Below are 57,671 nucleotides of genomic sequence, written 5' to 3' on the forward strand. Positions count from 1 at the left end.
GGGGCCACTGGGTGGATAGTGAAGCCGTTCAACCCTGACCAATTGCTGGCCGTTCTCAAAAAAGTTATTCGTTAAGAGCCGCGGCCTATGAGTATCGATCTCAGTCAATTTTTTGAAGTCTTCTTCGAAGAAAGCTTTGAGGGCTTAGATGCCATGGAAACAGAGCTTCTAAACCTCACTCCTGGCGATACTGATAGCGAGACGTTAAATACCATTTTTCGCGCTGCACATTCCATTAAAGGCGGCAGTGGCACCTTTGGATTTGCCTCGGTGTCCGATTTCACTCATGTACTCGAAACCCTACTAGACCAAATCCGCCAAGGTCAACGAGAGCTTACAGCTGAGCATGTTAACTTACTGCTGCAATCGGTGGATTGCTTACGCGAAATGCTCAGGGCTTTGCAAAGTGAGCAAGAACCGGATCTCACCGTCGCGGGTGAATTAAAACAAAAGTTCGAGGTGATTTTAGGTTTAGCATCTCAGGTGGAATCACAAGATCCCGTTGAATATCGTGTAACTAATGAAAAAGAAACGCAGACGTTCCAAATAAACTTCAAGCCTCATCATCATTTATTTAAAACCGGCAATGAACCTTTGTACATGCTCAGCGACTTGGCGGAATTAGGTCATTTAGAAGTGCACTCTGAGCTAGGTGCTATTCCTGCGATTGATCAGTTGCAAAGTGATGAGTGTTTTATGTCGTGGCAGTTATTCCTCGAAACCGACGCAAAAAAAGAACAAATCGAAGAAGTGTTCGAGTGGGTTGAAGATGACGCCGACATAGAAATTACCTTGTGTGGTGGTCTATTTGCTGAACAGCAGCAAGCACAAGATACTCAACCTCCTAACGCGACAGACGAAAATAACGAAGAATCAGGACAATCAGCCCCTGTTACAACCCCTGCGACTGCAGGAGCAGTTGCAACTGCGGCTGCAAAAGCAGGCAAACCTGCGAAGAAATCATCCAGCAATGAATCCACTTCTATCCGCGTTGGTATTGATAAAATTGATTCACTTATCAACATGGTAGGCGAGCTGGTTATTACCCAATCCATGCTCAGCCAACTCAGTGAGCAAGAAATTACAGAGCATACTTTAGCTGCGTTGCAAGAGGGCTTAGCGCAACTTGCCCACAACACGCGAGACCTACAAGAAAACGTGATGCGTATTCGCATGCTCCCCATCAGTTTTGTATTTAGCCGTTTCCCCCGTTTGGTGCGTGATATCTCACAAAAGCTCAACAAAAATGTTGAGTTGAAAATTCTTGGGGAAGCCACCGAACTAGATAAAACGGTAATGGAAAAGATTTCTGATCCCATGGTGCATCTGGTGCGAAACTCTCTCGATCACGGTTTAGAAACACCAGAGCAGCGTGAGGCGGCGGGTAAAGAGCCTATCGGTACGGTCACGCTTAACGCCTTCCACCAAGGTGGCAATATCGTCATCGAAATTATGGATGATGGACGCGGTTTAAATACCGAAAAAATCAAGGAAAAAGCTATCGCAAATGGCCTTATCAATCCGCAGGACGATCTCAGTGAAGAGAAAGTCCACGAGCTGATATTTGAACCTGGTTTTTCAACCGCTGATGAGGTGAGCGACATCTCTGGGCGCGGTGTTGGCATGGATGTGGTTAAGTCCAACATCTCGGATTTGAACGGCTCGATAGAAGTGGCATCGAGCGCTGGCGTGGGGTCGACCTTTACCATCCGCTTACCGCTTACCCTAGCAATCTTGGATGGTCAGTTGGTGCGAGTCGACAAGCACACATACATAGTGCCGCTTATTTCCATCGTCGAATCGTTGCAGATTGATACCGCAAAAGTGAGTACGGTCGGCAGTGGTCTAGAAGTGCTGCGTCTACGCGATGAATACATCCCTATTTTGCGTTTATACAAGATATTTAATCATCCCAATGCCATTACTGAGCTCAGTAAAGCCCTGCTCGTGGTGGTGGAAAATGACAATCAAAAAGTGGGTTTGCTGGTGGATGACTTACTGGCACAACAGCAGGTAGTGATAAAAAGCTTAGAAGCTAACTATCAGCGGGTAGACGGCATCTCGGGAGCCACTATTTTAGGGGACGGCAGAGTGTCTTTGATTGTTGATATTGCGGGATTAATTAAGTTAGCAGGCCTTAAAAAGCCAGGCTCGCAAGACAGCATGTTAGATGCTGCTCTGCTGCATGAGGAGCAGGCATGAAGGTAGAAGGTATTGATGAGTACATAGTGCTGCAAAACCACCAAGGTGAAGTGCAGCAGTACCTCACGTTTATGATGGCTGCAGAAGAGTACGGCGTCGATATTCTTAAGGTGCAAGAGATCCGCGGTTGGGAAGAAATAACAGAAATCCCGAACGCGCCTGATTTCATTAAAGGGGTGATTAATCTGCGCGGCACCATTGTACCCATCATTGATTTACGCTTGCGTTTTACCATTGCCCACAAGGAATACGGCCCCTTAACTGTGGTCATTATTGTCAAAGAATACGTGGGCGATAAAGAGAAGGTTGTTGGTTTGGTTGTTGATGCGGTGTCCGATGTATACACCATCAATAACGATGATGCGCGATCAGCGCCAGAGTTTCATGATTCTACGGACAATGAATTCGTAGACAGGCTGGTAAATGTGGGTGACAAGATGGTTATCTTGCTCGATTTACCAAAAATTATTGATTGTTGATACTGAATTAGCACGAACAGGGTGGATTAAAAATGGTCTGGTTTACTAAGGAATCGAAAGACACAGGTGAAGATGCGCTGGTGTTACAGGCGCTGAACCGCTCGCAGGCGGTGATCGAATTCGAACCCTCGGGTATGATCATTACCGCCAATGATAACTTCCTCAACGTGATGGGCTACCGACTGGACGAAATTCGCGGTCAACATCACAGAATGTTTGTGCCTGCCAACGAATCTTCAAGTCCAGAATACAGTGCTTTTTGGCAGCGTTTGGGACGCGGTGAATTTATCGCCGATGAGTTTAAACGAGTTTCCAAAAATGGCGAAGATGTGTGGATTCAAGCTTCATACAACCCTGTTTTAGATAAGCAGGGGCGTGTACTCAAAGTAGTCAAAGTCGCTACAGATATCACACAGAACAAACTTAAAACGGCCGAATTAGAGGGACAAGTCGATGCCATCGGTCGTTCGCAAGCAGTCATTGAGTTCGATTTAAGTGGCAATATTCTGACTGCCAACGATAACTTTTTGCAAACCATGGGTTATCAACTCAATGAGATCAAAGGCCAACATCACCGGATGTTTGTAACACCCGAGTTTGCGGCGAGCGCTGAGTACAGCGACTTTTGGCAACGTTTGGCTCGTGGTGAGTACAATAGCGGTCAGTACCAACGTGTGGGTAAAGGAGGGCGGGAAGTCTGGATTCAAGCTTCGTACAATCCCATTATCGACATGACAGGCAAGCCTATAAAAGTGGTTAAATACGCAAGTGACATCACTGAGCAACGCACTGAACAGATGAAAGCTAAAGAATCTGCCAAGCTGGTTAATGCCCTTAAGGTATGCCAAGCCAATGTCATGATGGCGAACAATGACCTTGAAATCGTCTACGTGAACGACCAAGTTCTAAAAATGCTGCGTAATCGTGAGGCCCAATTACAAACTGTGCTGCCAAATTTTAAAGTCAGTACGTTAATCGGAACCTGCGTGGATGATTTCCATAAAAATCCAGCGCACCAGCGTGGCATGCTCTCGCGTTTAACTGAACCGTACAACACCAATCTCAAATTGGCGGGACTGACCTTTAATCTCATTGCCACACCTTGGTTTGATCTTGACGGCAATCGTCTGGGCACCATCGTTGAGTGGCAGGATATTACCGAAGAGCTTGCTCGCTCCGAACATGAGAAGCAAACCGCAAGGGAAAACCTGCGTGTGCGTCACGCCCTTGATAATGTTGCTACCAACACCATGATTGCCGACGCTGAGCACAATATCGTGTATATGAACAAAGCGGTGGTGAACATGATGCGCAATGCTGAGCAAGATTTGCGACGCGATCTACCGAACTTTGATAGCAATAACCTTGTTGGTCAGAACATTGATGTGTTCCACAAGAACCCAGCACATCAACGAGGCATGTTAGCGAAGCTATCAACAACTTATCGTACACAAATCGTTGTTGGTGGCCGCACCTTCTCACTCATCGCTAACCCAATTATGACAGAAGAAGGCGACCGCGCGGGTACCGTCGTAGAGTGGTCTGATAGAACAGCTGAAGTCGCGATTGAAGGTGAAATCGATAAATTGGTTAACGCCGCTCGCGGCGGTGAACTGGATGCTCGCGTCAGTGTCGATGGCAAAGAAGGCTTCTTCTTACGCTTGTCGCAAGGTCTGAATAACCTTGTTGAGGTGGTTGACGACGCGGTAGCTGAAACTGCAATTATGCTCGATGCACTCGCCCATGGTGATCTCACCAAACGTATTGACCGAGACTTCCAAGGTGCCTTTGAAAAACTCAAACGCGATGCCAATAGCACGGCAGATAAGCTGACTGAGGTCATTGACAAAGTCAGCGGTTCGGCGAACTTAGTTGCGACGGGGGCGGAAGAGATTTCGCAAGGTAATACAGACTTGAGTCAACGTACTGAAGAGCAAGCTTCTTCGCTTGAAGAAACTGCGTCAAGTATGGAAGAGATGACCAGTACGGTGCGCCAAAATGCAGACAACGCCAAAGTGGCCAGTGAACTGGCTGCACAAACATGCGACAAAGCGAAACACGGTGGTGAGGTGGTGAATCGCGCTGTAACAGGTATGGCCGAAATTAATGAATCGAGTAAGAAGATTGCCGACATCATTGGCGTTATCGACGAAATCGCTTTCCAAACCAACCTTCTGGCACTGAACGCTGCGGTTGAAGCCGCGCGTGCAGGTGAACAAGGTCGTGGTTTTGCGGTGGTTGCTGGAGAAGTTCGCAATCTAGCGCAACGCTCTGCGGGTGCAGCGAAAGAAATTAAAGAGCTGATCCGTGATAGCGTGGGCAAAGTGGAAGATGGCTCAACATTAGTGAATGAATCTGGGGCAACCTTGCAGGACATTGTCGAGTCAGTCCAACGCGTGTCACAAATGATAGCTGATATTTCGCAAGCCTCGGCGGAGCAAAGCTCAGGTATTGAGCAAGTAAATAAAGCTGTTGCACAAATGGATGAAATGACCCAGCAAAATGCCGCATTGGTTGAAGAGGCCTCTGCTGCGAGTGAATCAATGGCAGAGCAAGCCAACAGCATGCGTCAGATGTTGAGTTTCTTCTCTGTGAACATGTCGTCAGGATTACCGGACTCTCGCCCAGTTGCACCGCCTGTGAAGCGTTTAAATGGCTCAACATCCCGTACGACGCCTAACCCGCCAGCAGGTAACAACTTTGTTGATGACGGCGATGAATGGGAAGAGTTTTAACCACATACTCGAAATGCGCCGCAATGGCGCCTGATAAACGTGAATTAGGGCTCGGAAATGGCGGAATTTACCTTTACGGATAAAGATTTTAAGAATATTTCCGAGCGCGTCTATCAGGCGTGTGGCATCGTTCTTGGTCCTCATAAACGAGAAATGGTGTATTCGCGACTTGCGAAGCGTTTACGCCAGTTTGGTTTCACCCAGTTTAGTCAGTATCTTGAATATTTAGATGGTCATGCAGGAGATGAATTTAGCAACTTCATCAATGCATTGACCACTAACCTCACGTCGTTTTATCGTGAAAAACACCATTTCGACTTTCTCGAAAAAGTGTTACTTCCCAAGCTGTTAAAGGACAACGCAGCTAATCGTAAAATTCGTATTTGGTCAGCGGGATGTTCCACTGGCGAGGAACCGTACTCAATTGCTATGTCGGTTGCCAAAGTATGTCCCCGTACAGGCTGGGATATCAAAATTTTGGCCACAGATTTAGACTCCAACGTGTTAGCAACGGCGCAGCAAGGGGTGTATAACCAACGGCAAATTACTGGAATTCCTGAGCCACTCATCAAACAATGGTTTTTAAAAAGTCGCCATGGTGATCAACTTAAAGTGAAACCTGCGCTACAAAAATACATTACCTTTAAGCGTTTGAACTTATTAGAGCCTTGGCCAATGAAAGGCCAGTTTGACGTGATTTTCTGCCGCAACGTGGTGATTTACTTTGATAAAACCACTAAGGAATATTTGTACGATCAGTTCGCGCAGCGGCTTACAAATTTCGGTCATCTATTTTTAGGGCACTCAGAGAGTATGGGCAAAGATCAGCACCAGTTTCGCAATCTTGGTCGCACTATGTATGTAAAGGCGCATAACTAAATGCATGCTTTTCATCCTACATTAGCAGGCTTCGAACACATCAAGCGATTTTGGGATTCCAGTCGGCACAAGGTGATGGCCAAGGTTTTGCCGGGTGAGTTTTATGTGACCAAGCAAGATGAGCTGATATCTACAGTGTTAGGTTCGTGTATCTCTGCGTGTATATACGACCCGGTGATGGGCATCGGTGGTATGAATCACTTTATGCTACCAACCTCACTTAAGTTTGATGAGATTGACCCTGATAACACCGATTGTCGCTATGGTAATTGGGCGATGGAAATTCTACTCAACGAGATTATTAAAAACGGTGGTAGCCGCAAAAACTTAAAGGTGAAGTTATTTGGTGGTGGCAAGATTATTCGTGCAATGACTGATGTTGGCGTGGGTAATATCCGTTTTGCTAATGCGTATGTGAAAGAGGAAGGGCTCAACTTAGTTGCTCATGATGTCGGCGGGCCTTGGCCCCGGAAAATCATTTTTCACCCAGAATCTGGCAGTGTTAAGATGAAAAAACTACAGACGATGCACAACGATACAATTCAAAAACGTGAGCTAAAATACCTTCACGACATTGAAACACAAGAGACGAGCACGGACATTGAGCTGTTTTAAAAGGCGCGGGACACTATGATTCGAGTATTAATAGTTGATGATTCACCACTTATTCAATCCTTGTTGACAGAAATTATCGGTCAAACCAAGGACATGGAGGTGGTAGCCTGTGCCAGCAATCCTTACCAAGCGCGTGAGCTTATTAAACAGTATAATCCTGATGTGCTGACATTAGATGTAGAGATGCCAAAAATGGACGGCATTAGCTTCTTAAAAAACTTGATGCGCCTACGTCCGATGCCTGTGGTGATGATATCGACGTTAACGCAACAAGGTGCGCCTATTACTTTAGAAGCACTGGAAATTGGCGCCGTTGACTTTGTGGCCAAACCTACAGCAAATGTAGCAGATGAAATGCATTCCTACGCACAAACTCTGCAACAGAAAGTGCGGACGGCGGCAGGGGCGAATGTGCGACGCCACGCCAAAGCCAGCCCGCCGCCAAGTCGCACGGGAACCGAACAAAATATTGAATTCAAACTCAGTCAGTTAATTGCTATTGGGGCATCGACAGGTGGCACAGAAGCAATCAAAGAAGTGATCACTCGCTTACCTGCAAATTTTCCCCCTGTGGTCATCACTCAGCATATACCACCTGTTTTCAGTAAGTCTTTTGCGGTTCGTATGGATACCATGTGTGCGATGACCGTGCATGAAGCGGCAGATGGACAACAGATCAAAACCGGTAATATATACATCGCGCCGGGTGGCGAGCACTTATTGCTCGAACGCAACGGCGGAAAAATTGTCTGTCGCTTGTCCTCAGCACCTCCCGTGAACCGCCATCGCCCTGCGGTGGATGTAATGTTCAATTCAATCGTTGAACAAGATTTAGCAAAACGGACATGCGCAGTATTGCTAACAGGTATGGGAGCTGATGGCGCTCAAGGGTTACTCAACCTGCGCAATGCAGGTTCAGTGACTGCGGCTCAGGATCAAGCGAGTTCCGTGGTGTGGGGGATGCCTAAGGCCGCGATTGATCTTGGGGCGGCCAGAGATACAGTAAGTTTGCAAGAATGCCCGTCTTGGCTTATTCAGCAGGCGAAGAAGTGATCGCCCAAGGCTGCGAAAACCAATAATAGCGCCCCGCTTGACCTTTTACTGGTGCAGTGCAGTTATAGCGAGCACGCCCTTGTGCTAAAGGTTGTTGCGCGACAATGTGTGCAACATTGTTCTCTTCCCACTTCACTTCTGCGCGGCCTTGGCCTGATACATAACAGGCAAACTGCGCGTTGGTGAAAGGTTTTTCAGTAAATTCAATACGCAATTCTGGTAGGGTCTGTGTGGTCACTGTATCAGCATAATCGAGCTTAGCGATATTAAATGGCAGTGAGGCGAGTTTAGTGCCGAGTGTCTCTAGGTCAGCATAAAAGCCGGATGCAGGGAAACGCGGTAAACGCGTAATATCGTTGTTATCATCGAGCGCCCCTGAATGTTGGCCAATGCCTACATAGCCCAACTCAGCAACTAAGTTCTGCAAAGCGCGATCAAATTCGCCGTAGGGGTAAGCAAGGTACTTGACGCTGTAACCTAACTCTTGCCCAATACGTTGCTCAGCGGCTGTGATATCGTCCTTAATGCGTTTGTGCCACTGTTGTTGTGTTTCTGTGGCTAGTTTGTGATGCAGGTAGTCGTGGCGGCTACTGTGATTGGCTATTAAAGCACCTTGTTTGCTCAAGGTGCGCAATTGCTCCCAGGTCATCACATACCCTTTGCCTTCATCAATAAGCGCTGGGTTGACGAAAATAGTGTAGGGATAATTGAATTCAGCCAAGATTGGCGCAGCCGCTTCAATATTATTGTCGTAACCATCATCGAAGGTGATAGCCACCGTTTTGTCTGGGAATGCTCGGCCCTCACGTAAGCCTTCAATCAAGGTATCAAGCGCCACAACATTGAAGTTCTTTTTTTGCAAATAGTTCAGGTGAGCACGAAACGTCTCGCTTTCAACACTGGTTACCTTAGGCAAGGTTTTACTTACATGATGATACTGTAGAATAACCGCTGCTTGTGTTGACGTGCTGCAAAGAGCGAATAAAGAGAAAAATAAATGGGAAAACTTTCTAAACATAATAAGACTCACCATAAAAGCTTATTGTTGCTCGCTGGGCCTATGATTCTATCGAACATCACTGTGCCTTTGCTAGGTCTAGTTGATACGGCAGTCATAGGTCACCTTGGGAGCGCCCATTATTTAGCAGGCATTGCTCTCGGTGCAACGGTTATTTCCATGTTGTTTTGGCTGGTGGGCTTTTTACGTATGAGCACGACAGGCTTGATTGCTTCAGCCTTCGGAGCGGATGATAAGTCGGGCTTAGTGAGTTCTCTGCAAAAAAGTGTGTGTCTTGCCTTGCTGGTGGCGGCATTGTTGTTGCTACTTCAACATCCCATAGCCAATGTTATGGCGATGCTCTCAGATGCTTCACAGCAAACGCTCACTCAAGCGTTTAATTACTTCCATATTCGAATTTATAGTGCGCCTGCCGCGCTGATTAATTTAGTGCTGTTGGGCTGGATGTTGGGGGTGCAATATGGGCGAGGGCCATTTTATTTAGTGCTGCTCACCAATGTGGTGAATATCGTGCTCGATATTTACTTTGTTATTGGCTTGGGGCTCGAGGTAAAAGGCGCTGCGCTGGCATCGGTGATCGCTGATTACTGTGCACTGATGTTTGCGTTGTGGATGGTTGCTCGCTTGTTCGTGAAACTAAGATTAACTTGGACATGGCCAACATCTCTCAAAGTACTCAATATAGGTGCTTTGCTGCGCCTCAATGGCGATATTTTCTTCCGTTCCTTAATGCTGCAATTGTGTTTTAGTTTTATGACCTTTTATGGAGCCCGCATTGGCGATACGGTGCTTGCAGCCAATGCTGTGCTGATGAACTTCTTGTTGCTCATCAGCTTTGCGATGGATGGCATCGCCTACGCCTCAGAGGCCAAAGTTGGGCAAGCACGCGGTGCAAAAAAGGCGGATGAGGTGCAAATGTGGGTGAGCATTAGCGTGCAATGGGGCGCTATCTTTGCGTGTCTTTACGCACTGTTTTTCTTAGTCGTTGGCGAACAAATTATTCGCTTACTTACCGATGTGCCTGCGGTGAATGATTTGGCGGTTAATTACTTACCCTGGCTGATTGGTATGCCTTTATTAGCGATGGCCTGTTTTATCTTTGATGGGGTGTTTGTGGGTTTGATGCGTGCGAAAGATATGCGCAATACCATGATCTTATCAGCAGTGATCGGTTTCTTTGGCGTGTTCTTATTGACTCACCATTGGGGAAATCATGCTCTATGGGCCGCAATGAGTGCATTTATGACCATGCGCGGAATTACTTTGGTAATTCGGTATCGTCAGTTGGTAGGTGCACATCAGTTACTGCAATGACTTGGGCGAAGCGATTTGCGAATATACCAAGATAACCCCAAGCAGCAAAAAACAGTGCCACAGCGAGAACGGCTAAACCGGGGATTTGTAACCAAGGTTGGTAGGCATAGCCGCCAAGAATTAGGGCGACGGCAATAGCGAACAAAGCAAGCCCAGTTAAGAAACGCTTGAGGCTCAGCTTGGGCTCAGAGCCCAAGCGATACACTAAGGATTTAAACTTAGTAGTATGAGTGGTCACCACGGTTGTGCTCAGTAATGTCGCGGACGCCAGTGATCTCATCGAATTTCTCGATCATTTCTTTCTCGATACCGTCTTTAAGTGTAACGTCGATCATCGAGCAACCATTACAACCGCCACCAAATTGGAGTACAGCGATGCCTTCAGCTGTGATTTCAACAAGTTGTACTTGGCCACCGTGATTGGCAAGCTGTGGGTTCACTTCTGTTACCAGCATGTGCTCAACACGCTCTTCTAGCGATGCATCGTTAGAGAGCTTACGCGCTTTCGCGTTGGGAGCTTTTAACGTCAGCTGAGTGCCCATCTTGTCAGTTACGAAGTCGATTTCAGCTTCTTCTAAAAACGGTGCACTTTCTTTATCAACAACCGCATCAAAACCATTAAAGTTAAGGCGGATGTCGTCTTCTTCAACCGCATCAGCAGGGCAGTATGAAACGCCACACTCAGCTTGCGACGTGCCAGGGTTGACAACGAAAACGCGGATATTTGTACCATCTGCTTGTTCTGAAAGCAGTTTTGCAAAGTGACTTTGCGCAGTTTCTGAAATTGTGATCATAGTAACAACACTATACTTGACTGTTTTACTCGGTTAATCGCTATGATACTCCGCTCATCGCGTTGCCGCCAGTGTTGAACGTAAAAAGTTGGCTTAATTTTCAGCCAGTGGTAGCGTGCATATATGGTTTTTTAATTAGCTAACTATACCCATGCGCCAAATTTTCATTTTATTGTTTTTAGTGGTATGTACCTCAGTAGGTGCCAAACCGCTGAGTTATTACTTCGACGAAGATATTCAGTTCGACCCCAAGGTTCCCACCCCTGCATCTGTATTGGGGTACGAAGTGGGAGATTGGCATGTTCGCCATGACCAACTGGTGTATTACATGCGTGAATTAGCGCAGCACAGTGACCGTGTGAATATCCAAACGATTGGTTATACCCACGAGCAGCGTCCGTTGGTCATGCTAACCATTACCAAACCAGAGCGTCTCGGTAACATAGAGCAAGTTCGCCAAGCACATTTAGAACAGGTAAGTGGCAACAGTGCAGTAGCAGCCGATGCGCCAGCAGTGATGTACATGGGTTATAGTGTGCATGGTAATGAGCCCTCAGGCAGTAACGCATCATTATTAGTGGCCTACTATTTAGCGGCGGCACAAGACCAACGTGTGGAGCAACTGCTTGAGCACAGTGTTATCTTGTTAGACCCATCTCTGAACCCAGACGGCTTAGCCCGTTTTGCAAGTTGGGCGAATTCGAACCGTGCAATGATTCCAAGCGCAGACCCAGAAACACGTGAACACAATGAAAACTGGCCGCGCAGCCGTACAAACCACTATTGGTTTGATTTAAACCGTGACTGGTTGTTGTTACAACACCCTGAATCGCGTGCACGTATTGCGCAATTCCAAGCGTGGCAGCCAAACGTGTTGACCGACTTCCATGAAATGGGCCCGAACAGCACCTTCTTCTTCCAGCCTGGTATTCCGTCACGTAAAAACCCGCTGACGCCTGATGAAAATGTGGATTTAACGAAAACGATTGCGACGCACCATGCACGCATTCTCGATAAACACGACCGTTTATATTTCACCGAAGAAGCGTTTGACGATTTCTATGTGGGTAAAGGCTCAACTTATCCAGATATCAACGGCAGTGTTGGTATTCTGTTTGAACAAGGCAGTAGCCGAGGTCATGTGCAAGACACCATTAATGGCCGTTTGGAATTCCCATTTACCATTAAAAATCAATTGCTCACTAATTTCTCAACCTTCGATGCTGTCTTGGAAAATCGCCAGAAGCTGTTAGCGTACCAGCAAGACTTTTTCAAAGAATCTGCAAAGTTAGCAGACAAAGACAAAGTAAAAGGCTATGTAGTGAGCGCACCGAAAGACCCAACGCGTTTGGCATATTTCCTTTCTATTTTGGAACAACATCAAATTAACGCATACGCGCTAACCGAGCCGACAACGGTTGAGAAGCAAGAATTCGACGCGCAAAACAGCTACTACGTGCCACTCGACCAGCGCCAGTATCGCCTGATCAAAGCGATGTTTACGGAGCAGCAAAACTTTGTTGATAATACTTTCTACGACGTATCTGGTTGGACATTAGCACATGCGTTCAATCTTGAATTTAAACCGTTAAGCAGTGCATGGGGGTTAGAGGTTGAAGATCAGGCATGGTCAGCAGGGGAAGCTAAATCACCAGCAAAAAACCTAAGCCGTCATTACGCATTCGCATTCGAGTGGTATGACTATCATGCGCCAAAATTACTGTCCAAATTATTGCAGCAGGGTATTGAAGCTCGTGTTGCGCTGGCTGGCTTTACGGCAAACAGTGACGGTGAGCAAAAAGAGTTGGCTCCGGGTACTATTGTGATCCCTGCAGGTATTCAAAAACGTGACGATTGGCTAGCTGTGCTCAATGCAACCAGCGCAGATTTTGCAATTGATGTATTTGGTATCACTTCAGGTTTAACCAGCAAAGGTGTGGATTTAGGGTCTCGCCAATTGGCGCCTGTGACTCTACCTAAGGTTTTACTGGTAGGTGGTGAGCAATCGAGCCAATATGAGGTGGGTGAACTGTGGTATTACCTAGATCGCCATGTTGGATTGGCGCCCAGTATCATTGAAGCAGACAACCTAAGCCGTGTTGATCTTGATAACTACACACACATTGTCTTTGCTCAAGGTCGCTACGCTAGCTTGTCTAAATCGTTCAAATCACAATTGCAAACTTGGGTGCAAGGTGGTGGTGTGGTCTGGGGCCATAAAGGCGGAGCGCAATTCCTAGCGGATGAGCAAATTTTGAAAGCGAGCTACTTATCGCGTAAAGATATGGCCGCTGCATTTTCAACAGAAGGTTTGCATTACGGCGATAAGGACATGCTGGCGGGTAAACAGCGTATCGCTGGCGCTATTTTTGATACGCAAGTGGATTTGACGCACCCATTAAGCTTCTCTCTAACTCGTGAATCACTGCCTGTGTTTAAGAACAGCACCTTCTTATTGGAGCAATCGACAGCACCGTTTGTGAATGTCGCAACCTACTCAGAAAAACCATTACTAGCAGGGTTTACCGATGAGAATAACGTTGCGCAAATCGCTAACGGTGGTGCTATTTTGGCGCATAGTTACGGTCGTGGAACTGTTATTGCGATGAGTGATAACCCTGTATTTCGTGGTTTCTGGTATGGCACAAGCCGTATTTTCAGTAACGCCTTGTTCTTCGGTGCGCACGTTGAGGCGCCGGCAGAATAACAGTAATTGATTTTGAAAAAAGCCGACCTTGAGTCGGCTTTTTTATTACACAGCTTCTTTAGGGGTGAGGCATGCAACCCATGCCGATACCGACGAAGCCCCTGCCAGTTTGAGTACTTTCGCGGCCGCATTGACTGTCGACCCCGTTGTTAGTACGTCATCGACAATGGCAACATGTAGGTTATGCAATGATTTATTGGCGGAAAACATGTGGGCTAAACTGCGGCGTCTTTGTTGGGCGTTGAGCTTCGCTTGTGCTCTAAAACTGCTGCGACGATTCAATATATTCACATCAAATAGCGCCTTAGGAAGTACTTCTTGCCACAGTTGTACCACTTGATTAAAGCCACGCCAAACCAGCCGAGAAGGGGCGAGAGGGACAACTGTTGCTGTGTCGGGCCAAGACCATGTAGCATTCACTGAAAGCCGAGCAAACTGTTGCACTAACAGCTGCGAAACGGCGCGTTGGCAATACGGTCGTTGTTCATATTTAAACTGCTTGAGCCATGATGAAACAGGAGGGCGGTACCAATCAAGCGCGACGAGGTGATCAACATAGGGCATTGAAAATTGCCGTTGTACATCGGCGCGCAGCAGCAGGTTTGTCTCGCCTTGGTCTGTGAGTGCTACAAACTGCGCACAGCAATAGTCGCAGAGCTGTTGTGCTGGGCTAACAGCTTGATGGCAAAGTTGGCAATGTTGAGGAAATAACCATGCACAGGCTTTTGTAAATGCGTCCATTGCATAACCCCTTATTCCCGTTAATAATGCATGTGTGAGTTTAATTAGGTGGGAAAAGCACCTTTATAATAGTGGATGCGGAACGGGTAGAATGCAAAAACAATTGGTATTACTTCATGGCTGGGGAATGAATCGAGAAGTGTGGGATTTAATTCATCCAGAGCTGCGCTTCGTGTTTGATGGTGAAGTAACTGCCCTTGATTTACCTGGCTATGGTTATGACAAAGCAAGCAATTACCCCGATGCCAAGTTTGACTTACAAGGGATGGCAGAATCCTTGTCTGAGAAGTTGCATGACAACAGCATTATTATGGGTTGGTCTCTTGGTGGATTAGTCGCTTTGTATCTCGCGCATTTTTACCCGCAAAAAGTCAGTAAAGTGATACTTGTGGCCTCTACGCCATTCTTTGCTCAATCCGAGGATTGGCCGGGTATTAAGCGCAGTGTATTGGAAGACTTTAACCAACAGCTTATCAACAATAGTGCTAAAACCATTGAGCGCTTTTTAGCGATTCAAGCGATGGGAAGCCAATCTGCTCGACAAGATATTAAACAACTCAAAGGGTTTATCCAGCAGGCTCCTGCGACAGACAGTCAGGTATTAAAACAAGGTCTGGATATTTTGGAGAACCAAGACTTACGCCAAGAGTTTGCAGGTTTATCACAGCCTATTAGTGCGATATTTGGGCGTTTAGATGCTTTGGTACCATACAAAGCAATAGAGCAAATGCAGCATTTGCGCCCTGAGTTGGATATTGCTGTTATAGATAAAGCGTCACATGCCCCCTTTATTTCGCACAAAGAAGAGTTTATAGCCGTATTAAAATCAATGCTTTGAGTGAGCAACGGTGAGTAGGGGTAAGTAATCACTTGGATTTGCTTTATTTAGTATGATTTTTGCGCAATAATGACATGTAAGTGTAAATGGATGATTGTGAGGTTTTCTTATGCCTATAGGCGCAGTATTTAATGCCGGTGTAGAAGGATTTAACCGCGCTCAGCAAGATGTTCAGCAAGCAACAATCAACATTAACCGTGCAACCATCGATCAGCAAAGTTCGCAAGAACAGCAAAATGGGCGTCAGTTGCAAGGTGCAAATACAGGTGAAGCGGTTACAGCACCTGTCGCTGAAACGCCTCGAATTGAGGAAGAAATCGTTAATTTAAAAGTTGCCGAGTTTGCCGCAAAAGCGAATGCTAAAACCATTCAAACTGCGGACGAAGTGCTGGGCACTATTGTTGATATCCGAGCTTAGAACATGAATATCACCACGCCGTTTCCCGCTTACAATGTGAACACGACCAATGTTTACACTGAAAGCGCGCGTCGTGATAATCAATTGCGGGAGGTGATCCCCGCGCCACAGCCCTCCTCTCAAAGTGCCACTGATAACAAAGCTGCATCTGATGCAGACAAAGCACGCATTCCTGGTCAAGCTAAAGACGCACAAGAAGCCGATAAACAGCCCGGTGAAGAGCAACGCGCTATTGGTGAGCGAGATGAAAACTCTTCCCAAGATGAGTCTTCAGAGGACAAAGAGCAGCAACGGGAAGAACAACAGCAAATAGAAGAGTTATCAGCTCGCGACCAAGAAGTACGGATGCATGAGCAGGCCCACGCCTCTGTAGGTGGGCGATATGCGGGCTCTCCTTCCTATGAATATGAACGTGGACCAGATGGAAAGAGTTATGCTGTGGGTGGGGAAGTACCCATCGATATCTCAGAAATACCAGGAGATCCGCGTGCTACTATCGAGAAAATGCAGCAGGTACGCTCTGCGGCATTGGCGCCTGCGGAGCCCTCAGGCGCTGACAGATCGATTGCCAGTGAAGCGACGCGCAAGTTAGCGCAAGCGCAAACCGAACTTGCAAATCAAGGTGACGAAGAACAGGAAAAGAAACCAGCCTATTCAGTGTCAGAACCAACTAAACGTTTCACTCGAGAAGATGCCGTAGAATCAAGGGCATTACGTATTGCTGATTTCTACCAACAAGCGAGCAAACCCACGACTTTCTCTTCCTTGTCTACAAGCGCTTAAAAGAATTGAGGATATAAAAAACGCAGCCTGAGCTGCGTTTTTTTGTTATGGAGATAAGTCTATTTCTTCAGTTTAGCAAATGCTTCTGCAAATGCATTGCCCATGGCTGCATTACCTTGGTCTTGGCGGTTGCGGCTTTGTGGTTTTGCTTTACTCTGCGATCCCTTTTTCGCGGTAGGCTTTTGCTCTTGTTTAGTCGAGCTAGTTTGAACTTCATCATTCAAACGCATAGTAAAACTAATTCGCTTACGGGCCGTGTCTACTTCAACCACCTTAACTTTAACAATATCACCTGCTTTTACGACCTCTCGCGGGTCAGAGATAAACTTGTCAGTTAATGCTGATATATGCACTAAACCGTCTTGGTGAACGCCCACATCTACGAAGGCGCCAAAGTTAGCAACGTTCGAAACGACACCTTCCAACACCATTCCCGGCTTTAAATCTGAAATGGTTTCAACACCGGCTTTAAACGCAGCTGTTTTGAATTCAGGGCGCGGGTCACGACCAGGTTTATGCAGCTCCGTGATGATATCCGTCACCGTTGGTAATCCGAACGTTTCATCCGTGTAATCCTTGGCATTTAGACCTTTAAGCACTGTCGCATTGCCAATGAGTGAGCTTATTTCTTGGTCGTTAGCTGCACAGATATTTTTAACAACAGGATAGGCTTCAGGGTGAACGGCCGACGCATCGAGTGGGTCGCTACCATTAACAATGCGTAAGAAACCGGCGCATTGTTCAAAGGCTTTCGGCCCCAATCGCTCCACTTTCTTCAATTGGCTTCGGTTTGCGAAGGCACCGTTATTATCGCGATACGAAACTATATTCTGCGCCAGTGTTTTATTTAAACCTGATACACGGGTAAGCAAAGGAACAGAAGCTGTGTTCACATCAACGCCCACGGCATTTACACAGTCTTCTACAACGGAAGTCAGTGACTGACCTAATTGGCTTTGCGATACATCGTGTTGGTATTGGCCAACACCAATCGACTTAGGCTCAATTTTGACCAGCTCAGCAAGCGGGTCTTGCAAGCGACGGGCAATAGAGACAGCCCCACGTAATGATACATCTAATTCTGGGAATTCTTGAGCCGCAAACTCAGAAGCTGAGTAGACAGAAGCGCCGGCTTCACTAACCATGATTTTATTGAGTTTTAATTCAGGTGCGCTTTTGATGAGCTCGGCGATTAGTTTGTCGCTTTCGCGGCTCGCTGTACCGTTACCAATGGCGATCAACTCAATGTTGTACTGACGACACAATTGCTCAATGGTACGAATAGATTTATCCCACTGATTCTGTGGAGCATGAGGGAATATGGTGTTGGTTGCAAGCAACTTACCTGTCGCGTCCACTACCGCAATTTTACAGCCAGTACGTAAGCCAGGGTCCAAGCCCAACGTTACTTTGGCACCAGCTGGAGCGGCCATCAGCAAATCTTTGAGGTTTTTGGCGAATACATCAATAGCACCTGTTTCAGCATGCTCGCGCATGTTCGCGAGAAACTCGTTTTCTAGGTGCAAAGAAAGCTTCACTTTCCATGTCCATTGCGCAACTTGTTGTAGCCATTTACTGGCCGCTTTTCCTTCAACAGCCAAGTCGAAATGTGTGGCAATCATGTTTACACATAATGCATGACCATCTTCACTTTGCGCATCTGGGTTGATGTTTAGTGTCAGAACGCCTTCATTACGAGCGCGTAACATCGCGAGCGCACGATGTGATGGGATAGAGGCAATTGCTTCACTGTGCTCGAAATAGTCTTGATATTTCACGCCGGCTTTCTCTTGGCCAGCAATAACCGTACTGGTGATATCACCGTGTTGCTTGATTTGGCTGCGGAGCTTAGCGAGTAGTTTTGCATCTTCAGCAAAACGCTCCATCAAGATGTATCGAGCGCCATCCAGTGCGGCTTTGGCATCATCAATGCCTTTTTCGCTGTTGATGAATGCAACTGCTTGCTGCTCTGGATCTAAATCAGGATCGGCTAAAAGTGCGTCTGCAAGAGGTGTTAAACCTGCTTCGATAGCGATTTGGCCTTTAGTGCGACGCTTTGGTTTGTATGGAAGATATAGATCTTCTAGTTCTGTTTTTGTTGTTGCGGCATTTATATCTGCGCTCAATTGCGCAGTGAGTTTATCTTGCTCGGCAATCGTCTTGATAATGAACTGACGACGTTCTTCCAGCTCACGAAGATATCCTAGACGCTGCTCCAAAGTGCGCAGTTGTGTGTCATCTAATCCACCTGTTACTTCTTTACGGTAACGGGCGATGAAAGGCACGGTAGCGCCTTCATCTAATAATTTGGTTGCGGCGAGTACTTGATGTTCTTGTGCCTGAAGTTCTTGCGCAAGAATCGAGGTGAGATTACCCATTAAAAACCTTTTGATTTCATGCTCTATGTGAGAGCGAGTACCTATTAAACTAGTTGGATAATATCACAGCTATGCCTTAACAGAAGGGCAAATTTCGCCATCCTTGGCGACGCGTAATAGGAATCAAACGATCTCTTAATGAGGGTGCTCAACAGATGCAACGACATCTTGAAAAGATTGTGCAACAGGGGTGATATCAAGGCCGACGCCCAATGCTTTGGCTATTTTGCGCGCATTGAATATGCCACGAATTTGTTCATGCTCAGTGACCACCAAATAAAAACTACCGCGATGTTCCATGGTAGTAAGCACATTACCTAAATTGGTATTGCGTGCACTTTGTAATGAAATACATGGGAGTACATGTAATAAGCGCATGACATCATGGACAAGTAATTCGCTTGGTTTCAAGCCCATCTGCAACGCTTGCGTGGTTACACGAATGCTTTGTAGCTCAACGCTTGAGGTTACGCCAACCACTTGGCCTTTGTCGTCTAACACCATTAGCGCATCTGTTGGAGTTGCGCTTGCTAGTTTTCGAGCGGCATCAAGTGGGGTATTCGCCAAAATACTGATCGGCGCACTGACGCTAAAGTCTTGCAGTAAAGACGTAGCGGTGCTCGTTAATGCAAGCGCTTGTCTAGGCTGTTCTGTAGACACAAGATGCGCCCCTTTAGATACGTGATGAGTACGTAAAAAATTGAAATTAGTCATAATAATTCTCCAAAAAAATGTAAGTGAAAACTGATTTCTTAGGAGAAAATAGGAGGGGCTCTTTGCTGTGCGACGGTAATTATACGATGTCCACGCAAATCGATTGGAGCTTGGAATATATCGTGATAATTATGTGTGTGAATTACGAATAAGTTGGCAACACAGGTATCAGGTTCGTCTTCATTGTCAGAATCTTGCTGTGTACATTGTGAAGAGTCGACTTGGATTGTGAGTGTGTACTGATCTGCAGTAGAAGGCGCATTGGCAAACATGTGCTGGCTGGCGATTAAACCAGTTACAGCAAACAAGCCAAATAAAAATATAAGGGTGTATTTTATGTTGTACTTTTGCATAACATCACCCACCTCTAAACTACTACTTACTGGTAAATATGGTCCCAGTAAAATGAACAAAAACTGAATAAACCAATGAAGACAAAATTAATTACTCGAAAAGGGTACCAAAAGTTACAACAAGAACTGGACTTCCTTTGGCGCACAGAGCGTCCGGAAGTGACTAAAAAAGTCGCTTGGGCCGCGAGTTTGGGAGACCGTTCTGAAAATGCGGATTACCAATACAACAAAAAACGTTTGCGTGAAATTGACCGTCGTGTGCGCTATCTCACCAAACGCTTAGATGAACTAAGGATCGTTGATTACAGCAAAGAGCAAGAAGGGAAAGTGTTTTTTGGTGCTTTTGTCGAAGTTGAAGATGAACTTGGTGACGTGTTGAGCTTTCAGATAGTGGGGCCTGATGAGATATATGACAACAAAGGTGTGGTATCGATAGACGCACCTATGGCACGAGCGCTCCTTAAAAAAGAAGTGGATGATGAAGCATGGGTTAAAACACCGACCGGCAGTAAAGTATGGTATATCAATCGTATTTGTTATAACGCCGACGCAGCCGAGTAGCCATGCGTTAGGCTACTCGCATGAACTGGTCGTGTTGTTTACATGCAGTCAACTCTACATACTTCGAAAACAAATGTAACAATCTTCTCAATCGTGAACATTTCCCAAGCGCGTTAATTCGCATATAGTTAAGTAACTATAAGAAAAATTAAGCAATTAACATGGGACAAGAAACAACAAAAATTCTCGTAGTCGATGATGATATGCGTCTGCGCAGCTTGTTAGAGCGTTACCTCGTAGAACAAGGCTTTATTGTTCGTAGTGCGGCAAACTCTGAGCAAATGGATAAGCTCTTGGAGCGAGAAAATTTCCATCTTATGGTGCTCGACTTGATGTTACCGGGTGAAGATGGCTTGTCTATATGTCGTCGCTTGCGACAAAAAGAAAATGAGATCCCCATCGTTATGCTCACTGCAAAAGGTGATGAGGTTGATCGTATCATCGGTCTAGAGTTAGGAGCCGATGATTACATACCTAAACCCTTCAACCCTCGAGAGTTACTTGCTCGCATAAAAGCAATCCTACGTCGCCGCGCAAAAGAGGTGCCAGGAGCACCAGCTGCTGAAGAGAACCAGGTGAAGTTTGGTGAATTTGCATTGAACTTAGCAACGCGAGAAATGACCCGTGGGGACGAAGTCATTTCGCTGACAAGCGGCGAATTTGCGGTGTTAAAAGCCCTAGTATCGCATCCGCGAGAACCTTTGAGTCGAGATAAATTGATGAATTTGGCGAGGGGGCGTGACTACAGTGCGCTTGAGCGTAGTATTGATGTTCAAGTCTCGCGCTTGCGTCGTATGATTGAAGCAGATGCAGCCAACCCACGCTACATCCAAACAGTATGGGGACTAGGCTACGTTTTCGTGCCTGACGGAAACAAGTAAATGCGTATATTTCCTAAAAGTGCATTTGGCCAAACCGTATTTTTGGTCGGTGCGCTTCTTTTGATAAACCAAGTCGTCTCCTATGTGGCGGTAAGTTTTTACGTCGTTAAGCCCACCATTGAGCAAGTTAACATCATGCTCGCCAAACAAGTTAAAACGGTATTTATTGGTGTTAATGACGGCATCGAAGTGAGCGAAGAAGTGTCGAAACGCTTCTTTGAAGAAACAGGTATTGAATTACTCACTCAGCGAGAAGCATTTATCAATGGCTTAGGTCAAGCGCGTGAGTATTCGATGTTGTCGAACATCATGTCTGAACAACTAAACGGCTCAGCACGCGTGCGCATAAGCCAAACAAATCCCCTTGTATATTGGATTGAACCCCCGCAAGCGCCGGGTTACTGGGTGCGAGTGCCATTATCAGGGTTCACCGAAGCCAATATTGAATTTCTGACCTTTTATCTGACCAGTATCGGCTTTTTGAGCGTTCTGGGGGGCTGGTTATTCGCTCGACACCTCAACCGTCCACTCAAAGCGTTGCAAGAAGCAGCGATAAAAGTGAGTAAAGGAGATTTCAGCACGCATGTAACGGAACAAGGCTCGACAGAGATGGTGGAGGTAACAAAAGCCTTTAACCAAATGTCGCGTAGCATTGCCGCACTCGAACAAGATCGTCGATTATTGATGGCAGGGGTATCGCATGACCTGCGCACACCATTAACGCGTATTCGATTAGCAACTGAAATGATGTCAGACGATGAGGATTATCTGCGAGAAGGTATCATTCATGACATTGAAGACATGAATGCCATTATTGATCAGTTTATTGAATATCTTCGTCATCATGATAAAGGCGACTATCAAAGTGAGGACCTCAATGCGCTTGTTGAAGAAGTTGTTCATGCCGAGCAACAGCACGGACGTCAGCAAGGCCGTGATATTACCTGCGTACTCAACCCCAGTTTGCCGAATGTGCCTTTGAGTAATGTCGCCATTAAACGCGTGCTCACTAATATGATTGAGAATGCGATTCGATATTCCGATGATAATATCGATGTTTCTACGCATTACTGTTTACGTAAAACGCATGTATGTGTCAGCGTGAAAGATCGAGGCCCCGGTATTCCGGAATCAGAGCTAGAGAAAGTGTTTGCGCCGTTTACTCAAGGTGACCAAGCTCGAGGCAGTGAAGGAAGTGGTCTTGGTTTAGCTATTATCAAGCGTATTGTGACCATGCACAATGGCAAAGTAGAGCTAAGAAACCGCGCTGAAGGTGGGTTGTGCGCGACGATTTATTTACCTATCAAAACGCCAGCGTAGTGCTGGCTTTTTCACTTTTAGCCTTTCCCGCTACACATTTTCTTGAACGTTTTTCTCTGGTATTAAAAACGCCAGCATGTAGCTGGCGTTGGTGTTGAATTCTCAGCGCAATGGCTAAGTTAAATAAGCTTTCCCTTAGCTTTTAGGGCCAGCTTGTTTAATTGCTTCAGACACGTCGTACTTAGCGAAGTTTTCATTGAAGTCAGTCGCAAGTTTTTGTGCGTACTCTGCGTACTTGGCTTTATCTGTCCACGTGTTGATTGGGTTTAGTACTTCACTGTCAACACCAGGTACTGCAACTGGAACATCAAGGTTTAGAACGTCGATGTGTTGTGTTTCAACATCAGCTAGAGCACCAGATACAATCGCATCAACAACAGCACGTGTAGTTGGAATATCGAAACGCTTACCGATACCGTAAGGACCGCCAGTCCAACCTGTGTTTACTAGGTAAACTTTAGCGCCAAATTCACGTACGCGCTTCATTAGTAGCTCAGCATAAACACCCGCTGGACGTGGGAAGAATGGAGCACCGAAACAGGTTGAGAATGTTGATTCGATATCTGATGTAGAACCAATCTCAGTAGAACCTACCTTCGCTGTGTAACCACTTAGGAAATGGTATGCCGCGGCTTCTTCGCTTAGCACTGAAACTGGAGGTAATACACCGCTTACGTCACAAGTAAGGAATACAACTGCTTTTGGCTCGCCAGCGCGGTTTTCTTCTTTACGCTTTGCAACGTGTTCAAGAGGATATGCAGCACGTGTATTCTGAGTCAGTGATGAATCTGTGTAGTCAGGAGTACGTGTGTCGTCTAGTACAACATTTTCTAGGATTGTACCGAAACGGATAGCATCCCAAATAACTGGCTCGTTCTTTTGTGATAGGTCGATACATTTTGCGTAACAACCACCTTCGATGTTGAATACGCTACCAGGTGCCCAACCGTGCTCGTCATCACCGATAAGGAAACGACTAGGATCTGCAGAAAGCGTTGTTTTACCAGTACCTGATAGACCGAAGAATAATGCTGTATCACCTGCTTCACCAACGTTAGCCGAGCAGTGCATTGGTAACACGCCTTTCGCCGGAAGTAGGAAGTTCTGTACTGAGAACATAGATTTTTTCATCTCGCCTGCGTAGTGCATACCAGCAAGTAGTACTTTACGCTCTGCGAAGTTGATGATGACCGTTCCGTCACTGTTGGTACCGTCACGCTCTGGCTCACAAACGAACGAAGGTACGTTTAGGATTTGCCATTGTGGCATGTTTGCCTTGTTGAACTGCTCAGGTTCGATGAACATGTTCTTAGCAAAAACGTGATGCCATGCAGTTTCAGTCGTTACAACGATTGGTAAATAATGCTCAGGATCTGCACCTACTTCAAGGTGAGAAACGAAGTGATCGTTCTTAGACACATGTGCTTCAACACGCTCCCAAAGGGCATTGAATTTATCAGCGTCGAAAGGACGGTTTACGTTGCCCCATTGAATGTCGTTTTCAGTGCTTGGCTCTTTTACGATAAAACGATCGTTTGGAGAGCGACCAGTACGGCGACCAGTTTTAGCAACGAAAGCTCCATTTGCAGCAAGTGAGCCTTCGCCACGGCGAATAGCCTGCTCGATTAGTTCTGCGGTTGTAAGATCAACAAAACGAGTAGCGCTTGAAGTCATTTTTCTACCTAAAAGTTGTGAGAGGTTGAACGGGTTAATCTAAAGCTGTGTGAGAGTGCTTTATGCGAATTATAGTAACAGATGGTTTAGGCTTATACGAGCTTTGAAAGCCCCAAAAATGGCAGTTTTAGATGAAAAAACATGAATAATTTCAGTGATACCGGTGTCATGAAAAATACATGTTTTATTGATACCGGTGTCATTTTTTTCCACAAAAAACTCGGGTTTTAAAGGCCCGAGTTTTTATATACGACGAAGGGAGTATATTTAGATATACATCCTCTGCAATTACCTTATTTAGGTTCTTATTCGATACGATTAATTAAAGATTGCCTTAATTTGATCTTCATCGAATCGATAGTCAGTTAAACAATAGTGACAGCTAATAACTATCTCCCCGTTTTGCTCAACATCCCGCTAGCAATTCGTCTTTACCTATATTTACAAGGGCATCAATCGTTTTATCACGGCTACATGTGCACTTGAATTGCACGGGTTGAGGTTCGAATAATTGCGGGTTGTCTTCATGATATAGACGCGTAAGAACCGTGTGCGCGTCGAGGTTTAACAGTTCTTCGCTGGTAACAGTGTCACTCAGTGTCTCTAGGTGGCTAAAGTCCACTTCCGACTTTTCTTTGTTTACAGGCAAAACTTGCAAGAACAAGCCTGCGGCCTTTTCTTGACCTTCAGTGACTTCTGTTGCAAACCATAATCGGGTATGCAATTGCTCAGATTGTACAAAGTATTGCTCAACACATTTCGCTAAAGTGTCGTGCTCAAGTGGCACAATACCTTGATAGCGTTCGCCTTTTACAGGTGTGATGGTAATGACCATGTGGCCTTTACCTATTAATTCTAATAAGTTGTCGCTCGTTACTTCGCCTTGCAAGCGGGCAACGCCTCGCATGTTTTGCTCGTGATCACCATTGATCGAGGCAAACTTTACTGGGCCATCACCCTGAACTTGCACGCTGATGTGACCTTGAAACTTCAATGTCGCGGTGAGCAGAGATGTGGTGACAAAAAGTTCGCCTAGTAACTTTTTAACTGGGTCAGGGTAGTTGTGACCGGCAATCATTTTGGTGAAGGCGTCGCTGACTTGAACTAGCTCGCCACGAACGTCGAGTTCTTCAAATATATAACGATGTAATAAATCTTGCTGCATGTGTGTCTCTATCTGGCTTTTAACTTCATCAGTTCACGGCGCTGCTTTTTATCCGGCTTGTGATCTGGGTGCGGGGCAAAGAAGGCGTTATTCTTCCTGGCAAGCGCATTCTCTTCACGTTTTTGCTTACTTTGCTCGGTTTCCTCGTAGCAAGTCACTGCAATGGGGGCGGCAACGCGTTTTTCAAGTAATTTTGTGACTGTGATGAGCTTTTCATCGAAGCCTTGGGCAAGACGAATACTTCCACCTATTTCCACGAGTTTACTTGGCTTACAGCGTTGGCCGTTATAGTGCACTTTGCCGCCTTGAACCATTTCTCTGGCGAGAGAACGGGTTTTATACAAACGAACGGCCCAAAGCCATTTGTCCAAACGCACACCTTGTGCATCTTGTTCGGGAATTTTTGCCACGATCTAAGGTCTGAATAATTACTCTTAATAGGGGTCAAAATTTAGCATAGATACGGGTGTAAAAAAAGTTGGCAACTTTGTAATACAGTTGCCTTACAAAGCGTGTACGCTAAGCACCGAAAATTACAGTTTGCTACAGTGTACGCTTGTTGAACGTAGATGATGAATGTACTATGTGGCGTTAGTTAACAAATTAGTAATAGTGAATGGTTTTGGATTTAGCCCAATTACAACAAAGGCTTAAGCAACTTCCACAACGAAAAATTGTGGCTGCAATAGTGCTGTTTGCAACAATTTATTGCGGCTACCTTGCAGCATCTTTAATGTGGTTGCTTTGGCCTCAGCCGAATGTGGCTCCTGTGATTCCGCCAGCAAGCGCTTCACAAACAAAAACAAATGGTGTCAATATTGCCGCAATACGAGCAGTTAATCTGTTTGGTGACGCAGCTTCAGTACCTGTAGAGCAACCTAAACAAGAAGTTATCAGTGATGCGCCTGAAACACGCCTGAGTATCAATTTAACGGGCGTTGTTGCTGCCACTGATAATTCAAATGCTGGGCTTGCAATTATTGAGTCTCAAGGTAATCAAGAAACCTATAGCATTGATGATGTCATCAAGGGCACTCGAGCAAAATTGGCAAAAGTGATGCCAGACCGCGCCATTTTGGATGTTGGCGGTCGATTTGAGACGCTCATGCTTGATGGGGTTAGTTTCACTAAAACAGTGAGTATGCCTGTTCCTGCCAGTAAACCTGAGCCAGCCAAAGGGCCGGTACAAAATACAGGTCCGGCAAAAACAGTCAATGCAACAGCTAACCCAGAATTAAAAGAAGCTCTCAAAGAAAAACGAGAAGAATTATTAGCTGATCCTGGAAATTATCCGACTACATACGTGTATCACCCGTACGCGAAAAGGGTCAGTTGAAAGGATATAAGTTAAGTCCAGGTAAAGACCCTGCGTTATTTAAACAAATGGGTCTAGAGAACAATGATATTGCTGTTGCGATTAATGGCTATCAATTGAATGATATGAAGCAAGCAATGGCAGCATTGCAGGAGCTTCGCTCAAATACTGATGCTGCGATTACGGTTAACCGTCAAGGTCAACTGATCGACGTGCAATTTAGCCTGCAATAATCACAAGCGTGGAGAAAAGAATAATGGGCGCGAAATTTCGCACAAGAATTATCAGCGGGCTTGCCAAATATGGTGCGCTCTTCCTAGCCGCTGGTATTAGCTTGAATTTATATGCTGTTGAGTATGCAGCGAACTTTAAAGGTACAGATATTAATGAGTTCATTAATATCGTTGGTAAGAATTTAAATAAAACAGTCATCATTGACCCTAACGTACGTGGCAAGATTAATGTACGCAGTTACGAGTTAATGGACGAAGAACTGTATTATCAATTTTTCCTCAATGTGCTCGAAGTGCACGGTTTCGCAGCTGTAGAAATGCCGAACGGCATTATTAAAGTAGAAAAAAGCTCTGACGCGAAAAAATCTAACGTACCAGTGATTGGTGAAGAAGATGGCTACGGCGGCGATATGCTCGTCACTCGTGTTGTGCGAGTTAAAAATGTAACCGTTCAGGAACTCGGCCCGCTCATTCGACAGTTCAGTGACCAAAAAGACGGCGGTCATGTTACAAACTTCAATCCATCGAACGTAATGATGCTGACGGGTAACGCGGAGTCGATTAATCGATTAGTAGAAATCATTCGCTTAGTTGACCAAGCGGGTGACAAGAGTGTTGATATTGTAAAACTAAAACACGCCACAGCAGCGGATGTTGTCTCGGTTGTTGACAATATTTTCAAAGACAATGGCAAAGGCAGTGTGCCAGACTTTTTGATCCCTCGTGTTGTTGCTGATGAACGCACAAATAGTGTGATAGTCAGTGGTGAAGGCCAAGCCCGTACGCGTGCAATTGAGTTGGTGAAGCGACTTGATAATGAGCTTGAAACAACAGGTAACACCAAAGTTTTCTATCTTAACTATGCCAAAGCAGATGACCTAGTAAAAGTGCTCCAAGGTGTGAGTAAATCACTGACGGAAGAGCAACAAGGGAATGCCGCTGGACAGCGCTCTTCACGTGGCAGTCGTTCCGATATCAGCATTGAAGCACACGAAGATTCAAACTCGCTTGTAATCACTGCACAGCCAGACATGATGCGCTCACTTGAAAAAGTCATCGAACGTTTAGACGTGCGCCGTGCGCAAGTATTAGTTGAAGCAATTATCGTTGAAGTTTCAGAAGGCGATGGCATCAACTTTGGCATGCAATGGATCACCGAAGAAGGTGGCATGCTGCAATTTAACAATGGCACAACCGTGCCAGTCGGCTCTCTTGCTGTAGCAGCAGAGCAAGCGCGTGATAAGACCATTACAGATAATGTTGTAGGGTCTGAAACGGGCACAGCGACACAGGTAGATAGAACTGTTGAAGGTGACTTGGGCCCTCTTGCAGCACTTTTGGGCGGTATCAATGGCCTAGCGATGGGTATCGTGAAAAATGACTGGGGTGCAATCGTGCAAGCGGTGTCAAACGACACTAACTCGAACATTCTTGCAACTCCGTCAATCACGACAATGGATAACGAAGAAGCATCCATGATCGTGGGTCAAGAAGTACCTATTATCACTGGCTCTTCAACGGGTAGTAATAACTCTAACCCATTCCAAACTGTAGAGCGTCAAGAAGTTGGTGTGAAACTCAAAGTTACACCACAAATTAACGATGGCACGGCGGTACAGCTCACGATTGAGCAGGAAGTGTCAAACGTAGCAGGTTCGACAGCCGTTGATATTTCTATCAATAAGCGTGCGATCACCACGACGGTACTTGCTGACGATGGCGGCATGGTGGTACTAGGTGGTTTGATTGACGAAGACGTCCAAGAAAGTGTGTCAAAAGTGCCACTGCTTGGAGATATTCCAGTGTTGGGTCATTTGTTTAAGTCAACGAGTACATCTAAGCGCAAGCGTAACCTGATCGTGTTCATTCGCCCAACCATTTTGCGTGATAGCGAGAGTATGAACCGCTTGAGTCACAGCAAATACAACTTCATTCGTGGTGAGCAGTTGAAGCAAGAAGATGATGGTATCGACTTAATGCCGTTTGAAGACGTGCCAACACTGCCAGAGTGGAATGATGCGCTGGTATTGCCACCGACGTACGAAGAATACTTAAAAGAACAAAACAAAGCTGAGCGCAACAATGACTGAGCAGGTAGTCAATGATGTGAGCACAGACGTGCCGGTCAGCGATGAGGCACTCATGGAAGTGTCAGAAGCGGTTGCACATGCACCGCTTCGCCTCCCATTTGCCTTTGCGCGACGTTTTCAGGTGCTTTTGGTTGAGAAAGACGAGCAATTATCCTTGTATCATGCCCATGATTTGGTCGCCCATGTGCTTCTTGAAGTACGCCGTTTTGCTGGCCGAGGTTTCAAGGTAGAGCGGTTAGCTGAAGACAAATTCGAACTCCTTTTAGAAGCTTCTTATCAACGTGATAGCTCCGAAACACAGCAAATTATGGAAGACATTGGCAATGAGGCCGATCTCTTTTCTCTTGCTGAAGAACTACCACAAACTGAAGATTTGCTCGCAGCGGATGACGACGCGCCAATCATCAAATTGATCAATGCCATGTTGGGCGAGGCTATCAAAGAGGGGGCCTCGGACATCCATATTGAGACATTTGAACAAGACTTAGTGATTCGCTTCCGTGTAGATGGTGTGCTCAAAGAAGTACTTAAGCCAAACCGAAAACTGGCGTCATTGTTGGTGTCCCGTATTAAGGTTATGGCCAAGTTAGATATCGCCGAAAAGCGAGTGCCGCAGGATGGCCGTATTAGTTTACGTATTGCTGGTCGTGCCGTTGATGTGCGTGTTTCTACCATGCCATCAAGTTTTGGCGAGCGTGTCGTGTTACGTCTTCTAGATAAAAATAATGCGCGTTTGAATCTGCAAGACTTAGGAATGACAGCCTATAACCAAGAATTGTTTGCTGATCTTATCCGAAAACCACACGGCATTATTCTCGTAACCGGCCCTACTGGCTCGGGTAAAAGTACGACGTTGTATGCAGGTATGAGTGCAATCAACAGTAAGGACAGAAACATCCTGACAGTTGAAGATCCAATCGAATATGAGATCCCAGGTATCGGCCAAACGCAAGTTAATCCAAAAGTGGATATGACCTTTGCGCGTGGCTTACGTGCGATTTTGCGTCAAGACCCGGATGTGGTGATGGTCGGTGAGATCCGTGACTTAGAAACGGCACAAATTGCCGTTCAGGCTTCCTTAACGGGCCACTTAGTGATGTCCACTTTGCACACCAATACAGCATCAGGTGCTATTACGCGTATGGAAGACATGGGTGTGGAAGCATTCTTGTTATCGTCATCGCTACTGGGTGTTTTGTCGCAACGTCTTGTGCGTACTTTGTGTAACAACTGTAAGCAGCCGCACCAAGCCGACCCAAGTGAATGTGAGTTATTGGGTGTAACTGCTGAGCAAGCACCGGTTATTTACCGAGCTGTTGGTTGTGAAGAATGTAACTATAACGGTTACAAAGGCCGTACAGGTATTCATGAAATGCTGATTGTTGATGATCATATTCGTGAACTTATTCACAACGGCAAAGGTGAGCAGTCGGTCGAAAAGTACATTCGTCAGCATAGCCCGAGTATTCGTGGCGATGGCTGCGCTCGGGTTCTCGCTGGTAAAACGACCTTGGAAGAAGTATTGCGGGTTACCCGTGAGGAGCACTAGTGGCAGCGTTTGAATATCGTGCTTTAGATGGTCGAGGAAAAGAGAAAAAGGGCTTACTCGAAGCTGATACTGCAAAGCAAGTACGTCAACAATTGCGTGACAAGGGGTTAATGCCACTTGCCGTAGAATTGGCTGCGTCCCAGGAAAAAGCCAGTGCCGCAAAAACGGGCTTCCTAAGTGGGTTTTTTAAGCCAAAAATATCTACTTCGGATTTGGCATTGATCACTCGTCAGCTGGCCACGTTGATTCAATCAGCTTTACCTGTAGAGGCAGCTGTGATGGCGGTTGCAGAGCAATGCGAGAAGCCACGTTTGAAAAAAATGCTGATGGCCGTGCGTTCAAAGGTCGTGGAAGGTTATACCCTCGCTGACGGCTTAGCCGAATTCCCGCATGTATTTGATAACCTTTATCGCGCAATGGTTGCTGCAGGTGAAAAGTCGGGTCACCTAGATCAGGTTCTCAATCGCTTGGCAGATTACACCGAACAGCGCCAATACATGCGCTCGCAAATTGTGCAGGCGATGGTGTATCCAACCATTTTGGTTATATTCGCGATAGCAATCGTTTCAATATTATTGGGTACTGTTGTTCCTAAGATCTTAAAAACATTTGAAAAGTCAAAACAGGCGTTGCCATGGACAACAGAGTGGGTGATGGCGGCCAGTAACTTTGTACAGAATTACTGGATGATAAGCCTAGCGGTTATTGTGTTGGCTACTTTTGCTATAAAGCATGGCTTGCAGAGGCCTAAAATCCGCTTTTGGTATCACTCTCGTTTACTGTCCATGCCTGGCTTGGGTAAGGTCAGTCGAGGCTTGAATACTGCACGATTTGCCCGAACCTTGAGTATATTATCTTCTAGTTCTGTTCCATTGCTTGAAGGGATGAAAATTTCGGGTCAAGTGCTGGAAAACGAAAAGATTAAAAAGGCGGTGAGTGAGGCTGCTACGCGTGTTAGTGAGGGGGCGAGCTTACGTGCGTCATTAGAGCAGACCAAACTTTTCCCACCGATGATGCTGCACATGATAGCCAGTGGCGAAAAATCAGGTGAACTCGAACAAATGCTCGAGCGTGCAGCGGATAACCAAGATCGTGAGTTTGAGACCATGGTGAATGTGTCACTCAAGCTTTTAGAACCAGCAATGATAGCCACCATGGCTATTATCGTGTTATTTATCGTGATGGCTATCTTGCAGCCTATCATGGCTATGAATAAGGCCATTGGACTTTAAGTCATGGCGTTAACAGATTTCAGTAAATTAGAGGTAAGAATGATGAGAAAGCAATCAGGTTTTTCATTACTAGAAGTGATGGTGGTACTGGTCATCATCGGGATGATTATGTCGATTGTGGCGCCTAACATTATGGGGCAACAAGAAGAAGCAGCGCTAGATAAAGCGCGCCTAGATATTCAGCAAATCGAAGATGCGCTAAGTATGTATAAATTACGCAACAAGACATACCCGACGACAGAGCAAGGTCTTGAGGCATTGGTGACGAAAACAAGCATTGAGCCAATTCCAAAGCGTTTCCCAGAAGAGGGGTTCATCAAGTCGCTTCCTGAAGATCCATGGGGCAATCCTTATCAACTTATCTACCCAGGTGAAATCGGTAAAATTGACGTTTTCTCAATGGGTCCAGATGGCGAAGTTGGCACCGAAGACGATATCGGTAACTGGGACGAAGAAGAGCGTTAATATCGATGCGTGTTGATCATCAGCGAGGCTTTAGTTTATTAGAGATTTTAGTGGTGCTAGTAATAATTGCTTTCACCGCAAACCTCGTTGTTTTCAGCATCGATGATTCACAAGAAGAAGAGCTGGAGCAAGCTGCTCTGGCTCTGCAATCCAGCATCAATTTTGCTTCTGAATATGCGATTTTGAACCAAAAGCAACTCGGTTTGTACATTGAAGACAACAGTTACGAGTTTCTAACGTATGCAGAACAAAAATGGCAACCATTAGAAGATGCTGAAGGTTTATTGAAGAAAAAGGAGTTTGAACCTCCTTTTTTACTCACCCTAAATCAAGAAGATTTACCCTGGGCGCAAGATAGCTTACTCAGTGAGGTAGACTGGAAGCAGCTATTGGGTGTAGAGGATGACGACTTTCTTGAGTTGCAAAAAATGACTATTCCACAAGTGATGATTTTATCCTCAGGAGAAGTGAGCCCATTCCAAATTACCCTGGAATTGCAAAGCGCTGACGAAGACCTCGTCCCGTATATTATTGAAGGCGAATTCATGGCGCCTGTGAGCCTCTACCGAGATGAACTGCCATGAACTGTGCACCGAGTGTTAGAAGCAAGCTTTGTAGTGGATTCACCCGAGGCTTTGCCACAGGCTTCACCCGAGGCTTCACCAAAGGCTTCACATTAATCGAGGTACTCGTCGCGTTAAGCATTTGCGCTATGGCAGGTATCGCCGCAATGCAACTCAGTAGCGAACATATTAACCACCTCAGCAGCATCGAAGAACAAACCTATGCATCGTGGGTGGCAGAAAACCAATTAGTAGAAATTCGAGCGCAGGGCGACAAATGGCCAGCGAAAAATGGCACTAAAGGTAAAATGGAGCTTGCAGGCGTAACCTGGTACTGGCAAGAAGAAGTCATACGTACAGCTGACAGTAGTTTTGTGAAAGTGATTGTGAGTGTGTTCACGGATGAGAAGCATGAGCAATTTGCCTATGAGCTGGCGACGTATGTCGATAAAGAGGCTCAGAAGTAATGTCTGTTTTCACCTCTCGTCAATGGCAATTAAAAACTGCAAAAGGGTTTACTCTCATCGAGGTATTGGTGGCGCTTGCCATTATGGCGTTCATCATCGGTGCCACCCATCAAATATTTGAAAGTACGACCAAGGCAAAAGAATTTTCAGAAAAGACACTCGATGAGTTATCTCGTATGCAGACTGTTTATCGAATGTTTGAACAAGATTTTAGTCAAATTACTAAGCGGGCTGTGCGTAACGAAGCGGGTGATTTTCAAGACGGTTATTTGTTACACGAGCGCTATTTGTTTGGTAGCGAATTAGATGGCATCGCTTTTGTGCGCACAGGGTGGACAAATCCAGGTTATTTGTTACCGCGCAGTGAGTTACAAGCGGTGGCTTATCGCGTGCAAGAAGGGCGTTTGGAGCGACTTTACCGTTTGTACGTAGATCAGCTCGACAGCACAGAGCCTAGAGTTCAGGTGTTGATAGAAGGTGTTGAAGATTTTAGTTTTGAGTTCTTTGACTCTGACAGCCAAAAGTGGCAACCGCAATGGCAGAAAGAACAATTACCTAAAGCGGTCGCCGTGACTTTGATGCTTGAAGACAGCGAGCCCATTCGTCGCGCATTTCTTTTAGCTGGTCAAGGAGTGAAACCACAACCGCCGCAATCGGGTAATAATCAAGGTGGTGCTCAAGGAAGTAATCAGGGTAGCTCCAGTGGCAACAATGGTAACTCCGGTGGCAACAATGGTAATTCGGGTGGCAATACAGGCGGAACCAATGGTGGAGGTTCAGGGGGGCAATCTGGTGGAGGACGTTATGGTTCCTAACCAGCGCCATAGAGGTGCTGCACTTATCATTGTAATGTTCATTGTTGCGCTAGCAGCGACTATTGCTGCGCAAATGAGCATCAATTTAATGGTGCAGGTGCAAAAATCGGCTAATTACGATGATTTTCGTCAAGCAAAGTGGTATGCCTATTCCGCAGAGGCACTGGCGCAGAAAGTTATTCGCGAAAGTATCGAAAATGAACCAGATAAAATGCATTTAAAGCAAAGCTGGGCATTAGCTGCTAATACACCCTTTCCTGTAGAAGGTGGCACTATTAGCGGTGAAATTAAAGATTTACAGGCATGCTTGAACTTAAACGCATTACGTGCGGAACCCAGTTCGGCCCAAGGGGGATACGTAAAAACAAACCCTGCTCATAAGGTGCTGTTGGAGCTGCTAAAGGAAATTGATGACTTACCGATGCAAGAGTCAGAAGAGGCGATGGCGGATAGCGTCTTCGATTGGCTCGATGAAGACAGTATTACAATGCGCTCTGGTGCAGAGGAAGATGAATATTTATCTCGAGACGTACCTTATCTTACAGCGAATAACTTTTTTGCGGATGTATCAGAGCTGCGCTTAGTGAAAGGCTTTAACCCTTTAGCTATGCAAAAATTGATGCCTTATGTGTGTGTGATCCCCGATAATGAAATATTTGCTTTAAATGTGAATACCATCACAGAAGAGCAAGCTTTGCTTTTATCTGCCATGGTTGAGGGACTGAGCGAATCTGCTGCCCAATCAGTAATTTCGGCTAGACCTGAAGAAGGATTCGATACGTTGGCAGACTTTGCCAATGAAGTTACCCAGCAAGGTGGTCAAAATGTGACTGCTGAAGATAATAGATTTGTGCTTAAGAGTCAGTACTTTCAGTTACAGACAACAGCTACATTTGTAGAATTTGAGTTTACTATGACGTCGCTACTACAAGTAGATAATAAGAATATAACTATTTTGGCGCGAAAATTTGGAGGCGTGCAGTGAGAGAGTCCTTACTGATACACGTGGGCGAGCGCCCTGAACAACCAATTAATTGGTTGGTTTTTAATGCTATTGAAGATGAAGTGATTGCAAGTGGTCAGTTACAAAGTGCTGACGGGTTGGCAGAGTTGTCTGACAAAGCTCAAAGCCGTGATTGCACGCTCATATTGCCAAGCGCACAAGTGCAACTGCAATCAGTTAAATTACCCGCGAAATGGAATCGGAAGCTTGCTCAGGCGCTGCCGTTTATGGTTGAGGAGCAAGTTGCTGTCGACATCGATAGTCTTTTTATTGCTCAAGGCGAGGCTTACAGCGAAGGTGAAGAGCACTTTATCAATGTTGCCATGGTCAATAAGCAATGGCTGAAAGGTTGGCTTGATGAATGTGCCGATGCCGGGATTGTGCCTGCTAAAGTATATGTTGATGCTTTACTTCTACCAGAACCTACAGAGGGACGCGCTTCGGTAATTTCTTTGGCTGACGATAGCTTTATAGTGCGTTATGGTGCATGGCTAGGCGCTCAACTTGAGCCTTCTTGGGCATCTGAGTTATTAACCGCTGCGCAAATAACAGCACTTGATTTGTATAGCCCTCTAGTGGAAATGCCGGCTGGCATGGAAGTGCACAGCCACGAAGAAAAATTTGAACTGCCATTAGCGATGTTTGCAAAAGCTTCCTCACCGGTTAATTTGCGCCAAGGTGCTTTCGCTTATAAGAAAAAAAGCAGTGGCTGGATTAAAATCTGGCGTCCGGCCATCGCTGCATCTGTGGTTACTTTGTTGTTTATGATGGGCGTCAAAGGTGCGCAGTGGTATCACTACACCCAGGCGGCAAATGCTACGAAAGAGCAAGTGGTATCGACATATGAACAAGCCTTCCCAGGTACAAAAGTTCGCCCACATTTGTTGCGCAGCCAAATAAATAAAGCATTAGGTGATAGCCGTGATGGCGATAGCGTACACTTTTTAGTTATGTTGCAAGATTTTGCTGACATAGTGCAGCAAAGTGATGAATTCGTGACACAAACATTGCGTTTTGATCAGCGTCGCGACGAGCTTCGAGTCGGTGCGAGAGCGAAAGACTTCCAAAGTTTTGCGCAAGTTAAGGCACGGTTGGAGCAGCGAGGGTTTGAAGTCGAGCAAGGTTCATTAAATAATGACGGTGAAAGTGTGGTTGGAGAATTACGCATTAAGGGGGCGCAATGAGCAGCGTGACTAATTATTGGCAATCACTCAAACCACAAGAGCAAAAACTACTCTCTGTTGCTGGTGTTATTTTCATCATTTTCTTTTTTGTGATGGCAATCTATCGACCGTTGAACAGCGCAGTAGATAACGCTAAAAAAGAATCTGAGAAGCAACAGGAACTTCTGCAATTTGTGCAGCAAAGTGTGGTGCAAATTAAAGCTAAGGGCAATAACGTACAAGCAGCTTCCTCTGGGAATGTCACACAAGTGGTTAACCGCACTCGCAGTCGTTACCAAATTGAGATCAGCCGCATGCAACCGAGTGGTGATGGCCTGCGATTAAATATTGATAGTGTGCCGTTTAATCAATTACTCGCGTGGCTAGATGAAATTGTGAACAAGCATGGTCTTACTATTTCAAATATCGAGTTGTCGCTTGACCCTAAACCCGGCCATGTCCGCGTTAGTCGTATTGTATTGGAGTAATCATGTCATTTAAGAAGTTGGCAACACTCATCGTCGTATTTTTAATTTTCTTTGTTGTTTTTGCCGTTGCTTTGTTACCAGCATCCGTCGCTCTTCACCTTGGGCAATCGTATTTACCCAAAGGGTTGAAGCTCGGTCCTGCAACAGGCTCAATTTGGCAGGGACAAATAAATGGGGTTCAGTATCAAGGACAATATCTAAGCAAAGTAAAGTGGAACGTGCATCCAAGCGCTTTGTTCGGTATGCAGTTAGATGCGGATGTAGTTGTGGGTAACAAGCGTAACAGCGGTGAAGTATCTGCAAATGGTTTGGTTAAGTACGGCCTAGCAGATGGTTCCTTACAACTAGAAAATGTGAGGGCTCGCGTTGCGTTGGAAAGCGTAATGAGCCAAGTGAGGTTGCCGGTACCGACTGAAGCTAAAGGGCTAGTTTTTGTTGAACTAGATAACTACCAATTAGGCCAGCCCCATTGTAACGAGTTGGCGGGTGTCATCAGTTCGGCTGATATCAGTGTTAAAGGACGTAATGGCTGGTTTAGTATCGGCGAGCTAGAAGGTGAGCTATCTTGTGTTAACGGTGCGGCGAGTGTGAAAGTGAGCAAAGAAAATTTACTGGGGCTTCAAGTCGACGCAGGGTTTAATGAGCGTGGGCAAGTGACGGTTAATGGTTTTATTAAACCAGATGCGAGCTTACCTAAAGACGTACACGACGCTGTTCAGTTTATCGGTAATCAAAGTGCAGACGGCCGCTATCGGATCAATTTCTAATGCAAGCATCTTTTGAAGCGCTAGAGTCTTTCCTTAATGGCAACGCCGATACGATGCCCTTTGCTAAAGTGCAAGGCTATTTGTTTGCACTAGTGTGTGCCCCATCGCCAATTGATGAAGAGCACTGGTTAGCTGAAGTGCTAGGTGAAGAAGCTGCGCAAACTGACGACAGTGTTCTTTTTGCACTGATGAACCTCCATCACCATGTAAGTGAGCAGGTGTATGAAACAGGTTTTAATCTGCAAAAGTCGGTGTATCTTCATGCAGATTGGAAAGCCAATTTAGCAATTGATAGCCCAATTAGTCTTTGGGCTAGTGGTTTTAATCTGGGGGTAGGCCTCTACATTGATACATTGCTAAACGCCGAGTTAATAGAAGTCGATACTAAAGAAATGCTCACCCAAGCCGTGCTGGTTCTAGGGCTATTTAGCTCAGAGTCTGACTTTGTCGAAATCGCAAAGGCGAATGCTCAGAGTGAACAAGATTTCCACGATAACGTGTTAGATATGATGGGTGATTTTAGTTTGGGCTTTGCAGATTTGATTGAAATATCAGCTGTGCAAAGTGGCTTATTTGACGAAGAAGATCAATGGCAGGAATGACCTGCCTTTAGCCTATCTGCAATAGAATATCTGTACAACCCTGGGCGCATGTTGCTCTCGCGAGTCCCGGTTCATCCAAAACCAATTTGATATCGGTTTTGCATTGCTCACAAAGTACTTTTTTTCCCTGTGATAGTTGTTTAAGCAAGCGCTTTTGAAGGGCAAAAGAATCAGCTTGCTTTTTGTTGATTGCTGAAAAGTCCATGCTGGTTTAGTGGGTTTTAGCAAGTAAGTCACATACTTGGCGCAGGTCATCCCCGAAAAAGTATTCATTCAGCTCTGGAGTTTTACAATATTTAGCTTCCCATCGGTACATTTTTCGTACTGACTCAAGATTTGCTTCTATATGACTGATTTGCTCATCAGTAAGATTCATAGAACTCTTAATTGTTTTGAGTGCCTTTGTCGCTTTAACCTCAGTGTTTACCTTACTTGAGTCACTCAGATCAGTCATGACTGTATTAAACATTTTGTCCCTAGGTCCTTTTATAATGGGATGATCAATGCTCAATAAGGCATAAACAACAATTACAAATAACAAGAACTTCTTCATAGATAAACCTTGATTTAGATAGCGTTTGGTACGCGCTTAGTTTAGTAAACTCTTTGTTTTAAAAGCAAGTGACTGTTACGGTATTGGTAAATATAAGATGCGTGCGTACATCATTTTCACCCATGACTTGATATAATTGCCACCAATACACAGACAGCTTTCAATTAATTGTACCCAAAAAGTTGTTTTTGGCTAGTGCATCAGTGGCGTTGAGGAAGAAAGATGGATAACGAGCAGCGTATCAAGGTAAAAAATATACCCAGTGAAGTGAAAATAGAAAAGCCAGCTGGGGCCGAGTACGACAGATTTAACCCACGCAATCGCATTTATGTCAGGGCCGTTACTGGTTTGCATCAGTTGTTGAGGCAGCGTATAGGTTTAGTTGGGATGCTGGCATTCATGGTGTTACCATGGATAAATTATAACGGCCAACAGGCCGTGCTGTTCGATATCTTTAATCAACAATTCACTATATTTGGCCTCACTTTTTGGCCTCAAGATTTAACCATTCTTGCTTTTATCTTCATGATTGCCGCTTTTGCGCTGTTTCTAGTCACCACATTTTACGGTCGAGTATGGTGTGGTTATACCTGTCCGCAGACTGTCTGGACATTTATTTTTATTTGGTTCGAAGAAAAGTTTGAAGGATCGGCAAACCAAAGGAAAAAGCTTGATCAAAGAGCGATGGACTTTGATAAGTTTTGGAGAAAGAGCGCCAAGCATAGCAGTTGGATGTTGTTTTCTTTATACACGGCGATCAGCTTTGTGGGTTACTTTACGCCGATGCGTGAGTTGATATTTGATGTTGTGACATTCTCAGTTGGTGGCTATGCACTCCTCAGTATTGTCGTGTTTACCTTGTGCACATATGGTAATGCCGGCTGGATGCGCGAAATTATGTGTTTGCACATTTGTCCTTATTCTCGTTTCCAGTCTGCAATGTTCGATAAAGACACATTTACCGTCAGCTATGATGCTAAGCGCGGAGAGAGCCGTGGTCCTCGGGGCCGTAAACAAGATCCTAAACAACTCGGTCTAGGTGATTGTATTGACTGTAACTTATGCGTACAGGTATGCCCCACTGGAATAGATATTCGCAATGGTCTTCAATACGAGTGTATTAACTGTGGTGCGTGTATTGATGCCTGTGACGGGGTGATGGATAAGATGAATTATCCACGAGGTCTTATTTCATACACGACGGAACGTAATCTAGAAGCTTCTGCTGAGAAGACGAAGCCAGTACGCGGTAAATTAATTGGATACTCGGTTATTCTGCTAGTACTGATTGGAGCCTTAGCAGCCAATATCGCGATGCGCGTACCCATGGATCTAGATATCATTCGTGATAGAAATCAGTTGTTTAGAACAGATGTGAATGGTCTGGTTGAAAATACCTATACATTGAAAGTCATCAATAAAGCGCAGGTTGTACAAAATTTCACCGTTGAAATTGAAGGGCTAGAAAATTACCAAGTCATAGGCAACCTGGAATTTTCTGTCGGACCTGGTCGCTCTCACAATGTACCTTTGTCGGTTGTTATTGATCCTTATGATTTGAAAAAGCCACTGACGGAATTTGACTTTGTCTTGTATCCAACTGCGGATCCAGAATCGAAAATCCGACAAAGTAGCAATTTCATTAAGGGACGCTAAAGTGAGTGAGTTTAGTTTTGCCTCCCTTACACCAGACACTATTTTAGATGCATTAGACAGCGTAGAAGTTTATGCAGAGTCTGGCTTATTGGCATTAAACAGTTACGAGAATCGTGTTTATCAGTTTATGGCTGAAGACAAACGCAGGTACGTAGTGAAGTTTTATCGCCCTGAACGTTGGAGCAATGAGCAGATACTCGAAGAGCATACATTCAGCGCTGAGTTAGGTAATGCAGAAGTGCCAGTGGTTGCGCCATTAGCAATCGATGGTCGTACTTTGTTTGATCACCAAGGGTATAGATTTACGTTATTCCCCAGTGTCGGTGGCCGCCAATTTGAAATGGATAATTTAGATCAGCTGGAACAACTCGGTCGTTTGATTGGGCGAATGCACAAGGTTGCCCAAGCTCGGCCATTCAATGTTCGTCCCACTTTAAGCTGCGATGAATATCTACATCAAGCTCGTATTCATTTAGCGCAAAGTAACTTGGTAAGTGAAGCAATGTCAGTACCATTTTACACTGTGCTCGATCAAGTTATCGACAAAGCTAGCAAATTGTACAAGGGAGTTGATACTATCCGTTTGCATGGTGATTGCCACGCAGGGAATATATTGTGGTCAGCGGATAACACGCTCACGTTTGTCGACTTAGATGACAGCCGACAAGGGCCAGCCATTCAAGATTTGTGGATGATGTTAAGTGGTGACCGGCAAAATCAGTTATTGCAACTGGACACACTCGTTGGTGGTTATGAGGAGTTTGCTGATTTCGATCACAGCCAATTGCCATTGATTGAACCGTTACGAGCAATGCGTATGGTGCACTACATGGGCTGGATAGCAAAGCGTTGGAGTGATCCTGCATTTGAACGGAACTTTTCTTGGTTTGCGCAAGACAAATACTGGGAGCAACAGACGCTGGCACTGAAAGAGCAGTTAGCTGCTCTGGATGAAGCACCGTTAAAGCTAATGCCCTAAAGAAGTAACACAGGATTTGATATAGAGACGATTATGATAAAAACACTAAAACGTTCGTTAATTTTACTTTGTTTACCGCTTGCAGCGTTTGCAGCTGACTTTAAAGCGGGTGAGCATTATCAGGTTTTAGAAACTCAAGCATCAAGCAGCGACAAAGTAACAGAGTTTTTCTCGTTCTATTGTCCACATTGCTATAAATTAGAGCCCGTTGTAGGCGCACTAAAGTCTTCACTGCCTGAAGGTGTGCCACTAGAAAAGAGCCACGTTAATTTTCTTCGAATCGATAAAGCGGCGCAAAATCGTTTAACTACGGCTTACCTTGTTGCTGAGCAAGAGGGTAAAGGTGAGCAAGTAGCAGCTGCAATATTCGATAGTATCCACCGTTTACGCGAGCCACTGCAAACGCAAGAAGCTGTTGAGAAATTGCTTACTAGTCAAGGTATCAGTGCAGAACGTTTTGCCATGCTGGCTAGCAGTATGCCTGTATTGACGGGAGAAAAAGATGCCGTTGAGAGTCAAGATGCTTTCACTAAAATAGGTGCATTGACAGGCGTGCCAACAATTATCGTAAACGACAAGTATAAAGTACTCGTGCATACGATGAAGTCGCAGCAAGAGCTTAATGAACTTGTAAATCACTTATTAGAAAAATAACCCGGAGAATATTGGTATGAAGAAGTTTATTGCTGCTGCAATGATGGCCTTGGCATTGCCGTTAAGTGCATTTGCTGCCCAATTCGAGGAAGGAACGCATTATGAAGTCGTTTCAGATCGCGCAAGCCGTAAGCCAGAGGTAAAAGAGTTCTTCTCTTTTATTGCCCAGCCTGTAATGCATACGAAGGTTTGTTAGTTGATGTAAAACCCAAGATTGATGGTGATGTTGAATTCAAACGCAGTCACGTTAATTTTATGGGGGGGCGTACTGCTGAAAATCAAGACATGCTTTCACAAGCATTGGCAACAGCGAGTGTGCTACCAGAGAAAGACCAGCTTGTATCAGCTATTTTCAGCCACATCCATACAAAGCGTGCAAAGTTTAATGAAGTTGCAGATGTGAAAGACATCTTTGTCGCTAATGGTGTTGATGGTGACAAGTTTGATAAGCTGTTTTCAGGTTTTGCCGTGCGCACTAAAGCGTCGAAGATGCAGCGTGATCAGGAGTACTACAAAGAGAAGGGTGCACTGAAAGGCGTACCAACATTTATTGTTAACGGTAAATATCGTTTGATTCTAGGTCGTGATTCGGGCGTTACAGAACCAGAAGATATTGCAGCGTTAATTAACTTCTTAGCTAAAAAGTAAGTGAGTTGACGTGTAAAAAAACCGCATCTTAGATGCGGTTTTTTTTATGCCTACTTGCGAGTAAGGTATACCCCTGATTCTACATGGTGGGTATACGGAAATTGATCAAAAATAGCGAATCGAGAAACATTATGCGTTTGTGTCAGTAAGTCTAAATCACGCTCTAATGTGTCTGGATTACATGAGACATAAAGAATGTTGTCGTACTCGCTTGTTAGCTTACAGGTTAGCTCGTCCATTCCTGCACGAGGTGGATCGACTAAAATGGTTTGGCAGTCATAACTGTGTAGATCAATGTCTCCCAGACGCGAGAACTTTCTTTCTTTGCGCATAGCTTGCGTGAATTCTTCGCTACTCATACGAATGATATCTAGGTTAGCTACACTATTTGCAGCAATATTGTATTGCGCAGACTTGACGGAAGATTTAGATATTTCCGTTGCTAAAACACGATTAAATGAACCAGCAAGCGCGATAGAAAAATTACCGTTACCACAATACAGCTCGAGTAAATCATTCTTCAGCGGTGCGCAGATATCTTGTGCCCATTCCAACATTTTCTCATTCACTTTGGCATTGGGCTGGGTGAAGCTATTTTCTACCTGTTGGTAAGTATATTCTTGGCCATTCACTGACAGTTGTTCAACCACATATTCATTACCTAACACGTGCTTTTGTTTACGTGCTCGGCCAATGAGCTCGACGTTGAACTTTTGTTGTAAGCGTTGTTGTAATGAATTTGCTTCTGCCAACCACTGTTCATCCAGTTGTTTATGATACAACAAGCTAACCAATGCGTTACCACTAAGCGTAGTGAGGTAGTCAATTTGAAATAGCTTACGGCGAAGTATCTCGTTGCTCTTAAGCTGGAAGATCATTTCAGCCATTAAGGCATTGATTAACTCGGCGCCGGGATCAAAGCTATCAACACGTACTTTTTCTTTTGTCTGTTGATTGAACATGATGTGGTATAGCTCATCGCCATCGTGCCAAACACGGAACTCTGCTCGTTGACGATAATGAATAGGCTCAGACTCAAATACTTCTAAGGTTTTCACACCAAAGCGGGCAAATTGCGCTGTAATACGTTGCGCTTTTTCTGCTAACTGTTGTTCGTACACTGACGTGTTGATATTTATGACTGGCATGAAGACCCCTACAAAATTTAATGCGCCGCTATTTTAGGAGGCTGCAAATAATTGTCCAGTCACAATAGTGAATTATTTGCTCGTTTTTTCTACAGCTTTGCTCAAGTCTGCCGATATACTCATTATATATTCTCTATTCAGGAGCGCGGGATGCTGCCATGTACCGGCAGAGCCCATGAAAGCAATATGAAAGTTAATGATTCAAATCAATGGCTTAATCCAGCGACTAAAGGGTTAGAGCAGAGCAAGGGGAAAATGAGCCCGACAGCCCTGAGTCAACTTGCTAAATTAGACAGTTATTTTGGTAATCACCGTCAAATAGGTGCCAAAGTATTAGAAGACAAGCTAGCTCAAGCTCTGGGTATTGAGCCTGCGCCAAAGAAAGAAAGTAAGCCACTATTCGACTTTGAAGAAATTGTAAAAAATGTCCTGCAATTTGTCACTGGAGCGGTTAAGAAAGCCCAAGCAGATGGCGCTTCAGATGAAAAGTTGACTGAGATGCTTGCACAGGCGCGTAAAGGCGTGCAAATGGGAGTTGATGATGCAACATCTGAACTCGATGATTCCGGTTTGTTGAATGATGAGATTAAAGATGGCATCGCCAAATCTCAAAAAGGAATCAATGACGGCTTAGATGAGTTTGAAAAGTCATTATTTGGTGAACAAGAGGCAACGAATGTACAAGTGAGTGAGGCCCAGTTCATGAGCCTTACTAACAACGCAGAGTACCGTTTTACGACTGCGCAAGGTGATGAAGTTATTATTAGCTTAGATTACAATTATAAAGCGGGCGAAGCGGCCTCAATTGCGCAAGGTGAAAAAGGAAAAACTGGCTACGCGTATTCTAACTATGAGCAGCGTAGTGTCTCTTTCTCTTTAACGGTCAATGGAGAGCTGGATGAAGCGGAAAGAGAAGCTGTCAATGAAATGATGGGGCAGCTCCAAGATGTGAGTGAATCGTTTTTTAGCGGTCAATATGACGAAGCCTTTAACAAGGCTGGAGAGCTTCAGCTTGGCTCTGAACAGCTCGTCGCGTTTTCGATGGACTTGACTCAATCTAAGACTCGAGCAGCAATTCGAGAATACGAGAGTGCAACCCCTGCAAAAGAAATTGCTAAAGAGTTACAACCCTTCAATGACAAGCTGAAAGAAGCGTACAGTAAGGCGGGAGAACTGGGTCTTCACAATGAAGTATCTGGATTGTTGCTGTGGTTAAATCAGGATAAAGAGAAAGATGAGGTTCAAGCGTTTATCGATTATAGCCAAGCCTTGTTCTCTAAATTAGATGAGTTACTGCAAGGCTAGCTTGGTCGGCATTCAGTCATGTTCGAAGCACCCTCAATAGGGTGCTTTTTATTACAATGAATGTTTCTATTTTTAATACATTTATACGAAAATCAGCTTATATTCAGGAACATAATAGTTTAATATGTCGTTCCTAATTGGAGAATGGTGAATTTATCCAGTTAGTCTACACTGTAGTATGTGAAAGACTGTTAGCGCGGATTCTGACCTGGTGGGAAAATTGTAACCGCCTGCGATAAAAGCAAAAAATGTCGGCTGATGGAATTAAATAAATTGGAATGTTTTTGAGTAAGAGGATGTTAATCACTCTTACTTGGCGCACAGGACTGCTGCCAGATTACAGCAACTGTGTGTTTGACTAATAATCGTAAAATGGGATGGAAACTAATGAAAATCAAATCACTTTCTGCTGCTATCGTTTTGGCAATGGCATCAACTGCTGCTGTTGCTGATGAACAGAAAAACCCTCAGCATGGCCTACATATTGGTGTATATGGCGATTACTTCTGGGCTGACTGGGACGACATTCAAGGAGCACGCCCTGCAAACGTTGAGCTAGGCGAATCACTTGGTTATGGTGCTGAAGTCGGTTACCGTTTCAATGAATACTGGACAGCACGTCTTAACTTCACTGCACTTGAATTAGATAAAGAAAATTCACCTAACCATAAAACGGGTGAACGTTGGGGTGGTGACATTCTTCTTCACTTCAGTGATTCTGTTTACGGTATCATCGGTGCGAAAAAGTTTGAAGTATACGACGATTTCAACGCCGCTAACCTAGGTCTAGGTTTCCGTAATCACTTAAACTACAACTGGGCATTTTATGGCGAAGCCATGTATTACGAAGGCTTGAACCAAAACCATTCTGATTTTGGTTTGAAAATGGGTTTAAGCTACCACTTTGGTAAAAAGCCAGAGCCAAAAGTTGAGCCAGCGCCAGTTGTTGTGCCAGTTGAGCCAAAAGACTCAGATAACGACGGTGTAGTTGACGCTAAAGATAACTGTGCAAACACGCCGATGAGCGATGCAGTTGATGCATACGGTTGTACTCGTTATATGGAAAAAGGCGACAAAGTAAGCTTGATGGTGAAATTCCCTCATGATGGCTCAGCTGTCGATGCTCGTTATTTTGATGGCATTCAAAAAGTAGCTGATTTCATGAACAAGTACCCACAAACAGAGGTACTACTTGAAGGTCACGCATCTGCTGTTGGTGATGCAGGTTACAACAAAACACTGTCTAAGAAACGTGCTGATAAAGTGGCTCAGAAGCTGATTGAAGATGGTATCTCAGCATCACGTGTTGAAACTGTTGGTTTAGGTGAAGAGCGCCTACTCAACACCGCTAACACTAAAGAAGCACATGCTGAAAACCGTCGTGTTGAAGCACACATCTCAGTCACTGAGCGTGTCGCTATCAAGCGTAACTAAGTACAGCTAGTGAGTATAAAAAGCCCGGCATTTGTCGGGCTTTTTGCAAATAATTCTTAATTACTATTCACAATTCTTTACTTCATCACACAGCAACATTCATAGAATTTATAGTGACTATTTTGCGGTTAGGCAAAAGGGTTAATTTTCTTCTATCTTTAAAGCCTTTATAATTGCTACCGTGTCAAATTTCTATAAGTGGGTCGAGCAAAGAATGCCGCCTGCTTTCACGTCACCAAGAGGGCATAATTGTGCTTCAAGAATATCGTAAACATGTTGAAGAGCGTGCAGCCCAAGGTATTGTGCCTGCACCACTAGATGCGCAGCAAACTGCTGACCTTATCGAATTAATTAAAAACCCACCGGCAGGTGAAGAAGAGTTCATTCTTGACCTTCTAGTTAACCGTGTACCGCCAGGTGTTGATGACGCTGCATACGTAAAAGCTGGTTTCTTAGCTGCAGTAGCAAAGGGTGAAGCTCAGTCACCACTAATCAATAAAGAAAAAGCGGCTGAACTACTAGGCACTATGCTAGGTGGTTACAACATCGAGCCGATGATCGCGCTTTTGGACGATGAAGACGTTGCGCCAATCGTTGCTAAAGGCCTTTCACACACCTTGCTAATGTTTGATGCATTCTATGATGTAGAAGAAAAAGCTAAAGCTGGCAACAAGTTTGCGCAGCAAGTTGTTGAGTCATGGGCAAATGCACAATGGTTCCTAGAGAAGCCTCAGGTTCCTGAAAAAATCTCTGTAACTGTATTCAAAGTAACAGGCGAAACAAATACGGATGATTTATCACCAGCACCAGATGCTTGGTCACGTCCTGACATTCCTCTTCACGCGCTGGCTATGCTGAAAAACGAGCGTGACGGTATCAACCCAGACAAAGCGGGTGAAATTGGTCCTATTACACAACTAGAAGAGCTTAAAACTAAGGGTCTTCCACTTGCATACGTAGGTGATGTTGTTGGTACGGGTTCATCACGTAAATCAGCAACTAACTCAGTACTTTGGTTCATGGGTGATGACATTCCTTTCGTTCCAAACAAACGCGTTGGTGGTGTGTGTCTTGGTGGTAAAATCGCGCCAATCTTCTTCAACACGATGGAAGACTCTGGTGCTCTACCAATCGAGTTAAACGTTGAAGACATGAACATGGGTGACCAAATCGATATCTTCCCTTATGAAGGTGTTGTTAAGCGTCACGGTACTGATGAAGTTATCTCAACTTTCGCACTTAAATCAGACGTAATCCTTGATGAAGTGCGTGCTGGCGGTCGTATTCCACTGATCATCGGTCGCGGCCTAACTGACAAAGCGCGTGCGTCATTAGGTATGGAAGCAGAAGACATCTTCCGCAAGCCTGCTCTTGTGACAGATTCAGGCAAAGGCTTCACATTAGCTCAGAAGATGGTTGGTAAAGCATGTAATATGGCAGGTGTTCGTCCTGGTCAATACTGTGAGCCGAAAATGACCACGGTTGGTTCGCAAGATACTACGGGCCCTATGACACGTGATGAGCTTAAAGACCTTGCATGTCTTGGCTTCTCTGCAGATTTAACAATGCAGTCTTTCTGTCACACATCAGCTTACCCTAAGCCAATCGATGTGAAAACGCACCACACACTACCTGATTTCATTATGAACCGTGGCGGTGTATCGCTGCGTCCAGGTGACGGTGTAATCCACTCATGGTTAAACCGTATGCTTCTACCTGATACAGTTGGTACAGGTGGTGACTCGCACACTCGTTTCCCACTAGGTATCTCATTCCCTGCAGGTTCTGGTGCAGTTGCATTCGCAGCAGCAACAGGCGTAATGCCACTGGATATGCCTGAGTCAATCCTTGTCCGTTTCAAAGGTGAAATGCAGCCAGGTATCACGCTTCGTGACCTTGTACACGCAATCCCTTACTACGGTATTAAGCAAGGCCTTCTTACTGTTGAGAAGAAAGGCAAGATCAACGAATTCTCTGGTCGCGTACTAGAAATTGAAGGTGTTGAACACCTAACTGTTGAGCAGGCATTCGAGCTTTCAGATGCATCAGCAGAGCGCAGTGCTGCTGGTTGTACTGTTAAGCTAAGCAAAGAATCTATCGCAGAATACCTTGAGTCTAACATTGTTATGCTTAAGTGGATGATCGCTGAAGGTTACGGTGATGTTCGTACTATCGAGCGTCGTATCAATGCGATGCAAGAATGGTTAGCAAACCCAGAGCTAATGGAAGCTGACGCTGACGCTGAATATGCACACGTCATTGAAATCGACCTAGCGGACATTAAAGAGCCAATCCTATGTGCGCCAAATGACCCAGATGATGCGCGTCTTCTATCAGATGTAACTGGTGAGAAGATTGACGAAGTATTCATCGGCTCATGTATGACTAACATTGGTCACTTCCGTGCGGCAGGTAAATTACTAGACAACTTCGGCGGTCGTTTACCAACTCAGTTATGGGTTGCTCCGCCAACGAAGATGGATAAAGACCAACTTACAGACGAAGGTTACTACGGTATCTTCGGTCGTGTAGGCGCGCGTATCGAAACTCCAGGATGTTCACTGTGTATGGGTAACCAAGCACGTGTTGCTGACAAAGCAACGGTTGTTTCTACCTCAACACGTAACTTCCCTAACCGTTTAGGTACTGGTGCAAACGTATTCCTAGCATCTGCTGAGCTTGCAGCTGTAGCAGCAATTCTAGGAAAACTGCCTACACCTGCGGAATATCAAGAATACGCTGAGAAAATCAACGCTACTGCGGCTGATACTTACCGTTACTTGAACTTCCACAAGATGCCTCAGTACACTAAGAAAGCGGATAACGTAATTATCCAGCAAGCTGTGTAATACACGCATTTTGAAAAAGCCCACGCTATCTAGTGTGGGCTTTTTTATGCGTATACAATCACTAAAATAAAAATAGTTCCTATAAAATTGATTTATGCTGAAATATATAGCTGAAAATAACAAATAAATGAATTGTTAATGCAGTTTGGGTGGTATTTAGTGCATAAATGAAATCAATTCTGCTATGAAAATAGCTTAAGATCCCCGCGAATTTTATACTCTAGGCAGGATCTTTATGACTTCGTTAAATAACCAGAATCTTCTGCAACTTCGTTTCATTGATCAAACGCATATCGACGCTGTTAAGCCTTCTTTTGACCATCTTCCAGACAACCCATATGCAGATGGTGCATTCCGTAAGCGTCGTTATTCAGTGATTAAAGTTGAGCAGGGTGAGCTAAAGCTTCAGCCTACTAAAGCATTCGTGCAAGATGACTCGATAAATACATTCCAAGGCAACATTGAGCGTACATACGAAAACCTTGATGCCGACTTGCTAGCCACAGATGGCATGAAGCGCATCGTTGCTGAGTTTATCTCTATGACAGGTATCGAAGCTGACAGAAATATCGAAATTCATCAATTCCGTATGTTAGCGATTGAAAGCGATACACCGCCAGCGCCTGAAGGTATTCACCAAGATGGCTTCGACCATGTGTGTGTTGCAGGTGTTTCTCATGAAAACATTGCCGGTGGGGAATTACTTGTTTATGAACACAAAGAAGCGAAACCGTGTTTCAAGATGGAAATCAAAGACGGTATGTTCGCGCTAATCGATGATCGCCAAGTGTGGCACAATGCAACGCCGATGAATAAGCTTGATGCTTCTAAGCCGGGTTACCTAGATTGCTTTGTGCTTACAGCTTAAGGAACGACAATGAATTTATCCGCATTACGTAGCCAATTTCCAGCATTGACGCAGCACGTGGATGGCACTTCGCCTATCTTTTTCGACGGCCCTGGCGGTGCTCAGGTGCCACAAAGCGTGCTTGACGCCATGTCTGCCTACCTAGGTTTTTACAATTCAAATCTAGGTGGTGCGTTCTTCTCAAGTGATAAAACAGTGTCTGTGATGAGCCAGGCACGCCAAGCTATCGCCGATTTACTAAATAGTCCAAGTGCTGATCAGATCGTGTTTGGTGCAAACATGACCAGCCTGACATTCAGCTTCAGCCGTGCAATTTCACGTCAGTGGCAAGCGAACGATGAAATTATCGTCACCAACGCTGATCACTTCTCAAACGTTTCCTCGTGGCGCCAAGCCGCTGAAGACAAGGGAGCAACCGTTCATGCGCTGCGCATCAATGAAGAAGATTGCACCTTGGACATGGCGCATTTTGCGTCACTCTTAAATGCCAATACTAAGCTGGTGGCAGTGACTTACGCATCGAACACTACGGGCTCGATTAATGACGTTAAGCGCATGATCGAAATGGCTCATCAATATGGTGCCCTAGTTTACGTAGACGCAGTTCATTATGCGCCGCATGAGTTGATTGATGTGCAAGATTTAGATTGTGACTTCCTTGCATGTTCAGCATATAAATTCTTTGGCCCACACGTCGGTATCGTCTATGGTAAACGCGAACACTTAGAAGGTTTCACTCCCTATAAGGTTGAACCAGCAAAAGACGTTGTACCGGGTCGTTGGGAAACAGGCACGCAGAGTTTTGAGGGCCTAGCTGGTGTGGTGGCTTCTGTAGAATATATCGCGTCGCTCAGTGAGCTAGATGAAAGTCATGCTCGTCGTGAGCGCTTAGAAGCCGCTTTTGCAAACAGCAAAATGCATGAAATGGCATTGAGTAAGCACTTCCTTACACGCCTCAAAGCGTTCCCACAAATTAACCTGTTCGGTATCAAAGACGAAGCCCGCTTAGCGCAACGTACGCCTACTTTTGCGCTGACGTTCGAAGGACTGGAACCACGCCAAGTTTCTGAGTTTCTAGGCAAGCATCATGTCTGTGTTTGGGATGGTAACTTCTACGCGCAAGGCTTGTGCGAGCAACTCGGCGTCATGGATAAAGGTGGTGTGGTACGTATTGGATGTATGCATTACAACACCATTGAAGAGATTGATCGATTGTTTGAGCTATTTGCCCAGTTACTCTACTAATCTTTTCACGTTAAAAAAGGCTGCACTTGCAGCCTTTTTTGATCTTTATTGAGCGACTATTTAGTTGGCTGGCCGTAGATTTGTTCAGCACGATTGAAAAGTACCCATGAAGTCAGAATGTACTTGTCATTTGAGAGTGGTTTATTGCCGCGGTGCGTATGCGTGAAATAAGCAGGCGCAATCACCATAGTGCCTCGTCTGGGCGCAATTTTCTTATTTTGATAGAAAAACTCAGTCTCACCGCCTTCGCTCACATCATTTAGATAAAACATGAACAAAAGTACACGATGTAAAGCTTCATTGTGGCCCGCTTGCGGATACACTTCACTGTGCCAATAAGGGTATCCGCCTTTGTTTATTTCATATTTCTGCGCTTGAATACTGCCCAGACGATAAAGCTGCTGCATCAGTGTGCCAAGCTGAGGTACCGCCACTTCTGCGAAGTTGTCTTGCGTGAGTGCCACAGGCTTGCCTGTTTTAGGATGGAAAACTTGTAGGCCGAAAGCGCCTATCATCATGAATAAATGTTCTTCAACGTAACGCATCACGTGCTGTGCGGTCACTTGTTGAATATGCTGTAAAGGTTGCTGGTATTCAGGGTGCGCATTTAGGTAAAGGTCGCTGCTGTCTTTTTTGCTTAAGTCGACACCACCCGATGTTGTGCCTTGCTTCAAATGCGGGCTTTGTTCAAACATGTCGATAAACTGACTACAAAAAGTGTCACTAAGCGCGTTATCATAAACGCCAATAAAGTCTGTCATGACTTCAACCTTATCTATTGGAATTATTATGCTTATTGAAAAAGTTCAGCCCCGATTTAGCGAAACCGATGTTCTCGGGCATATAAACAATACCGTACTACCGGTGTGGTTTGAAGCCGCCCGCACGCCTATTTTTAAAATCTTTACACCGGATCTTAATCCACATCAATGGCGCTTAATTGTCGCTAAAGTGGAAGTGACGTTTTTAGGGGAGCTTTTTTACGGTCAAGAAGTGGAAGTAAAAACCATGATAGAGCGTATCGGCTCAAGTTCCTTTGTTATTAAGCAACAAGCTTGGCAGCATGGCCAGTGTTGCGCTGAAGGTAAAACCGTGATGGTGCGCTATAACTTTGAAAACAAAGCGTCACAAGCGCTCAGTGACGATGAAAAAACGCAACTTTCGGCATACCTAGAAGAAGCTCAATAATTGAGCTTCCATAGATTCTAATTGGGAGTTTCGATATCTGGAAACGCAGGGGACACGCATTTTTTAACTTCAAAGCGGACACCATACGGTGCGCTTTCATCTTCGAATAGCTCGACAATTTCGTAGTCGTTCAACTCAACCACTCTACTTTTTGCGTTTTTTTCACAGCGCGAGTATTCATCAGCTTCCCAGCGAAAGGCAAACTGAGCAATCAGAATTTTTATCCATTTGTCAGAGTCCTCAAGGGGGTCCTCTAGTTTCGCTTCAAGATGCACAGTGGGCGGCGTTTCCTTCGATTGATTCTGAGTATTTGCTATTTCGTCCTCGAAGCTGGCGCTGACTTGCTCAATGGCATCACTGGCATTTTGAAAATCGCCCGATGTCACAAACAGATTGACGGTGACAATGCAGCATAGCGTAAAGCGAGCAATGGCTGTTTGAATAGGTCGTTTGCTATGGTCTAAGAAGCTGAGCCCGAAACGCTGAAAGGGCCTCAGCACCAACAGCACCAATACATACAAAGGTAACACTAATTGCAGGAGTAATAGCGCGATAACGGATAAAGCAAGCATCCAACTTGGCAGATACAGCAAGATGGCAAAGTTGTGGGTGTAGTCGAAGTGACTAGCCGCCACTGAGGTCACCTCATTGACAGTGCCGGCAGCATTCGCCAACACAAAGTTAGTGATGGTACCGTAGAACAACAGCAGTAAGGCTTTACCAGGAAGTGAGTGAAATAGTTTTAAAAAACGAGGCCAGAACTCAATAGTGAGCGCCACCACAGTCAATGCGGTTGTTAGCCAAATACTGATGGGGTAAAGCGCCAGCGCGATAGCGTACAAGCGCTGTGCAGAGCTTAGCGATTGCCAAAATGTGTCAAAGCGGGCAAAGAGATTGCGACGTGTGCGTGTCGATTTAGCTTTTAAGCGTAAAAAGGGGGCAGTCATGGCAAGTCTGAATAATTGTGTTATTTATTCAGACTTTACCCCCAAATAGTCCTTTATGCCAACAATGGCTTTAGGTAGTGTCCAGTGTGAGAGCGGCTATGCTCAGCCACTTCTTCAGGGGTGCCTGCAATCAGGATTTCACCACCGCCACTGCCACCCTCTGGGCCTAAATCGACAATCCAGTCAGCTGTTTTGATCACATCGAGGTTGTGTTCAATCACCACGATGGTGTTACCGTGGTCGCGTAAACGATGCAACACCGTCAGTAGTTGTTGAATATCATGGAAGTGCAAGCCTGTTGTTGGCTCATCCAAGATGTACAGTGTTTTACCCGTGTCGCGCTTCGACAACTCTCGCGCTAATTTAACGCGTTGCGCTTCACCACCTGATAACGTTGTTGCAGCTTGGCCAAGGCGAATATAAGACAAACCTACGTCCATCAGCGTTTGCAATTTGCGATTAATCGCAGGAATGGCATCAAAGAACGTACGGGCATCTTCCACCGTCATTTCTAACACTTCATGGATGTTTTTGCCTTTGTAAAGCACTTCCAAGGTTTCACGGTTGTAACGTTTACCTTGGCAGACATCACAAGGTACATACACATCCGGCAAGAAGTGCATTTCTACTTTAATCACCCCGTCACCTTGGCAGGCTTCACAGCGGCCACCTTTGACGTTAAAGCTAAAACGACCCACTTTGTAGCCGCGTGAACGCGACTCCTGCGTGCCTGCAAATAACTCTCGAATAGCAGTAAAAATACCTGTGTACGTTGCTGGATTAGAGCGTGGTGTACGGCCGATTGGGCTTTGATCAATGTCGATTACCTTATCGAAATGATCTAAGCCTTTGATTTCTTTGTGTGGTGCAGGTTCAACAGCGGTGGCACCGTTGAGTACTGTGTGCGCCACTTTGAACAGAGTATCGTTAACCAGCGTTGATTTTCCTGATCCAGATACGCCTGTTATACAGGTCATCAAGCCAAACGGAATGCGCAAGTCTACGTTCTTCAGATTGTTACCCGTGGCGCCAAAGAGTTCTAACCATTTGTCGTTAGTTGGGTGGCGCTGCTTTGGCACTTCAATGGCCTTGGCACCACTTAAGTATTGGCCAGTCAGTGATTCGGGATTGTTCATGATGTCGTCGCGTGAGCCTTCGGCAACCACGTAGCCACCGTGTACCCCTGCACCTGGACCAATATCGATAATATAATCGGCTGCACGAATTGCATCTTCATCATGCTCTACCACGAGTACGGTATTACCTAAATCACGCAAGCGCGTGAGAGTTTGTAACAGGCGGTCGTTATCTCGTTGGTGAAGACCAATCGATGGCTCATCAAGTACGTACATCACGCCAACGAGGCCAGCACCGATTTGGCTCGCTAAGCGAATACGTTGAGCTTCACCGCCAGATAGCGTATCGGCACTACGCTCCAGTGATAAATAGTTCAAGCCGACATTAACCAAAAAAGACAGGCGGTCGCGGATTTCTTTGAGGATTTTATCAGCGATTTTGGCTTTTTGGCCTGCGAATTCAAGGTTGTCAAAGTAATCAAACGCTTGGCCAATGCTCATCACGGTCACCGCGGGTAAGTTGGTGTCGTCGATAAACACGTTACGTGCTTCTTGGCGCAAACGGGAGCCACTGCAGCTTGGGCATGCTTGCGAGGTTTGATATTTTGCCAACTCTTCACGCACAGAGTTTGACTCTGTTTCATGATAACGGCGCTGCATGTTATTGAGCACGCCTTCGAACTCGTGATTTCGGGTAATCAAATCCCCACGGTCATTGCGGTAGTTAAACGCAACTTTTTCGTTGCCTGAACCTTCCAGTACAATCTGCTTAGCGTCATCGCTGAGCTCTTGGAACGGTGTTTCCAAATCAAAGTGGTAATGCTCAGCAACCGATTGCAACATCTGGAAATAGTAGAAACTACGCTTATCCCATCCTTTAATCGCACCGCCCGCTAGGCTCAGCTCAGGGTTGTGGACAACACGATGGGGGTCGAAGTACTGACGCACCCCCAAACCATCACAGCTTTGACATGCACCCGCTGGGTTGTTAAATGAAAATAGGCGAGGTTCGAGCTCGCTCATTGCATAACCACAACTTGGGCAGGCAAAGTTGGCCGAGAACACGAGTTCTTCGCTAAGTGAATCATCCATGGCGGCAATTTGCGCTACACCACCAGATAACTCAAGCGCGGTTTCAAAGGACTCAGCAAGGCGTTGTTGTTGCCCTTCTTTCACTTTAAAGCGGTCAACAACCACTTCAATGGTGTGCTTTTTATGCAACTCAAGCGTGGGGGGATCAGACAAGTCACACACTTCACCGTCAATACGGGCGCGAATATAGCCTTGTGCCGCTAGTTGCTCGAGTAATTTAACGTGCTCACCTTTGCGGTTTTTTACCACAGGCGCAAGTAACATGAGTTTACTGCCCTCTGGCAAGTCCAGTACTTGGTCAACCATCTGGCTGATGGTTTGTGCAGCAAGTGGTAAATCATGAGTTGGACAGCGAGGTTCACCTACACGAGCGAACAACAAGCGCAGATAATCGTATATTTCTGTAATCGTACCCACGGTCGAACGCGGGTTATGAGACGTTGATTTTTGCTCAATTGAGATAGCTGGAGATAAGCCTTCAATATGGTCAACATCAGGCTTTTCCATCAAAGATAAAAACTGACGCGCATAAGCGGAAAGCGATTCTACATACCGACGCTGCCCTTCCGCATACAAAGTATCAAACGCGAGAGACGATTTTCCTGAGCCAGACAGACCGGTGATGACGATCAATTTATCCCGAGGGATGGTTAGGTTGATGTCTTTGAGGTTATGCGTGCGTGCACCGCGAACTTCTATATTATCCATTCTCCGCCTATTACCCGAGCTACTAAATAACGCACAAGTATCGCATATTTAACCACCGTTTAGCGACTACCTTAGCGCTTATATTTATAAAGCTTAGTTGTATGTGGTTGCATGGCTTTAGGATCACATTATATGGACAGCCATGGGAATTTATCTCGGTTAATCACGGTGAATTCACACCCAGCAATGTCCCAATCAAGGGGGAGTGTGTTATCATCGCCGGCCAAGATAATTTTGTTCCAGCTGATTGTATTTGTGTCATGTCTGCATCCCAATTAAACAGTGTTGAAAAGCGCGCGGCAGTATCACTTGCGAGTGTCTTCGCGTTTCGTATGCTTGGCCTTTTTATGCTTATGCCTGTATTGGCAATTTATGGGCAAGAACTTTCAGGTTTCTCGCCGATGTGGATTGGTCTGGCGATTGGTGCCTACGGTTTGACTCAGGCAGTGCTGCAAATTCCAATGGGTTGGTTATCTGACCGCTATGGCCGCAAACGCATCATTATTGCAGGTCTTATAGTCTTTGCTATCGGCTCTGTGGTCGCTGCACTGGCTGAATCTATGTACATGCTGACATTTGGCCGTGCGTTGCAAGGTATGGGGGCGATTGCCAGCGCTTTACTGGCGCTGGCTGCCGATCTGAGTCGCGATGAGCAGCGACCTAAAGTGATGGCTGTAATTGGCATGAGCATCGGCATGAGTTTCGCGATCGCGATGCTCATGGGGCCCATGATTGCTGCAAGTTTCGGCGTTGCGGGAATTTTTTGGCTGACGGCAGCGTTGGCGATAGTCGGAATCGGCATTGTAATTTGGTTTGTACCCAGTGCGGTTCGTCGTGCACCCAAAGGTGAAACCAGTGTCACCCTCGCAGATGTAGGTAAACTCGTTCGCAATTCAGATCTCGCCCGTTTAGATTTAGGGGTAATGTTTTTACACCTCACATTAACC

At 45.3% G+C, this 57,671-nt stretch carries 51 protein-coding genes and 3 pseudogenes (2 of these 54 running past the window's edge); 39 read left to right on the plus strand and 15 right to left on the minus strand.

The genetic code is table 11. The features are described 5' to 3' along the window. The 7 genes in view from ACH19P_RS03015 to ACH19P_RS03045 are tightly spaced (at most 57 nt apart) and all read left to right on the plus strand, a layout consistent with a single transcriptional unit that may run on beyond the window. On the plus strand, positions 1 to 75 hold the 3' portion of the coding sequence (locus ACH19P_RS03015; RefSeq protein ID WP_462157027.1) for a response regulator. The gene continues 288 nt to the left of window position 1, outside the view; 75 of the gene's 363 nt are visible here — the last part of the coding sequence; its start codon lies off the left edge, out of view; the stop codon is at positions 73 to 75. Between the two features lie 12 nt (positions 76 to 87). Continuing rightward, positions 88 to 2,202, plus strand: a complete 2,115-nt coding sequence (locus ACH19P_RS03020; protein ID WP_462157028.1) for a chemotaxis protein CheA — start codon at positions 88 to 90, stop codon at positions 2,200 to 2,202. Next, entirely contained in the window at positions 2,199 to 2,681 is a 483-nt protein-coding gene (locus tag ACH19P_RS03025) for a chemotaxis protein CheW (protein WP_462157029.1), read from the plus strand. The genes ACH19P_RS03020 and ACH19P_RS03025 overlap by 4 nt, the downstream gene beginning before the upstream one ends. 32 nt (positions 2,682 to 2,713) lie before the next feature. Further along, a complete protein-coding gene (locus ACH19P_RS03030) occupies positions 2,714 to 5,416 on the plus strand; it encodes a methyl-accepting chemotaxis protein (protein ID WP_462157030.1) in 2,703 nt (900 codons plus the stop codon). Between the two features lie 57 nt (positions 5,417 to 5,473). Beyond that, on the plus strand, positions 5,474 to 6,295 hold the full coding sequence (locus ACH19P_RS03035; protein ID WP_462157031.1) for a CheR family methyltransferase: 822 nt from the start codon (positions 5,474 to 5,476) through the stop codon (positions 6,293 to 6,295). Next, positions 6,296 to 6,910 carry a chemoreceptor glutamine deamidase CheD gene (gene cheD / locus ACH19P_RS03040; RefSeq protein WP_462157032.1) on the plus strand — a complete coding sequence of 205 codons (615 nt, stop codon included), beginning with the start codon at positions 6,296 to 6,298 and terminating at the stop codon, positions 6,908 to 6,910. 15 nt (positions 6,911 to 6,925) lie between these two features. Continuing rightward, positions 6,926 to 7,963, plus strand: a complete 1,038-nt coding sequence (locus ACH19P_RS03045; protein WP_462157033.1) for a protein-glutamate methylesterase/protein-glutamine glutaminase — start codon at positions 6,926 to 6,928, stop codon at positions 7,961 to 7,963. Here the strand turns inward: ACH19P_RS03045 and ACH19P_RS03050 are convergent. Continuing rightward, positions 7,941 to 8,981, minus strand: a complete 1,041-nt coding sequence (locus ACH19P_RS03050; RefSeq protein ID WP_462157034.1) for a polysaccharide deacetylase family protein — start codon at positions 8,979 to 8,981, stop codon at positions 7,941 to 7,943. The two genes, ACH19P_RS03045 and ACH19P_RS03050, sit on opposite strands and share 23 nt — an antisense overlap. A gap of 42 nt (positions 8,982 to 9,023) precedes the next feature. Here ACH19P_RS03050 and dinF point away from each other — a divergent pair, with 42 nt between their 5' ends. Further along, the gene (gene dinF / locus ACH19P_RS03055; RefSeq protein WP_462159300.1) at positions 9,024 to 10,295 is read left to right on the plus strand and encodes an MATE family efflux transporter DinF; all 1,272 of its coding nucleotides are present in this window, start codon (positions 9,024 to 9,026) and stop codon (positions 10,293 to 10,295) included. On the opposite strand, the gene ACH19P_RS03060 is transcribed toward dinF, so the two are convergent. Then, entirely contained in the window at positions 10,240 to 10,533 is a 294-nt protein-coding gene (locus ACH19P_RS03060; RefSeq protein ID WP_462157035.1) for a hypothetical protein, read from the minus strand. The two genes, dinF and ACH19P_RS03060, sit on opposite strands and share 56 nt — an antisense overlap. After that, positions 10,514 to 11,089 carry a Fe-S biogenesis protein NfuA gene (gene nfuA, locus ACH19P_RS03065; protein ID WP_462157037.1) on the minus strand — a complete coding sequence of 192 codons (576 nt, stop codon included), beginning with the start codon at positions 11,087 to 11,089 and terminating at the stop codon, positions 10,514 to 10,516. The genes ACH19P_RS03060 and nfuA overlap by 20 nt, the downstream gene beginning before the upstream one ends. 151 nt (positions 11,090 to 11,240) lie before the next feature. Here nfuA and ACH19P_RS03070 point away from each other — a divergent pair, with 151 nt between their 5' ends. After that, the gene (locus ACH19P_RS03070) at positions 11,241 to 13,796 is read left to right on the plus strand and encodes a M14 metallopeptidase family protein (RefSeq protein ID WP_462157038.1); all 2,556 of its coding nucleotides are present in this window, start codon (positions 11,241 to 11,243) and stop codon (positions 13,794 to 13,796) included. 45 nt (positions 13,797 to 13,841) lie between these two features. Here the strand turns inward: ACH19P_RS03070 and ACH19P_RS03075 are convergent, their stop codons facing one another. Continuing rightward, positions 13,842 to 14,537 (minus strand): ComF family protein, encoded by a 696-nt coding sequence (locus ACH19P_RS03075; protein ID WP_462157039.1) that lies wholly within the window; start codon positions 14,535 to 14,537, stop codon positions 13,842 to 13,844. A 91-nt stretch (positions 14,538 to 14,628) separates the two neighbouring features. Between ACH19P_RS03075 and bioH the strand changes: the two genes are divergently transcribed. From bioH to ACH19P_RS03090, 3 genes are all read left to right on the plus strand, one after another. Continuing rightward, on the plus strand, positions 14,629 to 15,375 hold the full coding sequence (gene bioH, locus ACH19P_RS03080; RefSeq protein WP_462157040.1) for a pimeloyl-ACP methyl ester esterase BioH: 747 nt from the start codon (positions 14,629 to 14,631) through the stop codon (positions 15,373 to 15,375). Between the two features lie 109 nt (positions 15,376 to 15,484). Beyond that, the gene (locus ACH19P_RS03085) at positions 15,485 to 15,793 is read left to right on the plus strand and encodes a hypothetical protein (RefSeq protein ID WP_462157041.1); all 309 of its coding nucleotides are present in this window, start codon (positions 15,485 to 15,487) and stop codon (positions 15,791 to 15,793) included. A 3-nt stretch (positions 15,794 to 15,796) separates the two neighbouring features. Next, complete coding sequence (locus tag ACH19P_RS03090; RefSeq protein ID WP_462157042.1) at positions 15,797 to 16,576, plus strand: putative metalloprotease CJM1_0395 family protein; 780 nt, start codon at positions 15,797 to 15,799, stop codon at positions 16,574 to 16,576. A 59-nt stretch (positions 16,577 to 16,635) separates the two neighbouring features. Here the strand turns inward: ACH19P_RS03090 and ACH19P_RS03095 are convergent, their stop codons facing one another. From ACH19P_RS03095 to ACH19P_RS03105, 3 genes are all read right to left on the minus strand, one after another. Further along, on the minus strand, positions 16,636 to 18,954 hold the full coding sequence (locus tag ACH19P_RS03095) for a Tex family protein (RefSeq protein WP_462157043.1): 2,319 nt from the start codon (positions 18,952 to 18,954) through the stop codon (positions 16,636 to 16,638). 135 nt (positions 18,955 to 19,089) lie between these two features. After that, the gene (locus ACH19P_RS03100) at positions 19,090 to 19,668 is read right to left on the minus strand and encodes a CBS domain-containing protein (RefSeq protein WP_462157044.1); all 579 of its coding nucleotides are present in this window, start codon (positions 19,666 to 19,668) and stop codon (positions 19,090 to 19,092) included. Positions 19,669 to 19,706: 38 nt separating this feature from the next. Continuing rightward, positions 19,707 to 20,021: a hypothetical protein gene (locus tag ACH19P_RS03105; RefSeq protein WP_462157045.1), complete on the minus strand. Its 315-nt coding sequence runs from the start codon at positions 20,019 to 20,021 to the stop codon at positions 19,707 to 19,709. A 75-nt stretch (positions 20,022 to 20,096) separates the two neighbouring features. On the opposite strand from ACH19P_RS03105, the gene greB reads away from it, so the two are divergent. The 3 genes from greB to envZ all read left to right on the plus strand — a co-directional run bounded on the left by greB (position 20,097) and on the right by envZ (position 22,783). After that, entirely contained in the window at positions 20,097 to 20,582 is a 486-nt protein-coding gene (gene greB / locus ACH19P_RS03110) for a transcription elongation factor GreB (protein WP_462157046.1), read from the plus strand. A 161-nt stretch (positions 20,583 to 20,743) separates the two neighbouring features. After that, the gene (ompR, locus tag ACH19P_RS03115) at positions 20,744 to 21,463 is read left to right on the plus strand and encodes an osmolarity response regulator transcription factor OmpR (RefSeq protein WP_347391294.1); all 720 of its coding nucleotides are present in this window, start codon (positions 20,744 to 20,746) and stop codon (positions 21,461 to 21,463) included. Further along, entirely contained in the window at positions 21,464 to 22,783 is a 1,320-nt protein-coding gene (gene envZ, locus ACH19P_RS03120) for a two-component system sensor histidine kinase EnvZ (protein WP_462157047.1), read from the plus strand. Positions 22,784 to 22,918: 135 nt separating this feature from the next. Here the strand turns inward: envZ and ACH19P_RS03125 are convergent, their stop codons facing one another. From ACH19P_RS03125 to hslR, 3 genes and pseudogenes are all read right to left on the minus strand, one after another. Next, the gene (locus ACH19P_RS03125) at positions 22,919 to 24,457 is read right to left on the minus strand and encodes a phosphoenolpyruvate carboxykinase (RefSeq protein ID WP_462157048.1); all 1,539 of its coding nucleotides are present in this window, start codon (positions 24,455 to 24,457) and stop codon (positions 22,919 to 22,921) included. Between the two features lie 318 nt (positions 24,458 to 24,775). Next, positions 24,776 to 25,622, minus strand: a pseudogene (gene hslO, locus ACH19P_RS03130) (Hsp33 family molecular chaperone HslO). Between the two features lie 8 nt (positions 25,623 to 25,630). Then, a complete protein-coding gene (gene hslR, locus ACH19P_RS03135) occupies positions 25,631 to 26,032 on the minus strand; it encodes a ribosome-associated heat shock protein Hsp15 (protein WP_462157049.1) in 402 nt (133 codons plus the stop codon). A 206-nt stretch (positions 26,033 to 26,238) separates the two neighbouring features. On the opposite strand from hslR, the pseudogene gspC reads away from it, so the two are divergent. From gspC to ACH19P_RS03200, 13 genes and pseudogenes are all read left to right on the plus strand, one after another. Beyond that, positions 26,239 to 27,170 (plus strand): annotated as a pseudogene (gene gspC / locus ACH19P_RS03140) (type II secretion system protein GspC). Positions 27,171 to 27,193: 23 nt separating this feature from the next. After that, a complete protein-coding gene (gspD, locus tag ACH19P_RS03145) occupies positions 27,194 to 29,260 on the plus strand; it encodes a type II secretion system secretin GspD (protein ID WP_462157050.1) in 2,067 nt (688 codons plus the stop codon). Positions 29,261 to 29,312: 52 nt separating this feature from the next. Then, positions 29,313 to 30,809, plus strand: a complete 1,497-nt coding sequence (gene gspE / locus ACH19P_RS03150) for a type II secretion system ATPase GspE (RefSeq protein WP_462159301.1) — start codon at positions 29,313 to 29,315, stop codon at positions 30,807 to 30,809. After that, entirely contained in the window at positions 30,809 to 32,041 is a 1,233-nt protein-coding gene (gspF, locus tag ACH19P_RS03155) for a type II secretion system inner membrane protein GspF (protein ID WP_462157051.1), read from the plus strand. The genes gspE and gspF overlap by 1 nt, the downstream gene beginning before the upstream one ends. A 42-nt stretch (positions 32,042 to 32,083) precedes the next feature. Further along, a complete protein-coding gene (gspG, locus tag ACH19P_RS03160) occupies positions 32,084 to 32,506 on the plus strand; it encodes a type II secretion system major pseudopilin GspG (protein WP_347391390.1) in 423 nt (140 codons plus the stop codon). A gap of 5 nt (positions 32,507 to 32,511) precedes the next feature. Beyond that, a complete protein-coding gene (gspH, locus tag ACH19P_RS03165; protein WP_462157052.1) occupies positions 32,512 to 33,090 on the plus strand; it encodes a type II secretion system minor pseudopilin GspH in 579 nt (192 codons plus the stop codon). Further along, complete coding sequence (gene gspI / locus ACH19P_RS03170; protein WP_462157053.1) at positions 33,087 to 33,536, plus strand: type II secretion system minor pseudopilin GspI; 450 nt, start codon at positions 33,087 to 33,089, stop codon at positions 33,534 to 33,536. Before gspH ends, gspI begins: the two co-directional genes overlap by 4 nt. After that, positions 33,536 to 34,351 carry a type II secretion system minor pseudopilin GspJ gene (gspJ, locus tag ACH19P_RS03175; RefSeq protein ID WP_462157054.1) on the plus strand — a complete coding sequence of 272 codons (816 nt, stop codon included), beginning with the start codon at positions 33,536 to 33,538 and terminating at the stop codon, positions 34,349 to 34,351. The genes gspI and gspJ overlap by 1 nt, the downstream gene beginning before the upstream one ends. Then, complete coding sequence (gene gspK / locus ACH19P_RS03180) at positions 34,341 to 35,336, plus strand: type II secretion system minor pseudopilin GspK (RefSeq protein ID WP_462157055.1); 996 nt, start codon at positions 34,341 to 34,343, stop codon at positions 35,334 to 35,336. Before gspJ ends, gspK begins: the two co-directional genes overlap by 11 nt. Beyond that, entirely contained in the window at positions 35,333 to 36,538 is a 1,206-nt protein-coding gene (gspL, locus tag ACH19P_RS03185; RefSeq protein ID WP_462157056.1) for a type II secretion system protein GspL, read from the plus strand. The genes gspK and gspL overlap by 4 nt, the downstream gene beginning before the upstream one ends. Continuing rightward, positions 36,535 to 37,005 (plus strand): type II secretion system protein GspM, encoded by a 471-nt coding sequence (gspM, locus tag ACH19P_RS03190; RefSeq protein WP_462157057.1) that lies wholly within the window; start codon positions 36,535 to 36,537, stop codon positions 37,003 to 37,005. Before gspL ends, gspM begins: the two co-directional genes overlap by 4 nt. A gap of 2 nt (positions 37,006 to 37,007) precedes the next feature. Then, a complete protein-coding gene (locus ACH19P_RS03195; protein ID WP_462157058.1) occupies positions 37,008 to 37,772 on the plus strand; it encodes a type II secretion system protein N in 765 nt (254 codons plus the stop codon). Continuing rightward, positions 37,772 to 38,374, plus strand: a complete 603-nt coding sequence (locus ACH19P_RS03200) for a UPF0149 family protein (protein ID WP_462157059.1) — start codon at positions 37,772 to 37,774, stop codon at positions 38,372 to 38,374. Before ACH19P_RS03195 ends, ACH19P_RS03200 begins: the two co-directional genes overlap by 1 nt. Before the next feature lie 211 nt (positions 38,375 to 38,585). Here ACH19P_RS03200 and ACH19P_RS03205 read toward each other — a convergent pair whose 3' ends face one another. After that, the gene (locus ACH19P_RS03205) at positions 38,586 to 38,843 is read right to left on the minus strand and encodes a hypothetical protein (protein WP_462157060.1); all 258 of its coding nucleotides are present in this window, start codon (positions 38,841 to 38,843) and stop codon (positions 38,586 to 38,588) included. A 306-nt stretch (positions 38,844 to 39,149) separates the two neighbouring features. On the opposite strand from ACH19P_RS03205, the gene ccoG reads away from it, so the two are divergent. The 4 genes and pseudogenes from ccoG to ACH19P_RS03225 all read left to right on the plus strand — a co-directional run bounded on the left by ccoG (position 39,150) and on the right by ACH19P_RS03225 (position 42,864). Further along, entirely contained in the window at positions 39,150 to 40,583 is a 1,434-nt protein-coding gene (ccoG, locus tag ACH19P_RS03210) for a cytochrome c oxidase accessory protein CcoG (protein ID WP_462157061.1), read from the plus strand. A gap of 1 nt (position 40,584) precedes the next feature. Further along, complete coding sequence (locus tag ACH19P_RS03215; RefSeq protein WP_462157062.1) at positions 40,585 to 41,562, plus strand: serine/threonine protein kinase; 978 nt, start codon at positions 40,585 to 40,587, stop codon at positions 41,560 to 41,562. A 33-nt stretch (positions 41,563 to 41,595) separates the two neighbouring features. Continuing rightward, positions 41,596 to 42,216, plus strand: coding sequence for a thiol:disulfide interchange protein DsbA/DsbL (locus tag ACH19P_RS03220; RefSeq protein ID WP_462157063.1), 621 nt, complete (start codon positions 41,596 to 41,598; stop codon positions 42,214 to 42,216). A gap of 16 nt (positions 42,217 to 42,232) precedes the next feature. After that, a pseudogene (locus tag ACH19P_RS03225) lies at positions 42,233 to 42,864 on the plus strand (thiol:disulfide interchange protein DsbA/DsbL). A 50-nt stretch (positions 42,865 to 42,914) separates the two neighbouring features. On the opposite strand, the gene trmA reads toward ACH19P_RS03225, so the two are convergent. After that, positions 42,915 to 44,012, minus strand: a complete 1,098-nt coding sequence (gene trmA / locus ACH19P_RS03230) for a tRNA (uridine(54)-C5)-methyltransferase TrmA (RefSeq protein ID WP_462157064.1) — start codon at positions 44,010 to 44,012, stop codon at positions 42,915 to 42,917. A 186-nt stretch (positions 44,013 to 44,198) separates the two neighbouring features. Here trmA and ACH19P_RS03235 point away from each other — a divergent pair, with 186 nt between their 5' ends. From ACH19P_RS03235 to ACH19P_RS03255, 5 genes are all read left to right on the plus strand, one after another. After that, positions 44,199 to 45,317 (plus strand): DUF5610 domain-containing protein, encoded by a 1,119-nt coding sequence (locus tag ACH19P_RS03235; protein WP_462157065.1) that lies wholly within the window; start codon positions 44,199 to 44,201, stop codon positions 45,315 to 45,317. A 387-nt stretch (positions 45,318 to 45,704) separates the two neighbouring features. Next, positions 45,705 to 46,751 (plus strand): OmpA family protein, encoded by a 1,047-nt coding sequence (locus ACH19P_RS03240; protein WP_462157066.1) that lies wholly within the window; start codon positions 45,705 to 45,707, stop codon positions 46,749 to 46,751. A gap of 251 nt (positions 46,752 to 47,002) precedes the next feature. Beyond that, complete coding sequence (gene acnB / locus ACH19P_RS03245) at positions 47,003 to 49,600, plus strand: bifunctional aconitate hydratase 2/2-methylisocitrate dehydratase (protein ID WP_462157067.1); 2,598 nt, start codon at positions 47,003 to 47,005, stop codon at positions 49,598 to 49,600. Positions 49,601 to 49,835: 235 nt separating this feature from the next. Beyond that, positions 49,836 to 50,468 carry a 2OG-Fe dioxygenase family protein gene (locus tag ACH19P_RS03250; RefSeq protein WP_462157068.1) on the plus strand — a complete coding sequence of 211 codons (633 nt, stop codon included), beginning with the start codon at positions 49,836 to 49,838 and terminating at the stop codon, positions 50,466 to 50,468. 9 nt (positions 50,469 to 50,477) lie between these two features. Next, a complete protein-coding gene (locus ACH19P_RS03255) occupies positions 50,478 to 51,713 on the plus strand; it encodes a cysteine desulfurase-like protein (protein ID WP_462157069.1) in 1,236 nt (411 codons plus the stop codon). Between the two features lie 56 nt (positions 51,714 to 51,769). On the opposite strand, the gene ACH19P_RS03260 is transcribed toward ACH19P_RS03255, so the two are convergent. Beyond that, on the minus strand, positions 51,770 to 52,474 hold the full coding sequence (locus ACH19P_RS03260; RefSeq protein ID WP_462157070.1) for a 2OG-Fe(II) oxygenase: 705 nt from the start codon (positions 52,472 to 52,474) through the stop codon (positions 51,770 to 51,772). A gap of 28 nt (positions 52,475 to 52,502) precedes the next feature. Between ACH19P_RS03260 and ACH19P_RS03265 the strand changes: the two genes are divergently transcribed. Beyond that, the gene (locus tag ACH19P_RS03265) at positions 52,503 to 52,901 is read left to right on the plus strand and encodes an acyl-CoA thioesterase (RefSeq protein ID WP_462157071.1); all 399 of its coding nucleotides are present in this window, start codon (positions 52,503 to 52,505) and stop codon (positions 52,899 to 52,901) included. 17 nt (positions 52,902 to 52,918) lie between these two features. Here the strand turns inward: ACH19P_RS03265 and ACH19P_RS03270 are convergent, their stop codons facing one another. Together ACH19P_RS03270 and uvrA are read right to left on the minus strand one after the other, a co-directional pair. Beyond that, on the minus strand, positions 52,919 to 53,848 hold the full coding sequence (locus tag ACH19P_RS03270; RefSeq protein ID WP_462157072.1) for a hypothetical protein: 930 nt from the start codon (positions 53,846 to 53,848) through the stop codon (positions 52,919 to 52,921). A 53-nt stretch (positions 53,849 to 53,901) separates the two neighbouring features. Continuing rightward, the gene (gene uvrA, locus ACH19P_RS03275; protein WP_462157073.1) at positions 53,902 to 56,724 is read right to left on the minus strand and encodes an excinuclease ABC subunit UvrA; all 2,823 of its coding nucleotides are present in this window, start codon (positions 56,722 to 56,724) and stop codon (positions 53,902 to 53,904) included. Between the two features lie 260 nt (positions 56,725 to 56,984). On the opposite strand from uvrA, the gene ACH19P_RS03280 reads away from it, so the two are divergent. Further along, a protein-coding gene (locus ACH19P_RS03280; protein ID WP_462157074.1) for an MFS transporter crosses the window boundary here: on the plus strand, positions 56,985 to 57,671 show its 5' portion. Its footprint extends 681 nt past the window's final position; the window shows 687 of its 1,368 coding nt (coding positions 1-687); its start codon is at positions 56,985 to 56,987; its stop codon lies off the right edge, out of view.

It is taken from the genome of Pseudoalteromonas sp. GB56 (assembly GCF_054923835.1).

Excerpts from the sequence above, each read along its gene's own strand:
- gspI (WP_462157053.1), top strand. The coding sequence starts at position 33,087 with ATGAACTGTGCACCGAGTGTTAGAAGCAAGCTTTGTAGTGGATTCACC.
- greB (WP_462157046.1), top strand. The coding sequence starts at position 20,097 with ATGAAGACAAAATTAATTACTCGAAAAGGGTACCAAAAGTTACAACAA.
- ACH19P_RS03070 (WP_462157038.1), top strand. The coding sequence starts at position 11,241 with ATGCGCCAAATTTTCATTTTATTGTTTTTAGTGGTATGTACCTCAGTA.
- ACH19P_RS03050 (WP_462157034.1), bottom strand. The coding sequence starts at position 8,981 with ATGTTTAGAAAGTTTTCCCATTTATTTTTCTCTTTATTCGCTCTTTGC.
- ACH19P_RS03220 (WP_462157063.1), top strand. The coding sequence starts at position 41,596 with ATGATAAAAACACTAAAACGTTCGTTAATTTTACTTTGTTTACCGCTT.
- ACH19P_RS03085 (WP_462157041.1), top strand. The coding sequence starts at position 15,485 with ATGCCTATAGGCGCAGTATTTAATGCCGGTGTAGAAGGATTTAACCGC.
- envZ (WP_462157047.1), top strand. The coding sequence starts at position 21,464 with ATGCGTATATTTCCTAAAAGTGCATTTGGCCAAACCGTATTTTTGGTC.
- ACH19P_RS03235 (WP_462157065.1), top strand. The coding sequence starts at position 44,199 with ATGAAAGTTAATGATTCAAATCAATGGCTTAATCCAGCGACTAAAGGG.
- ACH19P_RS03030 (WP_462157030.1), top strand. The coding sequence starts at position 2,714 with ATGGTCTGGTTTACTAAGGAATCGAAAGACACAGGTGAAGATGCGCTG.
- ACH19P_RS03240 (WP_462157066.1), top strand. The coding sequence starts at position 45,705 with ATGAAAATCAAATCACTTTCTGCTGCTATCGTTTTGGCAATGGCATCA.
- bioH (WP_462157040.1), top strand. The coding sequence starts at position 14,629 with ATGCAAAAACAATTGGTATTACTTCATGGCTGGGGAATGAATCGAGAA.
- ACH19P_RS03125 (WP_462157048.1), bottom strand. The coding sequence starts at position 24,457 with ATGACTTCAAGCGCTACTCGTTTTGTTGATCTTACAACCGCAGAACTA.
- ACH19P_RS03250 (WP_462157068.1), top strand. The coding sequence starts at position 49,836 with ATGACTTCGTTAAATAACCAGAATCTTCTGCAACTTCGTTTCATTGAT.
- gspD (WP_462157050.1), top strand. The coding sequence starts at position 27,194 with ATGGGCGCGAAATTTCGCACAAGAATTATCAGCGGGCTTGCCAAATAT.
- ACH19P_RS03105 (WP_462157045.1), bottom strand. The coding sequence starts at position 20,021 with ATGCAAAAGTACAACATAAAATACACCCTTATATTTTTATTTGGCTTG.
- ACH19P_RS03020 (WP_462157028.1), top strand. The coding sequence starts at position 88 with ATGAGTATCGATCTCAGTCAATTTTTTGAAGTCTTCTTCGAAGAAAGC.
- ACH19P_RS03025 (WP_462157029.1), top strand. The coding sequence starts at position 2,199 with ATGAAGGTAGAAGGTATTGATGAGTACATAGTGCTGCAAAACCACCAA.
- ACH19P_RS03195 (WP_462157058.1), top strand. The coding sequence starts at position 37,008 with ATGTCATTTAAGAAGTTGGCAACACTCATCGTCGTATTTTTAATTTTC.
- ACH19P_RS03090 (WP_462157042.1), top strand. The coding sequence starts at position 15,797 with ATGAATATCACCACGCCGTTTCCCGCTTACAATGTGAACACGACCAAT.
- gspH (WP_462157052.1), top strand. The coding sequence starts at position 32,512 with ATGCGTGTTGATCATCAGCGAGGCTTTAGTTTATTAGAGATTTTAGTG.
- ACH19P_RS03045 (WP_462157033.1), top strand. The coding sequence starts at position 6,926 with ATGATTCGAGTATTAATAGTTGATGATTCACCACTTATTCAATCCTTG.
- gspG (WP_347391390.1), top strand. The coding sequence starts at position 32,084 with ATGAGAAAGCAATCAGGTTTTTCATTACTAGAAGTGATGGTGGTACTG.
- ACH19P_RS03270 (WP_462157072.1), bottom strand. The coding sequence starts at position 53,848 with ATGACTGCCCCCTTTTTACGCTTAAAAGCTAAATCGACACGCACACGT.
- cheD (WP_462157032.1), top strand. The coding sequence starts at position 6,296 with ATGCATGCTTTTCATCCTACATTAGCAGGCTTCGAACACATCAAGCGA.
- nfuA (WP_462157037.1), bottom strand. The coding sequence starts at position 11,089 with ATGATCACAATTTCAGAAACTGCGCAAAGTCACTTTGCAAAACTGCTT.
- ACH19P_RS03205 (WP_462157060.1), bottom strand. The coding sequence starts at position 38,843 with ATGTTTAATACAGTCATGACTGATCTGAGTGACTCAAGTAAGGTAAAC.
- ACH19P_RS03100 (WP_462157044.1), bottom strand. The coding sequence starts at position 19,668 with ATGACTAATTTCAATTTTTTACGTACTCATCACGTATCTAAAGGGGCG.
- ACH19P_RS03095 (WP_462157043.1), bottom strand. The coding sequence starts at position 18,954 with ATGGGTAATCTCACCTCGATTCTTGCGCAAGAACTTCAGGCACAAGAA.
- gspM (WP_462157057.1), top strand. The coding sequence starts at position 36,535 with ATGAGCAGCGTGACTAATTATTGGCAATCACTCAAACCACAAGAGCAA.
- gspE (WP_462159301.1), top strand. The coding sequence starts at position 29,313 with ATGGAAGTGTCAGAAGCGGTTGCACATGCACCGCTTCGCCTCCCATTT.
- dinF (WP_462159300.1), top strand. The coding sequence starts at position 9,024 with ATGATTCTATCGAACATCACTGTGCCTTTGCTAGGTCTAGTTGATACG.
- ccoG (WP_462157061.1), top strand. The coding sequence starts at position 39,150 with ATGGATAACGAGCAGCGTATCAAGGTAAAAAATATACCCAGTGAAGTG.
- ACH19P_RS03075 (WP_462157039.1), bottom strand. The coding sequence starts at position 14,537 with ATGGACGCATTTACAAAAGCCTGTGCATGGTTATTTCCTCAACATTGC.
- trmA (WP_462157064.1), bottom strand. The coding sequence starts at position 44,012 with ATGCCAGTCATAAATATCAACACGTCAGTGTACGAACAACAGTTAGCA.
- ACH19P_RS03200 (WP_462157059.1), top strand. The coding sequence starts at position 37,772 with ATGCAAGCATCTTTTGAAGCGCTAGAGTCTTTCCTTAATGGCAACGCC.
- gspK (WP_462157055.1), top strand. The coding sequence starts at position 34,341 with ATGGTTCCTAACCAGCGCCATAGAGGTGCTGCACTTATCATTGTAATG.
- ACH19P_RS03265 (WP_462157071.1), top strand. The coding sequence starts at position 52,503 with ATGCTTATTGAAAAAGTTCAGCCCCGATTTAGCGAAACCGATGTTCTC.
- ACH19P_RS03260 (WP_462157070.1), bottom strand. The coding sequence starts at position 52,474 with ATGACAGACTTTATTGGCGTTTATGATAACGCGCTTAGTGACACTTTT.
- uvrA (WP_462157073.1), bottom strand. The coding sequence starts at position 56,724 with ATGGATAATATAGAAGTTCGCGGTGCACGCACGCATAACCTCAAAGAC.
- ACH19P_RS03035 (WP_462157031.1), top strand. The coding sequence starts at position 5,474 with ATGGCGGAATTTACCTTTACGGATAAAGATTTTAAGAATATTTCCGAG.
- ompR (WP_347391294.1), top strand. The coding sequence starts at position 20,744 with ATGGGACAAGAAACAACAAAAATTCTCGTAGTCGATGATGATATGCGT.
- gspJ (WP_462157054.1), top strand. The coding sequence starts at position 33,536 with ATGTCTGTTTTCACCTCTCGTCAATGGCAATTAAAAACTGCAAAAGGG.
- ACH19P_RS03255 (WP_462157069.1), top strand. The coding sequence starts at position 50,478 with ATGAATTTATCCGCATTACGTAGCCAATTTCCAGCATTGACGCAGCAC.